A 55,168-nucleotide genomic window follows, 5' to 3' on the forward strand; every position below is an offset into this window, starting at 1 on the left:
CAGCGATTCAATCTGCTGCAGTGATTGTGCCAAACCCAACAGGCTTGCATGCACGTCCTGCTGCAGTGTTAGCAAATACAGCTAAAACATTTAAATCTGATTTAAAACTGGTGCGTGCCGGAGACGAGGCAAATGCGAAGTCGGTTGTCTCCATTATGGGTCTTGAAGTACAGCATGGTGATTCGGTCTTTGTAAAAGCGACCGGTCCTGATGCTGCTCAGGCTGCAAAAGCCCTGGCTGAGCTGATTGCCAGTGGTTCCGGAGAAGATTGTGGTGGCGTGTTGCCGCCGGTTGCTGCAAAGCATTTGCCTAAGCCGCAAACTCGTCCTGCACTGAAATCGAATGATCCTAATATGCTGATGGGTGTTTCTGCTTCACCAGGTCTTGCAGTAGGGCATATTTATCAGGTTAAGCAAGAAGTTATCGATGTTGTTGAATCAGGTGATGTACCTGAGCTGGAAAAACGTCGCCTTGAAAATGCATTGAAAGAAGCGTACCAGCAGCTTGAGGCGTTAAAAGGTGAAATTGCCGATCCGGCAAAAGCAGAAATTTTTGCTGCACACCAGGAATTACTGTCAGACCCTGATTTGCTGGATCTGGCAACGGCCGGTATCAGCAAGGGTAAGAGTGCAGGATTTGCATGGCGCGCGGCGTTTACCAATTATGCAGATAAGCTTGCTAAGCTGAAAAATGAAGTTTTAGCTGGCCGTGCCAATGATATTCGCGATATAGGCCGCCGCGTTTTGCGTTTGATTGCTGGCATTAAAGAAGCGGCACTTGAAGTACCAAATGATGCCATTTTGATTGCAGAAGACCTGACTCCATCCGATACCGCTTCGCTGGATCGCAACAAAGTACTTGGTTTTTGTACGATTGGTGGCGGTGCAACCAGCCACGTTGCTATTTTGGCACGCTCTTTGAATATCCCTGCAATTTGTGGGATTGAAGAGGCCGCATTGCAATTGGCAAATGGCACGCCTGTGATTCTGGAAGGCAGCAAAGGCTGTTTGCGTTTAAACCCTTCCAGTGAGGAAATCAGCAGCATCCGTGAGCGCCAGGTCAAGCTTGCTAAGCGCCAGGCTGAAGAATTGGAGTCTGCGTTTGAGCCGGCAACCACCACAGATGGTATCTGTGTTGAAGTTGTGGCCAATATTGGTGGACTTGAAGAAGCTCAGCAATCGGTGAAGCTGGGCGGTGAAGGTGTTGGTTTACTTCGCAGCGAGTTCTTGTACCTTGAGCGCACAGATGCGCCAACTGAAGCAGAACAAGACAAAATCTACAGCGATATTGCTAAATCACTGGGTAAAGACCGCACCTTTGTTGTGCGTACGCTGGATGTGGGTGGTGATAAGCCGCTGCCTTACTTGCCTATGCCTGCAGAAGAAAATCCATTCCTGGGTGTACGTGGCGTACGCTTGTGCCTGGCAGAGCCAGAATTATTGCATACACAAATTCGCGCGATTTTGCGCTCGGCTGAGCATGCCAAGTTAGCCATCATGTTCCCGATGATTACGTCTTTAGAAGAAGTGCGTGAAGTTAAGCGTATTGTTGCAGAAGAAAAAGCGGCTCTGGGCATCACCGCTCAGGTACAGGTTGGGATTATGGTTGAAGTCCCTGCCACAGCCGTGATGGCAGAAATTTTTGCCCGCGAAGTTGATTTCTTCTCGATTGGTACTAACGATTTAACCCAGTACACACTGGCGATGGATCGTGGTCATCCAAAACTGGCTAAAGAAGCGGATGCCATGCATCCGGGCGTATTACGTTTGATTGCCAACACAGTAAAAGGCGCGCACACCCATGGTAAGTGGGTTGGTGTTTGCGGTGGTATTGCATCTGACCCGGCTGCAGTTCCATTACTGATTGGTATGGGCGTTGATGAGTTGTCGGTGAGCGTTCCTGCTATCCCTGCTGTGAAAGCGCTGGTACGTAAACTTTCAAAAGTGGAATGCCAGAAGCTGGCTGCAGAAGTATTGCAAATGGGTACTGTAGCTGAAGTTCGTGCCCGTTTAGCCCAGCAAATAACAGATTAAATTATGCTGAAAACAGGCCGGAAGCGGCCTGTTTTGTCAAGCGTATAGGTCAATGTCTTGCTTCACGGTTCATGCGGTATTCTATGGATTGTGGTATTACATGTCATACGTGAGAATTAACAGTGGAAAAAGTAAATACAATGAGCGATAGCTTTCCTATTCTGTTGGTGGCAGCCCTTGGTGGATGGAGCAATATTCGCTCCTTAGAAACTGTGGCTTTGACTCGTTTAAGGGTGGATTTGATCGATGAGAGCCGTTTTGATGCAGGGCGTTTACAGCAGGCTGGTGTATTAGCTGTGATGCCTTTTGCAAATCATGTCTATCATTTGCTGATTGGCCCTGAAGCACCGCGTTATATGGAAATCCTGTCTTAATCTTGATTGATGCCCTGGCGGCTTTTTGCGCCTGAGCTGGGTCGTACGGAGAAATTATGTTTAAGAACGCATTTGCATTCTTACAGAAAATCGGCAAGTCGCTGATGTTACCGGTGTCAGTATTGCCGGTTGCTGGCCTGTTGCTTGGATTTGGTGCATCCAATTTTTCCTTCTTGCCGGATGTGGTCTCACACCTGATGGCAGCGGGTGGTGGCGCGATTTTTGGTAACTTAGCGCTGATTTTTGCAATTGGTGTAGCGCTGGGCTTAACCGAAAATGATGGCGTTGCTGCTATTGCGGCTGTTGTAGGTTATGTTGTGCTGCTGGCAACGATGGGCGTAATGGCCCCTGTGCTGGGCACAGAGCCAGCGATGGTCATGGGCATGAAGGCAATGGAAACCGGCGTATTTGGCGGGATTATCGCTGGTGCTCTGGCAGCTGGCCTGTTCAACAAATACTATCGTATCGAGTTGCCCCCTTACCTTGGCTTCTTTGCAGGTAAGCGTTTTGTGCCGATTGCAACCGGTATCGCCGCGATTTTTGTTGGCGTGATCTTGTCGCTGATCTGGCCTCCGATCCAGGGCGTGATTAAAAGCTTCTCGCAATGGGCTGCGTATGCTGATCCGCGTATCGCTGCAACGCTTTATGGTTTTGTAGAACGGATGCTGGTGCCGTTTGGTCTGCATCATATCTGGAATGTACCGTTCTTCTTTGAAATCGGTAGTTACGTGGTGGATGGCAAGCCTGCTGTTCATGGCGATATTGCACGCTTCTTTGCGGGTGATCCTACTGCCGGTATCTTGTCTGGTGCGTTCTTGTTCAAAATGTTTGGTTTGCCAGCGGCTGCAGTTGCAATTTGGCATACGGCTAAACCTGAAAACCGCGTAAAGATCGGCGGTATTATGATTTCAGCTGCGCTGACTTCATTTATGACGGGTATTACCGAGCCAATTGAATTTGCTTTCTTGTTTGTAGCTCCACAGCTCTACGTTATTCATGCTTTCCTGGCTGCATCTACCCAGTTTGTTGCTAACTCGCTCAATATCCATATGGGCTTTAGCTTCTCGCAAGGTGGTATCGACTTCCTGATGTTTAACGCTTTGGGTAAATACGCGCAAAACTGGTGGTTAATTCTGCCTCTGGGCGCGGTTTACGCAGCGATTTACTACTCGGTATTCCGTTTTGTGATTGTGAAACTCAATCTGAAAACGCCGGGCCGTGAAGACGAAACTGCAGAAGAACATGTTGTGGATAGCAGCGAGCATGGTCGTGCACGTGAATTAGTGCTGGCATTTGGTGGTCGCAGCAATATCAGTGGTCTGGATGCATGTATTACCCGTTTGCGTATTTCGGTTAAAGATATCTCGAAAGTGAACCAGCCAAAGCTGAAAGCCATGGGCGCTGCCGGTGTGATGGTGGTGGGCAATGGTATTCAGGCTATTTTTGGTACGCAATCAGACAATCTGAAATCCGATATGGTTAATTACCTGAAAGTAGCTGGCCCTGAAGCGGATGCAGTGACTGCTCCTGTGCAACAAGCCGCAACAGCGGGCGTGCAGGCGGCGGCAGCAACTTCCTCAGGCGATATCAACGGTAAAGCCATGCAAATTCAGGCGGCATTGGGTGGTATTGCCAATATCCGCAAGCTGGAAGCCATTGCAGGTACTCGTTTACGTGTAGAGCTTGCAGATGCTTCACGTCTTGATGAAGCCGCTTTAAAAGCAGCGGGGGTAGAAGGCGTGATGCCACAGGGTGAACAAGTATTCCACCTGATTGTGGGGCAACAGGCCGGTGATGTTGCTAGTGCCTTAGCAAAATAAAAGCTTAATGTTCTATAAAAACCCGCCAGTGATGGCGGGTTTTTTTGTTTAAATACGGAGTGATGGTAAGCTGGCTGTTAAAGTATCTTGCAAACAAAGATAAATATGAATGCTTTTGAGCGTGATGGTTTTGCTTTGGTTTCTGCCATATTCAGCCCTGCTGAATGCAGAGCCATTGCCGGGCAGATTGAAACAATGCGTTGTGCCTCTGCCGGTACGCGGCGTTTATTATTGCAGGACGGGTGCCGCTCTCTGGCTGTAAAAATCCGCCAGCATCCGGCTTTGTCATCATTGTTGTCTGGCATGGTTGCGGTGCAGTGCACCTTTTTTGAAAAATCTGCTTCCCGCAATTGGCTTGTCGCAGTGCATCAGGATTTAAGTATTCCTGTGGCAAAGCGTATTGAGCATCCGGCATTACAGGGTTGGTCAGTTAAAGAAGACCAGTTGTATGTACAAGCCCCTGTGGAGGTATTGCAGCAGCTGATTGCGGTGAGGATACATCTTGATAGCTGCGGGGCAGAGGATGGCCCGCTGCGTCTTGTGCCAGGATCGCATTTGCAGGGCTTGGTGACGGCAGAGGATGCTGCCAATGCCCGTCGGCAAGAAACCGTCTGTGTGGCAGACGCAGGCAGCGCATTGCTGATGCGGCCTTTACTTTTGCATTCATCTTCAAAATCATCAGGTACAAGCCAGCGCAGGGTTTTGCATTATCTGTTTGCTCCTTCAGCGTTGCCTTTGGGGCTTTGCTGGAGCGATACAGTTTGATTGAGGTATTTGTTTGATTATTGATCGTACGGAAACGTGATATTTTTTGTGAGTCAGAAGTTAAACCGCAGGATTAACGAGGAAGAAACCATGAATAAAGTCTTACGCAGAAGCCGCGATGATCAATGGATTGCAGGGGTAATGGGCGGGCTGGCAGATTATCTGGGAATAGGTTCGGGCAAGCTGCGGTTGATTTTTGTGATTGTGTCTTGTCTTTCAGCCGCATTTCCAGGCATTTTTGTATATTTGATTCTGTGGTTTTTGATGCCAAAGCAGGGCGCCTGATTATTAACATGGCTTCATTGTGCTTCTAATTAAAGGCGCTGAATTTGACTTTACTTACTCTTAATCGCGGTGTTTATGCCAATGTGCAAATCAGGCCGCGGTGGCCTGCTCAGCAGGTGCAGGTAGATTCAGATGCATTTAGCAAATTGCAGCGAATTCAGACGAATTTACCTGAGCATATTGGTTTGATTTTGACCCGGGCATACGAAAAAAAAGAATCTCAGCTTGGTTTTGCCCGCAATAAGTTTCGTGCTCTGGGTATCAGCGCTTTTCGCTTTCTTTACTCCAGCAGGCAAGGTGAGATCGCTGCCATTTTTGGAAGTAATGGCCACGACGTGGATGGCACACATATTGATGTGTCCTTTCTTCTGCATGGGCGTCGTGTACGGCTATTGCCTCTGAGCGTGTTTACGCCTTTGTTTTGGCAAAAACGCCGGGTGGAGCGATACGCACTTCCGCTGTGTCAGGTGAAAGAGGCCCTTATTAAAGAGGGTTTTCGAATTCACTTAAATTTAACTGAAAGCCTGCAAATCCATTGTGATCTTGTTGTGTAAATGTATTTAAATCAGCTCACGATTCAGCTGTTGAATATTGGCTGTGTCCACGTCCTTACTCTCATATTGAAGTGCATAAAAAACCCATCGCCCTAAGGACGATGGGTTTTTTTGAGGGGCTTGAATAATTTAAAACCCCATAGCCAGATTAAAGCCCTCGGCAATGGCGCGTTTGGCGTCTACTTCGCCAGCAAGCAGCGCTCCGCCAATGCGGTGCACTGGTGCACCGCTTGCACTGAGTTCATCCCAAAGCGTTGTTACAGATTCCTGCCCGGCGCAAAGCACGATTTGATCGACTTCAAGGCAGATCTCTTCATTATTCTGCCTGATATGCAGGCCTGCATCGTCGATTTTCAGGTATTCAACGGATCCGAGCAGGTTTACGCCGCGCAGTTGCAAGGTGGCGCGGTGAACCCAGCCCGTGGTCTTGCCGGGGCCGCTGCCAGGCTTGCCCTTGCTGCGTTTTAACAGCCAGATTTCGCGGCCACTAGGCTGCATAGCGGGTTTGGCTAAGCCGCCAGCGCTCTTCATGCTGGAATCAATACCCCAGTCGCGGATAAAGTTGTCTGCAGGGCTAAGATCGCTGTGGGTTTCAGATAAAAACACCGCTGTATCTACGCCAATACCGCCTGCGCCAATAATCGCAATTTTTTTGCCGGGTTTTACTTCTCCACGCAGCAGGGCTGGGTAGGAAACCACGCAGGGGTGAGCGATGCCTGCAATATCCGGCACACGCGGTTTTACGCCGCTGGCGATCACGATTTCATCAAATTCACCAGTCAGCTCGGCTGCTTTGGCAAAGTGATTGAGTTTTACACTGACCCCAAGGTAATCGAGCTGATTACGGTAGTAGCGCAGCGTTTCGGTGAATTCTTCTTTGCCAGGGATGTGCTGGGCAATACCAAACTGGCCGCCAATGGCAGCGCTTGCTTCAAACAGCGTGACCTTGTGGCCGCGGCTGGCTGCTGCAGTGGCGCAAGATAATCCGGCTGGGCCCGCGCCTATCACGGCAATGCGCTTGGCTTGCTGGGTTTTGGCGGCAATCGGGAATTCAGTTTCGCGGCAGGCGCGGGGGTTAACCAGGCAAGAGGCCGCTTTGCCTTCAAATACATGGTCGAGGCATGCCTGGTTACAGGCAATACAGGTATTGATGAGATGGGCAGCCTTGCCCGCCGCTTTATTGACAAAATCAGGGTCGGCCAAGAGGGGGCGTGCTAAGGAAACCATATCCGCATCGCCGCTGGCTAAAATATGCTCGGCAATTTCCGGGGTATTGATGCGGTTTACTGCGATCAGCGGGATAGACACATGGTCTTTTAGTTTGCGCGTGACCCAGCTAAAGCCACCACGCGGCACGGCTGCAGCTATGGTGGGAATTCGCGCTTCATGCCAGCCGATGCCGGTATTGATCAGGCTGACACCTGCGGCTTCAAGTGCCTGTGCAAGGGTAATGGCTTCGGCCAGTGTGCCGCCATCTTGTACTAAATCGAGTAAAGACAGGCGGAAAATCACAATAAAGTTGGGGCCAACCGCCGCGCGCACCGCTTTGCTGATTTCAACCGCAATACGCTGGCGGCGTGTTGCGTCACCTCCCCATTCGTCATCACGCTGATTGACATGGCTGCACAGAAATTGGTTGATCAGATAACCTTCTGAGCCCATGATTTCCACACCATCGTAGCCCGCGCTCTGTGCCAATTGAGCGGTTTTAGCAAAATCGGCGATCGTGCTGGCAATTTCTTCTGTAGTTAATGCGTGTGGTGTAAATGGCGTAATCGGGGATGCAATGGCCGACGGGGCCACACTGGCTGTGTGGTAGGCATAGCGGCCGGCGTGCAAAATTTGCAAACAGATTTTGCCGCCCGCATCGTGCACGGCTTGGGTAATTGGCAGATGACGGGGAATATCGGCCTCGCCGGCCAGCATGGCTGCATCTTCATAGATGCGGCCTGCTGCATTGGGCGCAATGCCGCCCGTTACAATCAGCCCAACGCCACCTTTTGCCCGCTCGGCATAAAAGGCCGCCATGCGTTCAGGGCCATCGGCGGCTTCTTCAAGCCCCGTATGCATTGATCCCATCAGGACGCGGTTTTTAAGGGTGGTAAAGCCCAGATCGAGGGGGCTTAATAGCTGTGTAAAGGTCGACATCGGAATATTTCCCAGCAATTATATTGATTAAAAATCAAGCTGATTTATCTTTTTTCTTGGTGCTTAATAGCTGCGTTCAGGCCGAAATTGTGGCGTTTCTAAACGATTGTTTGAATTAACATTAGCCTGATTTCTCTTGCTTGTCCTATTGGGGTTTACCAGCAGAGAGCCAGAGATGGCGTGTTTGCTTACCATTTTGGTAAAAATAGCCTGTGTATTTTTTAATAATGCGCGAAGCTATGGCCTTGAAATGTTGAATTTAAGGTAAGGTAATGCCTCTTTTTTACCGCCAGATACTATGACTACTACTCACTGGAAATCACTCTTGTTCTCCCGGCGCATGCTGATCTGTGTGTTTACCGGATTTGCCTCGGGTTTACCTCTGTATATCCTGATTAACTTAGTCCCTGCGTGGTTAAAAAGCGAAGGTGTTAATTTAAAAGCGATTGGCTTTTTTGCGCTGATTCAATTCCCATTTACATGGAAATTTATCTGGGCCCCTTTATTGGACCGCTATGCGGTGCCGGGGCTGGGGCGGCGGCGTGGCTGGATGTTGCTCACCCAGCTCTCCTTGCTGGTTTTAATCGCCTCATTTGGCCTATTTAACCCCAAGCTGGATTTATGGTCGATTGCTTACTTGGCCATGGCTTTAGCCTTCTTTAGCGCCAGCCAGGATATTGTGCTCGACGCTTATCGTCGTGAAATTTTAAGTGATGAAGAATTGGGGCTTGGTACATCGGTCCATGTGAATGCCTATCGCATTGCCAGCCTGATTCCCGGCGCTTTTTCTCTGATCCTGGCGGATCATCTGCCGTGGGCGCAGGTATTTATGATTACTGGCTTGTTTATGCTGCCGGGTATTGCGATGACACTTTTGGTCAGCGAGCCACAATTAGTTCGCCCGCCTAAAACACTGCGTGAAGCCGTAATCGAGCCTTTCCATGAGTTTATGACCCGCCATGGCTGGCGTAATGCCATGTGGATTCTGGCCTTTATCTTTTTATATAAATTAGGCGACAGCATGGCCACCGCCTTGGCTACGCCGTTTTATTTAGAGTTGGGTTTTAGTAAAACAGAAATCGGTGTCATCGCTAAAAATGCAGGACTGTGGCCTGCGGTATTTGGCGGCATTGTGGGCGGTGTGTGGATGTTAAAGCTGGGTATTAACCGTGCTCTGTGGGTATTTGGTGTGGTGCAGGTTGTATCCATTTTAGGTTTTGCATGGCTGGCAACCGTGGGTGCAGATAAAGTAGCGCTGGCCATGGTGATTGCATTTGAAGCCTTGGGTGTTGGACTGGGCACCGCGGCATTTACGGCCTACATTGCCAGAACCACCGATCCGCGTTATACCGCCACCCAATTTGCGCTGTTTACTAGTTTGGCTGCCGTACCCCGCACCTTTATCAATGCCAGCACCGGCTGGTTGGTTGAGCAAATGGGCTGGATTAGCTTCTTCTTCCTCTGCACCGCGCTGGCGATCCCGGGCATGCTGCTGTTGTTTAAAGTAGCACCGTGGAATAGTGGATCAGAGAGAGAGAAAAGTGTGCAGACGCAGAGTTAAATCAGAATAAATCGCTAAACTTTGAACCACGGAGTAGAACGAGGACACAGAGCATGCAAACACCGCTGAGGTTTTCTCTGTGAAACTCCGTGTCCTCTGTGGTTCAAGATTTGGGTTTTGATTTAATTAGTTTGGTAGTCGTAATCCACAATCAGCGGGGCATGGTCGGAGAATTTCTCCTCTTTATAAACCGAAGCACTTTGCGCCGTTGCACCAATTCCAGGGGTGGTGATGTGGTAGTCGATGCGCCAGCCTACATCTTTGGCATAGGCTTGGCCGCGGTTGCTCCACCATGTGTAGCCGGGGATTTCCGGGTAAAGCTTGCGCCAGACGTCTACAAAGTTCAGCTCGGTAAATAACTTACCCAGCCAGCTGCGCTCTTCCGGCAAGAAACCGGAGTTTTTAAGATTGCCTTTCCAGTTTTTCAGATCAATCTCATTGTGGGCGATATTCCAGTCGCCGAGCAGAACCACTTCGCGGCCGCTCGAGGCAAGCTGTTCCAGATGTGGGCGAAAGCGATCCAAAAAGGAAAACTTCACTTGCTGGCGCTCATCGGATGAAGAGCCTGATGGCAGATAAAGTGAAACGACCGAAAGATTGCCAAAATCGGCTTGCAAATAACGGCCTTCAAAATCGATATCGGCAATGCCAAGGCCGGTAATGACACGATCTGGCTCGCGGCGGCAATAAAGGCCTACTCCGCTATAACCCTTCTTTTCTGCATAATGAAAAAAACCTTTTAGCCCCGCAGGCGCTTTCATTTGCTGGGAAAGATCGGCCTCTTGTGCTTTAAGTTCTTGCAAGGCCACCACATCGGCGTCTTGTTTTGCCAGCCATTCAAAAAAGCCCTTATTTGCAGCTGAGCGAATGCCGTTTAAATTAGCACTGATAATGCGCATTCGGTGTCCTTTTGTAAGAAATGTTATGCTTCGCTTTATTGAGATCAATAAATGAGGAAAATGCAGCATGAGTGATTTTCGCCGCGACTTTATTTCTTTTGCTGTAGAGCAAAATGTGCTGTGTTTTGGAGATTTTATCACTAAGGCTGGCCGTCAATCGCCGTACTTTTTTAATGCGGGCTTATTTAGCGATGGCGCGTCGGTAGGTGCTCTGGCGCAATTTTATGCACAGGCGGTACAAGCGTCGGGCGTAGAGTTTGATGTGTTATTCGGGCCAGCCTATAAAGGAATTGTGCTGGCATCGGCCACTGCCGTTGCTTTAGCTGCCCAAGGCCGGAATGTGCCCTTTGTGTTTAATCGCAAAGAAGCAAAAGATCATGGTGAAGGCGGTGTATTAGTCGGCGCGCCGCTTAAAGGCCGTGTGATGATTATTGATGATGTGATTTCTGCGGGCACATCCGTGCGTGAGTCGGTCAATATGATTCGTGCTGCAGGTGCGGAGCCAGCAGGTGTTCTGATTGCGCTTGATCGTATGGAGCGCGGCCAGGGTGCATTATCAGCAGTACAGGAAGTGGAACAACAGTTTGGTATTCCAGTGATTCCTATCGCCTCACTGGATGATTTACTGGGATATTTGGGTGCTCAGGCTGGTATGGATGAGAAGCTGGCCAAAGTAAGTGCTTACCGTAATCAATACGGAATTTAAAAGGTTTATCTGATGCTGCGTGGTCTTAGTACATTTTTTATACTGGCTTTATTAACTGCTTCCGCCTCTGCCAAGCTTTATCGTTGGGTGGATGAGACTGGCCGGGTGCAATACAGTGATAAGCCGCCTGTGACCGCTCCAACAAGCGGTGTGACTGAGCTGAATAAATCCGGCATCGTCAAGACCACGCCAGCACCTGTGCTGAGCAGGGAAGAGAAAGATAAAATTCAAAATGAGCAGGCGCAGCAAAAAGAGCAGCAGAGAAAAGACCGGGCTTTGCTGCAGTCTTTTTCTAAGCCTGAAGAAATAGATCTCATCAGAGACAGGCGGATAGGCGTGGTGGAATCGGCCATCGCGGCTAATGCAATCCGTATGCAAAATGCTACTCCGCGTAAAACCCGGATCGAAACACAAATTGCCCGCCATAAAAAAGCAAATCGCGTTGTGCCTGCTGATCTGGCTGCAGATTTGGTTTCTGTACAAAAAGAAGTTTTTGATATTGAGGAAGATAACAGAAATAAAAAGAAGGATATTGAAAATATTAAAGCTAAGGCTGAAGAAGATAAAAAGCGTCTTTTAGAGCTGAAGTCATCTAAATAATATTTGAATAAAAATTCTGTTCTTATTCATCTGATAAAATAAACAGATCTAAAAAAGAGTGAAAAATGACTGAGCAAACAGCATCCGCAAAAATTGTTCTGGGTATTGATATTGGCGGTACAGGAATTAAAGGTGCTCCGGTTAATGTGGAAACGGGAGAGTTATTGTGCGAGCGGGTGCGTATTGATACCCCTCAGCCAGCCACACCAGAAGCCGTGGGCGCTGTTGTTAAGCAGCTGGTTGATCAGTTTAACTGGCAAGGCCCGATTGGCTGTACTTTTCCGGCCATTGTGCACAACGGCGTAACCCTGTCGGCGGCAAATGTCGATGCTTCATGGCTTAATGCGCCAGCTCAGGATATTTTATCTCAGGTGACAGGCTTACCTTTAAAGCTGATTAATGACGCGGATGCTGCGGGCCTCGCGGAAGGGATTTTTGGCGCTGCCAAAGGGAAAGCGGGCAAAGTGCTGGTTATTACTTTAGGCACAGGCATTGGCAGCGCTTTAATTGTTGATGGTAAATTAATCAGCAATACAGAATTTGGCCATTTAATTTTTAAAAATAATGAAATTGCCGAGAAATACTGTTCGGGAAAAGTAAAAGACGATTTAAATTTAAAATGGAAAGAATACAGCCAGCGTTTAAATGAATATGTTCAGCATTTACAATTACTGTTATCGCCTGATTTATTGATTATTGGCGGAGGCATCAGTAAAAAGCACGAGAAATTTATTCCGGAGCTTACAGATTTACGTTTCCCTGTGGTGCCTGCAGAGCTTAAAAATGATGCGGGTATTGTGGGGGCGGCTTTAGAGGCGGCTCGTGAGTTTGGTGTGTTGTAAAGACTGGCCGGTGGTGGCGTTAAAGGCGCATGATCATTCAAAATGATATGCAGCTGGTATTTATTTTTCAGTTAATTGTGCTTTATCCACAGGACAGATTTTAGGCTTGTAACTGTTCCTCGTGAAACGCCCCGTAAAATCGGGGCGTTTGTGTTTTAAGCGCTGGCATAAACGTCTTCCGGGGTATTGCTACAATGCGCTGGGGGCGTTTTTGCACAGGCACTCATCGCTTCGCGATAGTCGTCAGGGCTAATACGGCGTAAAATCTTGCCCCTTTGCTTGCTGGATGCTCAACGCTATGCTTTATCCTACTCGATACGACGTGATTGTTGTCGGCGGCGGACACGCCGGGACTGAGGCTGCGTTGGCGGCCGCCCGCATGGGTAACAAAACCCTGCTGCTGACGCACAATATTGAAACCCTTGGGCAGATGTCCTGCAACCCGTCGATTGGCGGGATTGGTAAGGGGCATTTGGTCAAAGAAGTGGATGCTTTAGGCGGCGCAATGGCGCTGGCGACAGATTTTGGCGGCATTCAGTTTAAAACACTCAATTCCAGTAAAGGCCCTGCTGTTCGCGCCACGCGCGCGCAGGCAGACCGTGTTCGCTATAAAGCAGCGGTGCGTCATATGCTGGAAAACCAGCCGAATCTGGATTTATTCCAGCAGGCTGTGGATGATCTGACTTTAGATGGCGATCGCGTCACTGGCGTGATTACCCAAATCGGCATTCGTTTTGAAGCTGGTGCGGTGGTGCTGACTGCCGGAACTTTCCTTTCTGGTAAAATTCACGTCGGCTTAGAAAACCACGTGGGTGGCCGTGCTGGTGATCCTGCTTCGGTCACTCTTGCGGCACGTTTACGCGACTTAGACTTACCCGTTGGCCGTTTGAAAACCGGTACCCCTCCACGGATTGATGGCCGGTCGATTGATTTCTCGGTGCTTGAAGCGCAATACGGTGATACGCCTGAGCCGGTATTTTCGGTACGCGGTAATCTGGGCATGCACCCCAAGCAATTGCCTTGCTGGATGGCGCACACCAATCTTAAAACGCATGAGATTATTCGCAGCGGTTTTGATCGCAGCCCGATGTTTACCGGCAAAATTGAAGGCGTTGGCCCGCGCTATTGCCCAAGTATCGAAGATAAAATTAATCGCTTTGCCGACAAAGACAGCCACCAGATTTTCTTAGAGCCTGAAGGCTTAGATACACACGAATATTATCCAAACGGTATTTCAACCAGCTTGCCGTTTGATATTCAGCTGGCCGCCGTGCGCTCGATTGCGGGTATGGAAAACGCGCACATTTTGCGCCCGGGCTACGCCATTGAATACGATTACTATGATCCGCGTAATTTAAAAGCCAGCTTCGAAACCAAAAGCATTGCCGGTTTATTCTTTGCCGGGCAAATTAATGGCACTACGGGTTATGAAGAAGCCGCCGCGCAAGGCTTGCTGGCAGGCTTAAATGCGGGTCTCTATGTGCGTGAAAAAGACGCGTGGACACCAAAACGCAATGAAGCATACCTTGGTGTGCTGGCTGATGATCTGGTAACCAATGGCGTGACCGAGCCTTACCGCATGTTTACCAGCCGTGCCGAATACCGCCTGCAATTGCGTGAAGACAATGCCGATTTACGCCTGACTGAAAAAGGCCGTGAGCTGGGCCTGATTGGCGATGCGCAGTGGGACGCTTTCTGCAAAAAACGCGATGCAATTGATTTAGAATTGGAACGCTTGCGCACGACATGGGTAAATCCACGTATTCTTGCAGTGGCTGATGCAGAGCGTGTGTTGGGTAAGGCGATTGAGCGTGAATACACGCTGGCCGATTTACTACGCCGCCCGCAGGTCTCTTACGATAGCCTGATGACTATGGACATTGCCAAACCAGCAGTAGAAGACCCGCTTGTGGCCGAGCAGGTTGAGATTCAGCTGAAATATCAGGGTTATATCGAGCGGCAACAATCTGAAGTGGCTAACCGCGATAATCTGGAAGAATTCATGCTGCCCGCAGATCTGGATTTCACCGATGTATCGGGCTTATCCAAAGAAGTGCAGCAAAAGCTGATTAAACATAAGCCGGAAACCATGGGTCAGGCTTCCAGAATTTCTGGTATTACCCCAGCGGCCATCGCTTTAATGCTGGTTCATTTAAAGAAAAAGCAACTGCTTGAAAAAGGTAAAGAATGACTGCTACTGATTCCATGTTTTCTGAGCTGGCCACTGGCCTTGCCGAGCTAAAAATTGATTTATCAACAGCACAATCGGTCAGCCTGCTGGCCTATGTGGCGCTGATTGCAAAGTGGAATAAAACCTACAGCCTGACGGCAATTCGCGAGCCGGAGCGCATGGTTTCGCATCATTTGCTGGATTCACTTGCGCCTTTGCCTCATTTTAAGGGCGAGGCTAAAGATAAGATTCGTATTCTGGATGTAGGCTCGGGCTTTGGTACGCCTGGTATTCCATTGGCTATTGTTCGGCCAGACTGGCAGTTGTTTTTGCTCGATTCAAATCATAAAAAAACGACGTTTTTGCGTCAGGTGATTGCTGAGTTAAAACTCACTAATGTTACGGTGCTGACCGAGCGCGTAGAGCTTTATAAACCTGAAGCGCCATTTCAGATTATTACTTCACGCGCTTTTGCTGAATTGGCCGAGTTTGTAAAACTCACTCAGCACCTGTTAGCGCCGGAAGGGGAGTGGGCTGCTTTGAAAGGGGTTTACCCTTTTGAAGAAATTGCACACTTACCTGAAACAGTAAAAGTAACGGCTGTGGATCATTTAAAAGTGCCGGGAATCGATGCAGAACGCCATTTAGTGCATGTGGTTAAGGTGTAATACATACTAGACAGCCTGTCGGACTGAAGACTGATCTACTGCGGAAAAGTCGGATTTGGCCATATTTCACGCATTTTTTCGTTGAATAGCCAGCTATTCGCCTTAAAAATCCATGAAATCTGTCTCAAGCCGGTCTTTCCCTCGCTACGATCGCTTAAGTCCGACAGGCTGCCAGGGCGGGTGAAGCCCGCCATTTTGCTGGGTGACTTAAGGGCTAAATAATGAAAATTCTGGCGATTGCCAATCAAAAAGGCGGAGTAGGTAAGACCACTACAGCCGTTAATTTGGCTGCAAGTCTGGCGCATCTTGGCAGAAAAGTGCTGCTGGTTGATCTGGACCCGCAGGGCAATGCCACCATGGGCGTGGGGATAGATAAGGCAAAATTAAGCAGCTCGGTTTATAACCTTTTGCTGGCCGCTACACCGATTCAGGATATTATTTTGCGCTCAGAATCTGCGGGCATTGATGTGCTGCCAGCTAATCGCAATCTGGCGGGCGCTGAAGTTGAACTGGTCAATCAGGAGCACAGAGAGTCGCGGCTGAAAGATGCTTTAGCGCAAGTTGCTGATCAGTACGATTACATTATTTTAGATTGTCCGCCCGCGCTGACTTTACTTACGCTGAATGGCCTTGTGGCTGCGGATGCGGTATTGATTCCGATGCAGTGTGAGTATTACGCGCTGGAAGGCCTGTCTGATCTGGTGAATACACTGAAGCGCGTAAAGCAGTCGATGAATCGTAAAATTGAAATCGAAGGCCTCTTGCGAACTATGTTTGATCCGCGCTCAACTTTGGCCCAGCAAGTGTCAGATCAGCTCATTAAGCATTACACCAGTAAACTTTACCATACGGTTATACCACGCAATATTCGTCTGGCTGAGGCGCCTTCATATGGTCGCCCAATCTTGTCCTACGACAAAAACTCCAAAGGTGCACTGGCGTATCTTCAGCTTGCCGAAGAGTTGCTGGCTCGTCACAACCTGCTTGAAGAGACTCCCACAGCATGAAAATGAAAGGACTTGGACGCGGTTTAGATGCGCTGATGGGGGATAGTCAGGATTCCTTGCAAAATTTGCCGATTGTTTCTCTGCAGCCGGGTAAGTATCAGCCCCGCTTGCAGATGGATGAAACGGCTTTAGAGGAACTTGCTGATTCGATTCGAGCCCAAGGGCTGATGCAGCCCGTTCTGGTACGGCCAATCGGGCTGGACAAGTACGAAATCATTGCAGGGGAGCGCCGCTGGCGTGCATCGATTAAAGCTGGCTTAGTAGAAATACCCGCATTAGTGCGTGAAATTGCCGATGAAGCTGCTTTGGCAATGGCCCTGATTGAAAATATCCAGCGTGAAAATTTAAACCCGCTTGAAGAAGCATTAGGCATTTCGCGCCTGATCGAAGAATTTGGCATGACGCATGAAGCGGCAGCCACTGCAGTAGGTAAATCACGCGCCAGCGTTTCAAACTTATTAAGACTATTAAGTTTGTCCGAGCCACTGCGGAAGATGCTAATGGCCGATCAGCTGAGTATGGGGCATGCTCGCGCCCTGTTGCCTTTGGATGATTTATTGCAGCTGGATACGGCAAGGATGGTCATTCTGAAGGGCTTGTCGGTCAGAGAAACCGAGGCTTTGGTCAAAAAACAACAAGAAGCTGTGCCAGAAAAGCCAGTAAAGCAAGCAGACCCACGGCTTTCTGAATTAGCCGCAGAATTATCAACAAGGGTAGGTGCCAGGGTGTCTATTAAGGCCGGAAAGCAGGGAAGTGGCCGGATTACAATCGAATACAACAGCCCGGAACAATTGGATGGCTTGCTTAGCAAGATGTAACAAAGTTCTGACTAGAATGCACCAAGTTTGGCGAAAGCTTATCCCGCCAATACTCTTGCACAAATTGAATGACAAGTAAATTTTACTAAAAAGATCAATAGGTAAAATTGACGCAACACAAATCAGGTCAGTATAATCGCGGGGTTTTTCCCCAGTGGTGAAGTAATGATCGGGAAAGCACAGGTTCGGGGCATCATCCGGCTAAAGATTGGAATCGCCATCAGTACGGCTCTCCTCCTCTTCTTGATCTTGGGACAAAATCCGGCAATTTCAAGTTTACTGGGCGGATTTATTGCGGTGATGGGCAGTGTTTTATACGCAGCCATTGCATATCGCATTGAATTCGCTCCGCCAGCAGTACTTCTCAAGCAGCACTTTGCTGCAGAAATGTGCAAGTTGGTTTGTACACTCGTCGCTTTTGCGGCGTTGTTCATTTTGTACCGAAAGGCAGATTGGCCATGGACGTTTGTGGGTTATCTTGCCACCACCAGTGCCTTTTGGTTTGGGCTTTTGATAAAATTTGACGGCAAAAAATAACATGACTGAACATCACGCACCCGCTAACGCTACCGAGTATATCCAGCACCATTTGTCCTTTAATCAGGCCGCCAATGGTTTTCACCTGGATACATTCTGGGTGGCTCTTGTTTTAGGCTTCCTGTTTGTCGGTATTTTCGCATTTGCCGCACGTAAAGCGACCGCTGGCGTGCCAGGCCCCTTGCAAAATTTCGTAGAAATGATCGTTGAGATGGTGGATACCCAGATCAAAGATGCATTCCACGGTAAATCAAAAGTAATTGGCCCATTTAGCCTGACGATTTTCTGCTGGGTGTTTTTGATGAACGCCATGGACTTCTTGCCAGTTGATCTCTTGCCTTGGATTGGTTTACACGTATTTGGTATTGAGAAGCTGCGCGTTGTGCCTACGGCTGACGTAAATCAGACTTTTGCAATGTCATTGTCTGTATTGCTGATGATTATTGGCTTCTCCATCAAGTCTAAAGGCTTGGCAGGCTGGTTAACAGAACTGGTTACCGCACCGTTTCATGCTGAAGGCCTTGTTGCCAAGATTTTGCTTTCCCCATTCAATCTGATGATGCAACTGGTTGAATTGATTGCAAAACCAATTTCTTTATCTCTGCGTTTGTTCGGCAATATGTATGCCGGTGAGCTGATCTTTATTCTGATCGCACTGCTGCCATTCTGGGCGCAGTGGGTTCTGGGCGCGCCATGGGCGATCTTCCACATCCTGGTGGTTACCCTGCAAGCCTTTGTATTTATGATGTTGTCTATCGTTTATCTCAGCCTTGCGGTTGAAGATCATTAATTTATTCGGCCAGCCCAGGCTGGCCGCTATAAGTGTTTTGCTTTCCCCTTGTTTTACCCAACCTTCCTCTTGGAGATATTAGAAATGGTTGCACCAGAAGTAATTGCTAGCGTTCAAGGCATGACTGTAATCGCTGCCGCGATCATCATCGGTTTAGCTGCTATCGGCACTGCACTTGGTTTTGCTCTGCTTGGCGGTAAGTTCTTAGAATCTGCTGCACGTCAGCCAGAAATGATCCCGGTTCTGCAAACTAAGCTGTTCATTATTGCTGGTCTGTTAGATGCTATCTCGATGATCGGCGTTGGTGTTGCTATGCTTTACACATTCAACAACCCGTTCCTGACTCCGCTGCTGAGCCTCGTTGCTAAGTAATCTAGCCCGTCTTTTAGGAGGACATCAGCGTGGATATTAATCTGTCGCTTTTTGGCCAAATGATCACATTTGCGATCTTGGTCATCTTCACGATGAAATTCGTGTGGCCTCCGCTGACCCAGATTATGGACGAGCGTGCTAAGCGTATCGCCGACGGTTTAGCTTCTGCTGATCGTGCCAAGCAAGATCTTGAACTGGCCGAGAAAGCAGCGGCTGACAAGCTTCGCGAAGCAAAGCAGCACGCAGCCGAAATCATTGCGCAAGCTGAAAAGCGTGGCGCGCAATTGGTTGAAGAAGCCAAGGGCCATGCAAAGGCAGAGGGCGAACGCCTTGTTGCCGGCGCTCAAGCGGAAATTGACCAGCAAATTCAACAGGTAAAAGAAGCCTTGCGTCAGCAGGTTGCAGGTTTGGTACTACAAGGTACTGAACAAATTCTGCGCCGCGAAGTTGATGCAAATGCCCATGCCGAGTTGTTAGCATCCATCAAAGCGGAACTGTAAGAGCGTCATGGCAGAACTCATTACCGTCGCAAGACCCTACGCCGTAGCTATTTTTCGTCTGGCCAAAGAAACCGGCACCTTACCTTTATGGTCTGATGTGCTGGCTCAGCTCGCCCTGATTGCAGGCAACGAGCTGGCGCTGGAAGTAGTAGCTAATCCAAAGTTTTCCGTGGCTCAGGTTAAGGAGCTGTTGCTTGGATTATTGGGTGGTCAGCAAAGCGCTGAAGTACAAAACTTCATCGATGCTGTACTTGAAAATCGCCGCTTCACCGTCCTACCGGCGGTGGCAGAGCTATTTGAAGAGTACAAGGCAGCAGATGCAGGCGAAGTTGAAGCCAGCATCGAATCTGCTTTTGCTTTGACCGATACCCAGGTTGCTGAATTATCCGCAACTTTATCCCAACAGCTGCACCGCAAGGTCACGGCCCAAGTCAGCGTTAACCCGGAACTCATCGGGGGCGTGAAGGTGACGGTAGGTGATCTGGTCGTAGACGCATCTGTCCGCGGCAAGCTAACCGCTCTCGCCTCGAGCCTGAAGAGTTAGGAGAAATCATGCAACTTAATCCGTCCGAAATCAGTGAACTGATTAAAGCTCGGATCCAGAATTTATCGACTGCAGCAGAAACACGTACCACAGGTACTGTAGTTTCCGTAACAGACGGTATCGTTCGTGTGCACGGCCTGTCAGAGGCTATGCAGGGCGAAATGCTGGAATTCCCGGGTAATACCTTCGGTCTTGCGCTCAACTTAGAGCGTGATTCCGTTGGTGCCGTTGTGCTTGGTGATTACAAGCACATTCAAGAAGGCGACGAAGTCAAATGTACCGGCCGTATTCTGGAAGTTCCAGTCGGCCGTGAATTGATTGGTCGTGTTGTTAACTCTCTTGGCCAGCCTATCGACGGTAAAGGCCCATTGGGTACAACAGAATCTGCACCAATCGAAAAAATTGCGCCGGGCGTTATTGCCCGCCAATCTGTGTCGCAACCACTGCAAACCGGTATCAAGTCTATTGATACTATGGTGCCAGTAGGTCGTGGTCAGCGCGAGCTGATCATTGGTGACCGTCAGACCGGTAAAACTGCCGTTGCTCTGGACGCGATCATCAACCAGAAAGGCACAGGCGTGACATGTATTTATGTTGCGATTGGCCAAAAAGCTTCTTCGATTGCCAACGTAGTGCGCAAGCTGGAAGAGCACGGCGCGATGGGTCACACCATTGTGGTTGCTGCTGCTGCTTCTGAAGCTGCTGCTCTGCAATACATCGCTGCATACTCCGGTTGCACGATGGGTGAATACTTCCGCGACCGCGGCGAAGACGCTCTGATCGTTTATGACGATTTGTCCAAGCAAGCTGTAGCTTACCGTCAAATCTCCCTGTTACTGCGCCGTCCTCCGGGCCGTGAAGCGTACCCGGGCGATGTGTTCTACCTGCACTCGCGTCTGCTGGAACGTGCTTCCCGCATCAACGAAGCAGAAGTAGAAAAACTGACTAACGGTGCAGTGAAAGGTAAGACCGGTTCTTTAACCGCTCTGCCTATCATTGAAACCCAGGCAGGTGACGTTTCTGCATTCGTTCCAACTAACGTGATTTCGATTACTGACGGTCAGATTTTCCTGGAAACTGACTTGTTCAACGCGGGTATTCGCCCGGCGATGAATGCTGGTATTTCGGTTTCTCGTGTTGGTGGTGCAGCGCAGACCAAAGTGATTAAAAAGCTCGGTGGTGGTGTACGTCTGGCTCTGGCTCAGTATCGTGAACTGGCTGCGTTTGCGCAGTTCGCTTCTGATCTGGACGAAGCAACACGTAAGCAACTTGAGCGCGGCAAGATGGTTACAGAACTGATGAAACAGGCTCAATACAGCCCGTTGAAAGTGTCTGAGCTGTCGATCACGCTGCTGCTGATCAACAAAGGTGTGTTTGATGACATCAAAGTTGAAAAAGCACTGGCGTTTGAAGCTGCATTCTTGGCTGACCTCAAGGCTAACCACGCAGACGTACTGGCTCGTATCGAAGACAAGGGTGACCTGGCTTCTGATGACGAAAAAGTGATCGTTAAAGCAGTGGAAGGCTTCAAGGCCAGCGCCGCGTATTGATTTGATACGTTGAGACAAGGATCAAATCATGGCAAGCGGTAAAGAAATTCGGACAAAGATCAAGAGCGTAAAAAATACGCAAAAGATCACCCGTGCTATGGAAATGGTTGCGACATCAAAAATGCGCAAGGCTCAGGAACGCATGAAAGCGGCACGCCCTTACGGTGAAAAAATCCGTAATGTGGCTGCCCACCTGAGCGCTGCCTTTGTTGATTACACGCATCCTTATTTGCAAAAGCGCGACGTTGTTAAGCGTGCGGGCCTGATTACGATTACTTCAGACAAGGGGCTGTGTGGTGGTTTAAACACCAACTCCCTGCGTCTGGCCGTGAACCGTATGAAGGATTGGCATCAGGACGGCGTAGAAACCTCTGTAACCGCAATCGGTAACAAAGGTATCGGGTTTATGAACCGTTACGGCGCAAAGGTTTTATCCTCTGCGCACGGACTCGGCGATACCCCGCACCTTGAGCAGCTGATTGGCCCGATCAAAGTCATGATCGACGCCTTTGTTGCTGGTGAAGTAGACGAAGTACACCTCGTTTACACCCGCTTCGTGAATACCATGAAGCAAGAGCCAGTGATTGAACAGCTGCTGCCGTTATCAGACAACGCATTTGGCGAGCCTAAAAAAGGCTACAACTGGGAATACCTGTTTGAGCCGGATGCGAAGACTGTGATCGACGAATTAATGAGCCGTTACATTGAGGCACTGGTTTACCAGGCCGTAGCGGAAAACATTTCTTCTGAGCAAGCGGCCCGTATGGTGGCGATGAAAGCGGCGACTGATAACGCAGACAATGTGATCGGCGATCTGCAGCTCCTTTACAACAAAACCCGTCAAGCAGCGATTACGAAGGAACTCTCCGAAATCGTTTCTGGCGCGGCAGCGGTGTAAGGCCCTGACGCACAACGGATTAACTGGGATTTAGGAATAACGATGAGCCAAGGTAAAATCGTACAAATCATTGGCCCGGTTGTTGACGTGGAATTCCCACACGACAGCCTGCCCAAGGTGTATGACGCAATCAAGCTCGACGCAACCGACCTGACGCTGGAAGTACAGCAACAGCTCGGTGATGGCGTAGTGCGTGCGATTGCAATGGGTACTACTGACGGCCTGAAGCGCGGCATGTTGGTGAGCGGTACTGGCGCACCGATTTCGGTGCCAGTAGGTAACGCTACACTGGGCCGCATCATGGATGTGCTCGGTAACCCGATTGATGAAGCCGGTGAAGTGAAAAGCGAAAGCAAGCGCGCTATTCACCAACTTGCACCTAAGTTCGATGAACTGAACCAATCTATTGATCTGTTAGAAACAGGTATCAAGGTTATTGACTTGATTTGCCCGTTTGCTAAGGGTGGTAAGGTTGGTCTGTTCGGCGGTGCGGGTGTGGGTAAGACCGTTAACATGATGGAACTGATCAACAACATCGCTAAAGCTCACTCGGGTCTGTCCGTGTTTGCTGGTGTAGGTGAGCGTACCCGTGAAGGTAACGACTTCTACCACGAAATGAAGGACTCTAACGTTCTTGATAAAGTGGCGATGGTTTACGGTCAGATGAACGAGCCACCAGGCAACCGTCTGCGCGTAGCGCTGACTGGTCTGACTATGGCCGAGCACTTCCGTGATGAAGGTCGTGACATTCTGTTCTTCGTAGATAACATCTACCGCTACACACTGGCTGGTACTGAAGTATCTGCTCTCTTGGGCCGTATGCCTTCTGCCGTGGGTTATCAACCTACTCTGGCTGAAGAAATGGGTGCTCTGCAAGAGCGTATTACTTCGACCAAGACAGGTTCGATCACTTCGATTCAGGCCGTTTACGTGCCTGCGGATGACTTGACCGATCCTTCGCCAGCAACAACATTTGCTCACTTGGACGCAACCGTTGTTCTTTCGCGTGACATCGCCTCCCTGGGTATCTACCCTGCGGTTGATCCACTCGATTCAACATCGCGTCAGCTTGATCCGCAAGTTGTGGGTGAAGAGCATTACGCTGTTGCCCGTGGTGTGCAGCAAACACTGCAAAAGTACAAAGAACTGCAGGATATTATTGCGATTCTGGGTATGGATGAATTGTCTCCTGAAGACAAATTGTCGGTATCCCGCGCACGTAAGATCCAACGTTTCTTGTCACAGCCTTTCCATGTGGCCGAAGTATTTACTGGTTCCCCAGGCAAATACGTGCCACTGAAAGAAACCCTCAAGGGCTTCAAGGGCATTCTTAATGGCGATTACGACCATCTTCCGGAGCAAGCCTTCTACATGGTAGGCAGCATCGAAGAAGCGGTTGAAAAAGCCAAGACCATGCAATAAGGATTAGTGCCATGGCAATGACAATGCATGTGGACGTGGTAAGCGCAGAAGCACTGATTTACTCCGGCGTGGCTGAGTTTATCTCGGCACCTGCCGAAAAAGGTGAAATTGGTATTCTGCCGCGTCACGCCCCACTACTCACTCGTGTGAGGCCCGGAGCGGTGCGCATCAAAGTTGCCAATAGCGATGAAGAAGTGATTCTTTATGTTTCAGGCGGCATGTTAGAAGTGCAGCCTCATGTGGTTACTGTGCTGGCAGATACTGCCATCCGCGGTAAAGACATCGACGAAGCCAAGGCGCTGGACGCCAAACGCCGCGCCGAAGAAGCATTAAAGAACCACGGTTCATCGATGGACTTTGCGATGGCTCAGGCCGAGCTGGTGGAAGCGGTAGCAAAACTTGCCGTGATCGACAAGCTCAAAAAGCGTGGTCACTAAGCTTTAGTGTGGTGATAAAAAAGGCAGCTTCGGCTGCCTTTTTTACGTTTGAAGATTAAGTCAGCAGCTGAGTCCCCGCTGTGAGCAAGCTGGTTTTTGGCAAGCACTGTTTAAAATCGTTTAATTTTAAAAAATGCCAGCATCGTTTGCACCTGGCGGGCCTGATTGCTCAGTTGTTCAGCTGTGGCAGACAGCTGCTCAGATGCAGCTGCGTTGGTTGCTACGCGCTGTGATACTTCGCCAATATTCTGGTTGATCAGCTCAAGCTCATGGCTTTGTTCGTGGCTGTTGGCGGCGATTTCCTGAACCAGGTCGGCGGTTTTTCTAATGGATGGCTCTATTTTGTTGAGCTGTTCGCCAGCGGTTTCAGCAAGCTGTACGCTGCTCTGGGATAAGTCGCCAATCTCTTGCGCGGCCAGCTGGCAGCGCTCTGCCAGCTTTCTGACTTCAGCCGCGACCACAGCAAAGCTTTTACCATTTGCGCCTGCCCGGGCCGCTTCAATGGCTGCATTTAAGGCCAGTAAATTAGTTTGATAGGCAATATCGTCAATGATTTGAATCTCCTTAGCAATTTTTCGCATGGCTAAGGTGGTTTTTTGTACCGACTCACAACCGCTGCGCGCATCCAGCGTGGATTGACGTGCCATCGAGTCGGTAATGTGTGCGGTATGCGTGTTCTGGCTGGTATGAATACTGAGGTTATCAATCGATATGCTGCTTTCTCTCAGGATGTCGGCATTGATGCTGGTGTTCTTGCAGACTAGTTGTGCGGCACTTGCTACTTCTGAAGATGAGCTGTAAGTCTCCTCTGTTGCATTTCTCAGGGCGATAACAATAGAGCTTAGTTTTTCTACCATCTGGCGCATGGCAAATAAGAGGCTGTTTTGATCTTTGGCGTGCACCAGCACATCCAGGCTAAGATCGCCGGCAGCCACCTGCCGGGCTACAGCAACTGCATAGGCTGGCTCGCCACCCAGCTGCCGCAGAATTTGCTGCGTACTTAGCCAGACGGCAGCAAGGCTGATTAAAAAACCACCAAGGGCAGTAATAAGCACGGTCCAAAAAGTGTTCTTACCCCTTATATCGATCTGCTTGCGGGCGATTGCAATATCGTTTTCTTCCAGTTTCACTAACTGGCTAAGATGGCTCATTGCTGTTTTATAAGCATGGTAGGCATCCCCATTTATGAGCGCATAGGCCTCAGTGGGTTGCCCCATCCGTGTCAGCTTAAAGGCTTCTTTATCAATTTTCTCAAATTGCAGAAGCTGGCTTTGTGCCTGATTGATGATCGCTCTGCGGCTGGTGTCTTGTTCGATGGCATATAAACTCTTTAAAGCGTCTCGTCCTTTATCCAGATTTAACTGAAATTGTTTTTCCGCCGCATCTTCCATTTGCGTCGTCCAGGCATGGATTTGATTACGGTCGTCGGTGGTGGTGCTCGTGATGTAAAACGCGGCCTGATTAGCCAGAAATACTCTGCGGGCGTTTTCATCTAAAGCATAAGATGCAAGCCCGCTGATCGATGCTATAGCGTGCAGCGCGAGTAATACAATGCCCAGGGTAACCAATGTAAGTAATCCTGCAGGCAGCATTATTTTCCAGATAATTTTAAGATCCCGCATTGCCAGTTGTCTCAATTTATTCCCTGAATACAGATTAGCTGGCGTCTGGCTTACCTGCTGTTATACCTTGCTTAAACACGTATGTGGCTTAGCTGACTGGTGCCAGGGTTCAAAGCAATTGCACTTGTTATCCAAGCTGGCATGATAAGTATTCTTACCTACAGAGATCCTATTTCAATGAGCCAAACCGCCTACCAAGCTGTTGTTGCAACGTTTACCCGTATTTATCGTTATGAGCATCTGGGCTCGCTGGCAGGCTGGGATCAGGCTGCCATGATGCCTGCAAAAGGCAATGATGCACGCGGTGCGGCGATGGCCGAGCTGGGTGTGCTGATTCATAACACGCTGACCGATCCGGCATTAGCAGAGCTGATCAAGGCTGCAGAGGCTGAAGATCTAAGCACGGCAGAGCAAGCCAGCTTGCGCGAGATTAAACGCCAGTGGGAACATGCCAATTTATTGCCCGCCAGCCTGGTAGAGGCCAAAACGCTTGTGGGATCGCACTGCTCGCATGAGTGGCGTACACAGCGGCAGAATAATGACTGGCAGGGTTTTTTGGCTAATTTCCGTGAAGTTGTGCGCTTATCCCGCGAAGAAGCGCAGCTTTTGGCGAAAGAAACAGGTCTTTCGCCTTACGAATCGCTGTTAAATAAATACGAGCCTGGTATGAGCTGTGCTGAGCTCGACCGTATTTTTGGCGATGTGAAAAGCTGGCTGCCAGGGCTGATTCGTCAGGCCATGGAAAAGCAGGGCACAGAGCAGCTGATTGCTGCAACGGGCCCGTTTGCCGTTGAAAAACAACGTGCGCTTGGTTTGGATGTCATGGCTTTACTGGGTTTTGATTTTGAAGCTGGCCGCCTTGATGTATCGAATCACCCCTTCTGCGGCGGTGTGCCCGAAGACGTGCGTATCACTACCCGCTATCGCGAAGATGATTTTATGCAAAGCATGATGGGCATCGTGCATGAAACTGGCCACGCCCGTTATGAGCAAAGTCTGCCGCGCGAAACGGTTGCCCTGCCGGTAGGGCGCGCCCGCTCTATGGGCATACATGAAAGCCAGAGTTTGTCGTTTGAAATGCAATTAGGCCGCAATCCGGCATTTTTAGCCCTGATCAGCCCGCTGGTTAAAAAGCATCTGGGTGATCAGCCCGCATTTGAGGCGGCCAATCTGGCTAAAATGTACACCCGTGTGCACCCGGGTTTTATTCGTGTGGACGCCGACGAGCTGACTTACCCGGCCCATGTGATTTTGCGTTACGAAATTGAGCGCGCCCTGATTGATGGCGAAATCGAAGCTGATGATGTGCCAGCCCTGTGGGATGAAAAAATGCAGGCCTATCTGGGCGTGGATACCAAGGGCAATTTTAAAAATGGCTGCCTGCAGGATATCCACTGGACGGATGGCATGATTGGTTATTTCCCAAGCTACACACTGGGCGCAATGTATGCAGCGCAATATTTTGCGACGATTCGTAAATTGCACCCAGATCTGGACGAGCGTATTGCCGCCGGTGATTTGGCACCGATATTTAATTGGCTGAACGCCAATATCTGGAGCCAGGCCAGCCAGTGGGAAACGGGTGAACTGGTCAGCCGTGCCACAGGCGAGGCGCTGAACCCGGCACATTTCCGCAAGCATTTAGAACAGCGGTATCTGGCTTAATAAAAGGCAGGGAAATTCAGGGCGGGTTAGCCGGTTTTTGGGCCCGACCCGCCATCGCAAGGCGATACAGGTCAGTATGACTTTTTATCCGGAGTGGTGCAGAGTAGCTAATCAATTAAATGCCATATTCTTCACCCTCTCTGCATTGTTCACATTACATTTAGCCGCTGGTTTGTAGCGTAAAAAGGGTTAAAATAATGTCTTTTAGCTTACCAGGTCTTGTCGCATGAGCGCTTTGCTTGATGTTGTTGTCCTCGCTGCCGGCCAGGGCAAGCGTATGTATTCCAAAATGCCTAAGGTTTTGCATCGGCTGGCGGGGAAACCCTTGCTGGGGCATGTGCTGGATACGGCAAGACAGTTGCAGCCCGGTAAACTGGTTGTGGTTTATGGCCATGGTGGCAAGCAGGTACAGGAAGAATTACTCGGCAGCACTGATCTGGCTTGGGCGCATCAGGCCGAGCAGCTGGGCACGGGCCACGCGCTGGCGCAGGCTTTGCCACATTTACAGGGTGAAACCACGCTGATGTTGTATGGCGATGTGCCTTTAACCCGCTTAGCCACACTGCAAGCGCTGTTAGCAGCCAGCAGCCAGGGGAAGTTAGGGATTCTGACGGATATTCTGGACGATGCCACGGGCTATGGCCGCATAGTCCGCGATGCTGCGGGCAAGGTAACGTGCATTATTGAGCAAAAAGACGCCAGCCCTGAGCAAGCGGCAATTAAAGAAATGAACACAGGCATTCTGGCGTTGCCCACAGCAAAACTGGCGGGCTGGCTTTCCGAGCTTAAAAATGACAATGCACAGGGCGAATATTACGCCACCGATCTGATCGCCCTGGCGGTGCGTGATGGCGTTGAAGTGGCCACCGTGCATCCTCAGGATCACTGGGAAGCCGAAGGCATTAATAATAAGGTGCAACTGGCCCAGCTGGAGCGCATTCATCAGACGGAGATTGCGCAGTCACTGTTATTGTCTGGCGTTAGCCTGATTGATCCGGCCCGTATCGATGTACGCGGCACGCTGCGTCATGGCATGGATGTGGTTATCGATGTGAATTGTGTGTTTGAAGGTGATGTTGTTCTGGGCGACAACGTAAGCATCGGCGCAAATTGTGTTTTAAAGAATGTAACGATCAATGATGACACCATCATTCATCCTTTCAGCCATCTGGAAGACGCTGTAGCAGGTAAGGGCAATCTGATTGGCCCGTTTGCCCGTTTGCGCCCCGGTGCCGAGCTGGCTGACGATGTGCATATCGGCAACTTCGTTGAAATCAAAAAAGCCACCATCGGCAAAGGCTCAAAAGTAAATCATCTGAGCTATATCGGCGACACCACCATGGGCAGCAAGGTGAATGTGGGCGCGGGTACGATTACGGCTAATTACGATGGCGTGAATAAATTCCGTACCGTGATTGAAGACGAAGTGCGTATTGGCTCGAATAATGTGCTGGTTGCACCCGTTACCATCGGTGAAGGTGCAACTACTGGCGCAGGATCGGTGATTGGCAAGAACGCACCGGCTGGCGAGCTGACCGTAGCGCGGGCCAAGCAGGTAACGATTTATGGCTGGCAGCGGCCAGTAAAGAAGTAAGGGGTCAGATGTGAAAGGCGCAGTGTCTGATGCGCCTTTCGCTATGTTTTGTGGCCTTCCCAGTGAAATAAATGCAAAACCCGGTGGGCCACCGGGGCAAGCAACATACCGATGGCTGCAACAAAAACTAAACCCGCGTAGAGCGCATACAGGCCCACAAATAATTTGCCGGCATTGCTTGCAGGCGGAGTCAGCGGCCCCATTCCTCCCAGCATCATTGCGCCATTTAAAAAGCCATCGTGCCAGCTGTGCTGCTCAAAATAGACATGGCCTGCTGCCCCTAAAAACAGGGAGAGCAAAATGAGTAGTAAAGCGCCTGCAAAATGCCACAGCAGCCGGGTACAAAATTTTGCCCATGGCAGCGGAGGATGATGTCTGGATTCGTACATGTTCTGTCTGTCTTTGAATAATCATCAGATATGACTTTATTCAGGCCAGCACAGTTCCCGCTGGCTTTCAAAACGCCTGCTTTCACCCGTAAACGGATCAACAAACTCAATCGCCCTCGCTAATAATTGCAAGGGGCGGCTGAAGTCATCGCCTTTTTCGGGCAACAATTCGGGATACCAGGGATCATTTAAAATCGGCACGCCAAGCGCACTTAAATGCGTGCGCAGCTGATGCTTTTTGCCAGTGTGCGGTTTGAGGCGATAGCGTGCCCATTCGCCACGCTGCTCAATCAGCTCGATATAGGTTTCGCTATTAGGCTCGCCTGGTGCTTCTTCCATGGTAAACATGCCCTGCTGCTCCTGCATAAAGCTGCGGTGCACGCGGGGTAGCTCTAAATCAGCTCTAAAAGGTGCAATCGCCTCGTATTCTTTCGCCACATCCCGCTCAGAAAACAGCGCATGGTAGCCAGCGCGGCAGGCGGGATCGAGGCTGAACAGCATAATCCCTGCTGTTTCTCTATCCAGACGATGAATCGGCGCAATGTCGGCCACTCCCAGCGACTTACGTAGTCGGGTCAGCAGCGTTTCCTGCAAATAACGCCCGGCCGGAATACAGGCCAGAAAATGCGGCTTATCCGCCACCAGCAAGCGCTCATCCTGATACAAAATATGCTCGGCAAAGGGCACCGGCGTTTCTTCGGGCACTTCGCGGTAATACCAGATCCGGCCATTGGGCTGAAAGCTGCTGGCTACATTCAATACCTCGCCCTGGTGGTCAACAATCTCGCCACGCTCCAAACGCCCGCGCAATATTTCGGCCGGCATATGTGGAAAACGGGTAATGAGAAACGTCAGCAAATCTGGCCATTGCCCGGCAGGCAGTTGTAAAAAGCTCGGGGCAATGCCATCGCGATGCGGCAAGGGGGAAGTACGGCGTTTACTCATTAGCTGGGCAATCAAAGGCAAAGGAGCTGCAGTTTACGGGGCGGTGGCGGGGAAGGAAACCTTAGCATTGCCCAGTTTGGGGATGTTTGTGCCGTGCTATCAGTGCTTTGCTTCTGATTTGGCATTTTAAACGCGATGATTTTCAGTGGTGCAACAGCCATTACCCGCCATTTGACGATGGGATTTGTGCAGGGTGGGAGCGGCGGCGTTCACAATCGGGTAAAATCTCGTTTTTAAGTATATGTTGGCCGCGATTTGCGGCGAAAGGATGATATGAGTCTCAAATGCGGCATCGTTGGCCTGCCTAATGTCGGTAAATCGACCCTGTTTAATGCACTGACCAAGGCCGGTATTGCGGCTGAAAACTATCCTTTTTGCACCATCGAGCCAAACGTTGGCATCGTTGAAGTGCCGGATGTGCGCTTAGCTCAGCTGTCAGAAATCGTAAAACCACAAAAAATCCAATCGGCGATCGTCGAATTTGTGGATATCGCAGGCTTAGTTGCGGGCGCCTCCAAAGGTGAAGGCCTGGGCAACAAGTTCCTGGCCAATATCCGTGAAACCGACGCTATTGTGAACGTGGTGCGCTGTTTTGAAGACGATAACGTCATTCACGTTAACGGCAAAGTAGACCCCATCGCCGATATCGAAACCATCGGTATCGAGCTGGCACTGGCTGATATGGCCACAGCAGAAAAAGTATTCACCCGCGACAGCAAAAAAGCCCGTGCTGGTGATAAAGAAGCCATCCAGATGGTGGCCGTACTGGAAAAACTGTTGCCTATCCTGAATGAAGGCAAGCCAGCCCGCTCTGCCGGCCTGTCTGATGATGAAAAACTCGCCATCAAATCCCTGTGCCTGATGACCATCAAGCCCGCCATGTACGTGGCCAATGTGGCCGAAGATGGTTTCCAGAACAACCCGCTGCTTGATCGCCTGGTGGCCCATGCCAATGCTGAAGGTGCGCCGGTTGTGGCTGTATGCGCTGCTATCGAAGCTGAAATCGCTGAGCTGGATGACGCCGACAAGCAGGAATTCCTCGCCGAGCTGGGCCTGGAAGAGCCAGGCCTGAACCGCCTGATTCGCGTTGGCTACGATTTACTCGGCCTGCAAACCTACTTTACTGCTGGCGTAAAAGAAGTACGCGCGTGGACCATCCACAAAGGCGACACCGGCCCGCAAGCCGCCGGCGTAATCCACACCGACTTCGAACGCGGCTTCATCCGCGCCCAAACCATCTCCTTTGATGATTTCATCCAGTACAAGGGTGAACAAGGCGCAAAAGAAGCCGGCAAGATGCGCGCAGAGGGTAAGGAATACGTGGTGAAAGATGGCGATGTATTGAATTTCTTGTTTAACGTTTAAAGTATAAAACAAGAGGTAGTAATACTTTAAAATTTGTCATTTTCCAGAAACATAAATGTAATATTATTAAGGTGATACTAATGAGCCGCACTGTGAACTGTGTAAAGCTGGGGCGTGAGGCGGAAGGGATGGATTTTCCGCCGCTGCCGGGTGCTTTAGGTAAGAAGGTTTTTGATAATGTGTCTAAAGAGGCATGGCAGGCTTGGGTTAAGCATCAAACCATGCTGATTAATGAAAACCGCCTGAGCCTGGCTGATCCGCGTGCGCGTCAGTATTTGCAGCAGCAGCTGGAGAATTATTTCTTTGGTGATGGTGCAGAAATGCCAGCAGGCTTTGTGCCGCAATAAAAGTTAAGCACAGGCCACTTATAGTGGCCTTTGTTTTTTCTACAATCCCATTTTGTCTGTTGCAAAACGTGGGTGCATTTAAGATTTAGAGCTCTGGCGGGCTTGCTTGCCCGTTCATTTGTAGATCCAGCTGATTGATTTGTTTGGGTTTATGCCGGCGTTATACAGGCGTTGTGAAGTTTTCAGGACATCCCTTAGCTGGTTGAGTTGCATTTCTTGTCATCCGTATTTTTGATGGGCTATTTAATTTGAGCGAAGAGTGATGAGTTACAAACCTGCCGATAATCAATTAATGCTGAACCGTGAAATGGGGTTGTTAGAGTTTAATCGTCGGGTATTGGCCCAGGCGGAAGACGCAAGTAATCCTTTATTAGAACGTTTGAAATTTCTGTGCATTGTGTCATCCAATCTGGACGAGTTTTTTGAAGTACGCGTGGCCTGGCTTAAAGAAAATATGCGTCATAACCCAACCCGGCTTTTGCCTGAGGGAATGACGCCGCTGCAGGCTTTTGAGCTGGTGGCGCGCGAAGCGCATGATTTGGTTGATCGTCAGTATGATTTATTACTGGAAGTGATGTTTCCTGCGCTGGCTAAGGAAGGTATTCATTTCTTCCGCCGCAGCGTATGGACAGACGAGCAGCGCGAGTGGGTGCGTGATTTCTTTTTCCGCGAGCTGATGCCTATTCTCACGCCAATCGGGCTGGATCCTTCGCATCCTTTTCCGCGTGTATTAAATAAGTCGCTGAATTTTATTGTTGAGCTGGAAGGCAACGATGCCTTTGGCCGCAGCTCGGGCATTGCCATTGTGCAGGCCCCGCGTATTTTGCCGCGCTTTGTAAAAATGCCGACCGAGATTTCGGGCGTAGAGCATGGCTTTGTTTTCTTGTCTTCTATTTTGCATGCACATGTGGATGAATTGTTTTCTGGCATGCATGTGCTGGGTTGTTATCAATTCCGGGTTACGCGTGATTCTGATTTATCGGTGGATGACGATGATCTGAAAGATCTGCGCGCTGCGCTGAAGGGCGAATTGTCGCAGCGCTCTTATGGCGATGCCGTGCGTTTAGAGGTGGCCGATAATTGCCCTAAGCATTTACAACATTTCTTGCGTGATCAGTTTGGTTTGCAGGATGTGGATCTTTATCGTGTAAATGGCCCGGTTAATCTGGTGCGCCTGATGCAGGTGCCGGATCAGGTTGATCGCTCAGATTTGAAGTTTGAGCCCTTTATGCCGGGCGTGCCTGCCGAGCTGCGCAAGCAGCCGGATATGTTTGCCGCTATTCGTCATGGCGATATTCTTTTGCACCACCCCTACCAAAGCTTTACCCCCGTGATTGATTTGCTGCAACAGGCGGCAAGAGATCCGCAGGTGGTGGCGATCAAAATGACGGTATATCGCACAGGTACAGAATCGGCTTTGATGGAGGCCTTATGCGATGCAGCCGGGCGCGGTAAAGAGGTGACGGCTGTTGTTGAGCTGATGGCGCGTTTTGATGAAGAAGCCAATATTAACTGGGCCGCCAAGCTGGAGCTGGCGGGTGTGCACGTAGTGTATGGCGTATATGGCTATAAAACACATGCGAAAATGCTGCTGATTGTGCGCCGCGAAGAAGGAAAACTGCGCCGCTACACCCACGTTGGCACGGGTAATTACCATCCGCGCACCACAAAGCTTTATACCGATTTTGGTTTGATGACCATTAATGAAGAAATTGTCAGCGATGTAAATGATGTGTTTATGCAGCTTACCGGGCTTGGCCTGGCGGGGGATCATCATCAGCTGTGGCAGGCACCGTTTACCTTGCAGCCGAATATTTTAAAGTATATCGATAAAGAAATTGTCCACGCTAAAGCAGGCCGCAAGGCGGTGATTATCGCCAAGATGAATGCTTTGCTTGAGCCTACCGTGATTGATAAGCTTTATCAGGCATCGCAAGCCGGCGTTACGGTTCATTTGATTGTTCGCGGCGTTTGCGCCTTGCGCCCGGGTATTCCGGGAGTATCAGAAAACATCCGTGTGCGCTCAATTGTGGGGCGTTTATTAGAACATCACCGCGTTTTCTATTTTTATAATGGCGGTGCAGAGGATGTTTATCTTTCTTCGGCAGACTGGATGGGGCGTAATTTATTCCGCCGCATTGAAATTGCGTTTCCAATCTTAGATCCAAAAGTAAAACGCCGTGTGATTCGTGAAAGCTTGCGCCCAAGCCTGGTAGATAACACCCAGGCTTGGGAAATGCAGTCTGATGGCCGCTATCGTCGTAAGACTGCGCGAGGCGGTAAGGTGCGCTCTTCACAAGCAACATTATTGGCTGAGTTAACAGCTAAACCACGCAATTAAGGGCGACTGTGGATTTAATTTTGTGGCGTCATGCTGAAGCAGAGGAGGGGGCAGATGATCTGCGTCGTCCTCTGACAGCGAAAGGGCGTAAGCAGGCAGAGAAAATGGCGGCATGGCTGAGTAAGCGCCTTGATGGCGGGGCAATCACCATTATTGCCAGCGAGGCGGTGCGCAGCCAGGAAACGGCCAGGGCTTTAAGTAAGCAATTTAAAATTGATGCAAGGTTGAACCCCGGTGTTTTATGCGGCTCTTATTTGGAAGTGTGTAACTGGCCAAGGGAGCCGGGAAAGACCATTGTGCTGGTTGGGCATCAGCCAGAGCTGGGCCGTGCTGCAGCCGTGATTATGGCGGGTAAAGAGCACGATTGGGAGCTGCGCCGGGGTGGTTGCTGGTGGTTGCAGAGGCGGGTTAAGGAAGGACAGATCAGCTATTTATTACGAATGGTGATGTCGCCGGATTTACTGTAATACTTGTTTCATTAGAATTTCATGTTACTGAAATAGAAAGTTTATTATTTGTTTCAAGTCAATTTTAGGCTAATGATGTCAATGTATTGTGTTAATATCAAGTAATATGCTATTGCAAATTACTCGGGGGCAATAAAATGCTAACTAATACGCAAGTCCGTAAACCCGTTGTTCCTCCTGGCCATATTTCTCCTGCGCCTGATTTTTTTGAGCGTAATAAGGGATCTGCTCCATTTTCATGGATCACCTTCTCTGATGAGAAAAAACCAGCTGCACCGCCACCTCATAAAAAATAAGAGCTCAATACGCAAAACGGCTGCAATCAATGCAGCCGTTTTTTATTGCCTGTTGCGGTTCAATCGTGCTTTAAATCAGGCTGGCCTGGGGTAATGCCAGTGCCAGGCTTGCCTGGTAATGCCGGCTGGCGGCATCGTTTTTATCGAGCGAATCCAGTAATTCTGCCAGCTCTGCATGGGCCACAGCGGTAGGGTGTACAGCAATACTTGCTTCAAGATAGGTTTGCGCTTTACCCCAAAGGGCACTGGCACGGCAGAGCCTGCCAAGTGTCAGCAGCAGCAAATGATCTTCAGGATGCTGCTTAAGCCAAAGCTCGGCCTGTTGCAGCTGGGAAATAAGGGCTTCCCCGGTCAGCCCCAGCGAGCCATAGCGGCCAGCCAGGGTGCCGGACCATTCGTTTCTGAGGGTTTCTTCCAGCAGGCTGCGGGCCATTGCGGGCTCTCCCTGCTGTTTGTAGCTGTCTGTCACCGCTTCGATCAGCTGTGGCAAGGCTTTATCGTGGGCTGGCAGCTTATTCCACCAGTCTTTCAGCTGATGGCTGGATAAAGGTTGTTGTCTCAGCTTGAGCAGATAGGCTTGGTTGCGAATGCGTCTGGCCTGTTCGGCATCAACCGCTTCACTTTTGGCTAACTGTTCTACCAATCGTAATACGGCATCCGGGTTTTCTTCTCGCAGGCGTAAACGCAGCTCCAGCTGCAGGGCAGCGGTCAGCTTGGGTGAGATTTGCTTGGCTGCGGCAAGCGCATTGCCTGCATCGGTATAGCGGCGCTCATCCAGGTACAGCTCGGCAGCCATCATTGCTGCGGCTAAGTGCTGGTTGCCAAATCGTTGCTGAAGTTTGTCCAGATACTGATCGCGGCGGGCAAAATCACGCATTTGATGCGCGGCACGTGTGGCAAGCAGCGCATTAACGGCAAAAGCATCATTGTTTTCGCTGTTATTCAGCGCTTCGCTGGCCAAACGTTCGGCGCGCTGATAGCGGCCTTCAAAAAAAGCTAAACGCGCTTCGCGCTCCAGCTGAATTGAGGCATCTCTTTGCTGGCGTTCGCGGTATTGCTTTACCTTGTGTGGCAGGCCGCCCAGCTCTGCAACTACACGAAGCAGCAGATAGAGCAGGGCAATGGTCGCCAGTGTCAGCATTGCAAATACATTCAGCGAGATTTCAATCCGCCATGGCGGCAGGAACAGCAGCACATAGCCAGTATTAAGCTGGGCAAACAGCGTCAGCCCCACGGCCAGCGCAAACAGAGCGATGATCCAAAGCAGAATTCTCATTGCTTGGCCCTTTCTGCAATGGTACGGGCGCTGCGTACTGCCGCCAGGCTCGTACCGAGTTCCGGCAGCTGAATTGCCAGATCTTGCGCTGCTAACTGTTTTAGCGTGGCAATCGATGTGGCTGTTTGCGGCGCTTTTTTATCGAAGTATTGTTCTAAATAACGCAGGGCAGCCGCAATATCGCCACGGTAGCTGGCTTCATCTTTAAGCAGCAGGGACGTACGTGCATCCAGCAGCCTGAGCTTGATGTTTTCCCGCAGGAAAAAGCTTTGTTCCGGTGAAAGCAACATGGCTTCTGGTTTGTCCATGCGGCGGATCTGGATCAGCTGCTTAAGCTGTTGCCAGATTTCATCAGAAAAATTGGCCAGGGGGGTAGTACTGGCTGATGCTTTGACCGCAGGCGCCGCCTGGCGATAGCCATCAATTGCCAGAGGCAGGTCTTCCAGGCCTTTAATCAGGCTGTCTAATTTGGCGCTGATCCCAATGATATCTACATAGGGCAGGGCTTTAAGGGTATCAATATCACGGGTAATGCTCTGACGCAGGCTGATCAGCTCCGGGCGGTTCAGCTGCGCGAGTTTTTGGTCGATATTCGCCAGTGCAAGCAGCGCGCCATTTACATTGCCGCCTAATTGCAGTTGCTGGCTGGCAAAGCCAAGGATTTGTTCTATTTCAGAAAGGGCACGATGGGTTTCATTATGGGTAAGCGCCTCATACATATTATTCAGCGCTTGCTGCTGGCTGAGCGATTCCGCTTGTTTGGCATCCAGAAGTGCCAGTTTGGCGCTAAATTGCTCCTGCAATTTAGCGCTGCTTGCCAGCTGCTGGCTGAACTCAGCAGTGCTGTTTTTATTGGCGGCCAGCTGACGGCTTACTTCAAGCTTGAATTGCTCCATGGCTTGCTGCTGATAAAGCCAGACACCCGCTGTAGCAATCAAGGCTACGCTGCCAAGCACAATAGCGGTCTGCGGAACGAAGCGACGGTCAGGCGTTTGCAGTGCCGCCGCGAGCGAGTCTTGTGAAGTATCCTGAGTCATTTTGATTCCTGGCGGGGTTTTGTGAAGTGCTGACAAATGCCATGCAAAATACCGCTATCCCCTGCATTCGTAAGTTCTATTTGTTTTGCACCCAAAGCGATTAGCGTCTGTGCAATACGCGGATGGGGTACGAAATATATGCGTGATTGTAACGCTTGCAGCGCCTTGCCTCCAGCGAGCTGGAATAAGTGTTGCGCTGCTTCCGAGCTGGATATGACGATGCCATCGCAGCCACTGCTCAATTGGGCATTTAAATGCTCCGGATCGAAGCGGGGAGGCTGTCTTTGGTATGCGGTAATGATAGTCAGCAGCGCGCCACGCTCTTGTAAGGCTTTTGGTAATAATTCACGTCCGCCATTACCGCGAAATATCACCAGCTTTTTACCTGCTAAAAATTGCATTCTGGTTTCTTGCAGCAGGCCTTCACTATCAAATTGTACGGCAGGGCAGATAATATCCTGCACCCCAAGTGCGCTTGCCCGCCGCTCGCTGCCCGGCCCCACCACCGCGACGGGCAGGTTTTTGGGCCATGGTGCGGGCAAATGTGCAAATATGGCGTCAAGCGCGGATGGGCTGATAAAAACGGCCAGATCAAATTGCTCAATTTGAGCTAAAGCGGCCTGCAGCGGCGCAGGATCGTCAGGCGGAGCGATTTCCAGCAGCGGCAGCGGCAGTACTTCTGCACCTGCGGCTTGCAGCAAAGCAATTAAATCTGCTGCTTGCTGTCTGGGACGGGTTACCCACAGGCGCAGGCCGCTCAGTGTTTGCATTATTCTGCGGCTGCAGCGGCCAGACTCTTCAGAATCTCAGTCGCGCCTTCGGTACAGAGCAGTTCGGCTACCTGTAAACCCAGCCCATTGGCGGCGGCTAAAGAGCCATTGCCTTCGGCGTAGATAATATCGCTGCCATCGGGGTTAGCAATAAAGGCACGCAGGCGTAAAAAGCCATCATCTTCTTCGGCAAAAGCGCCTAATGGAATCTGGCATGAGCCACCCAGACGGCGGGATAAAGAGCGCTCTGCAGTTACACAGGCTGCCGTTGCCGCGTGGTTAAAGGGGGCGAGCAGCGAAATCAGATCAGCGCGATCGCTGCGTACCTCAATGCCCAGTGCACCCTGGCCCGGAGACGGCAGGCTGTCGGCAGGTGAAATTGCGCTTTTAATCCGGCTGGCTAAACCCAGACGAATCAGGCCTGCTGAGGCCAGAATAATGGCGTCGTATTCACCTGCATCCAGCTTGCCCAGACGCGTGCCCACATTGCCGCGTAAAGGCTTAATGACTAAATGCGGAAAACGGGCGCGTAATTGTGATTCGCGGCGCAGGCTTGAAGTGCCCACGACACAGCCAGGCGTTAATTGATCGAGTGAATCGTATTTATTAGAAACAAAGGCATCGCGCGGATCTTCCCGCTCGCCAATGGCGGCCAGCGTAAAGCCTTCGGGCAAAACCATCGGTACGTCTTTCATCGAATGCACGGCCAGATCGGCACGGCCTTCGGTAATGGCGGTTTCCAGCTCTTTAACAAACAGGCCTTTGCCGCCAATTTTATTCAGGGTTACATCTAAAATCCGGTCGCCCTGCGTGGTCATGCCGAGTAATTCAACCTGAAGCTCAGGATAAAGCGCCTCAAGCCTCGCCTTTACGTGGTTGGCCTGCCAGAGCGCAAGCGGGCTTTCGCGGGTGGCGATAACAAGGCGGTTAGGTTGAGTCACTTGCGTATCCTTTAGCGTGATTGCATACAGGGACGCATTCTATCATTAGCTGATGCCTTGGTTGGCTTCAGTGTTTACGCGGCTCAAAGACTGAAAGCGGTGGGTGTAATTCGATTTCTAATTCCACCAGATCAATTTCTTCGATGGGTTCGGCTTCTTCAAGTGAAACAGGCGCTTTGATTTCAGTTGGCCCGATTTTTTCATAATCAACCGGCGATTCGATCTCAAGAATTTCTGTATTTTCAAATGAAAGTGGCGCTTCAAGCTCTATGGGCTTGGTTTCTTCAAAGGAAAGCGATGCTTCTGCTTCCACCGCTTCCACCGCTTCCACCGCTTCCACTGCTTCCACTGCTTCTTCTAGCGGCAAAGAGGCTTCTATTGTTTCTTCATTGTTTTGTAATGAAATATCCAGGGGGCTGCCTGCATCTTCTTCAAGAGAGAATTCCAGCGGGGGCAGATCCAGCGAAATGATTTGCGGGGGTGTTATGGATGAGGCTGGCTTTGCTGGTGGTTCTTCAGCGGCTGGCGCAGATAAAAACTCCATCAGCATGGCGTCTTGCGCGCTTAATGGCTCGGCAGCAATGGGCCCGGGTGCGGGCAGCGGGGGCTGCTGAGGGCTGGTCTCCGCCTCAGGGTGTTCTTCAATCGCCGGCTCAGCAATGGTTTCTGCCCTGTCTTCGTGAGCGCTGTATAGTGGGTTTTCCGGATCCAGCCGGTAGCCAATATTGCGGACCAGCGCCCAGTCGTCTGCATCGCCGCCCAGATCATGGAAGCGCCTTGCCAGCTGGGCATATTCAGTTTTCATGCCTTGCTGGCGTAAAACGCGGAACAGCAGCAGCCATGGCTCACTATCGGCCTCGTTTTCGTCGATCGTCTGATAAAGAAGCTCAATGGCCTGATCGGTTTCACCCTGGGCCACCAGTAATTGCGCACGCTCCAGTGTGGCGCTGCCGTCTTCTTCTTCCTGCACTTCAATGCCGCCGTAGAACAGCTGGCTGTGGCGGAAAAGAGAATGCTCATCCGCGTCTGCGGCGGCAGGTTTAATGATTTTGGGACCAGTACGAGAGATAGGAGAAATCGCGCTTTCTGCATCTGCGTCCCAGCTGGTTTGATTTTGCTGGCGGCGGCGCAGCCATAAGCCCGCCCCGGCTGCGGCAGCTAATGCGGCAATCACGGCGGCCATCCACCAGCTGTTGCCTGCAGAACCATCTGCTGTTGTGCGTTTGGGGGCTGCGGGTGCCGGCGCTTCAGAAGGTGCTGGCGGAGCTGCGCTGCTGATATTCAGGGTGGCAACCGGAGAGCTTGTGGGCTCTGGCGTGCTGCTTGTTGCTACAGCGCTTGCACCGCTTAAAGCCTGCAGATGCAACATGGATTGTTGCAGGCGCAGCATTTCTGATTGCAACTGCTCTTGCAAGCTTTGCATCATGGCGATTTTGGTTTTCAGCTCTTCCGGGCTAAGTACTTCAGGCGCCTGGTTTTTAAAGCTTAATTCGCTTTCAATCCGCAGCTGGCCATTGCTGGCAGGCAAAGAGGGCTGTATTTCAGCAGGTTTTTGCTTGCTTTGGACAACCGTTGTCTGGCTGTTTGTGTCTTTACTGGCACTGACGGGCTTTGCTGCACGACGGGGGCGGCTGGCTGTGGTGCTGATTACAGGGCGGGCTGCGGCGTGTGTTTCTTCTGCAACACTTGGAAGGGTGAGCGGCGCAGGATCTAAAAACACGGTGTAGCTGCGTTGCAGCAGCTGGCCCTTGCACTCCATTTTTATACTGAAGCCTGCCACAGGCTCATTTACAACATCGGCAGACTGAATCAGGATCTGCCCGCCGCGCTCTTTAGCCAGCAGGCGCAGTGAGGCCTGGCCTAAGCCTGGCAGTTCGTTGGCAGGGGCGACGATACTTAGTTTGCTGCAGTCTTCTGCTAAGCCATCTTCAGGGGCAAGCTGGTAACTTACAGTGCCCCGAAACCGCTGGCCAACGGCGGATTGAATGTTCAGCTCCCCCAGCGTCAGGGCTGCAGCAGGCTCGCTCACGACCAGAGCAAGACACAGCATCTTCCAGCTAAACTGCAGCTTGAGAGGGGGAGTGTTTATCATCATTAATTGAGTAAGCCGTTTAAATGCCAAGTAGATGTAATTTAACGCTGTAGCTGGACTGTAGACTATTTACTTAGGGCTGACAAAGAGAGTGTCAGAATTAATGCGCTTCTTCCCAGTTTAAACCTGCACCCACTTCAGCCAGCAAGGGGACGGTCAGCCTGGCGGCGGCGGCCATCTTAAGCGGCAGTTGTTCACGCATCATCTCAACTTCGGCGTCGGGTACTTCCAGTACCAGCTCATCGTGTACCTGCATGATTAATTTACTTTGCAGGCCCTCGGTCTTAATCCAGTTGGCCACATTAATCATGGCCAGCTTAATTAAATCGGCGGCGGTGCCTTGCATTGGCGCATTAATGGCGGCGCGCTCTGCACCGGCACGGCGTGCGGCGTTGGCGGATTTAATTTCCGGCAGCCACAGGCGGCGGCCAAATACCGTTTCTACATAGCCGTGTTCTTTGGCGCTGGCGCGGATGTTTTCCATATATTGGGCAACACCATTGAAGCGTGCAAAGTAGCGGTCGATAAAGTTTTTGGCGGCGTCACGCGGGATTTCCAGCTGGGCCGCCAAGCCAAATACGCCCATGCCGTAAATCAGGCCAAAGTTAATGCTTTTGGCGTAGCGGCGCTGCTCGCTGCTGACCTGATCGAGTGCCACGGCAAATACTTCGGCGGCTGTGGTGCGGTGGATATCTTCACCTGAGTTAAACGCGGCGATCATCGCCTCATCGCCGGACAGGTGGGCCATGATGCGCAGCTCGATTTGCGAGTAATCGGCCGACATAATTTGCCAGCCTTTGGGCGCAATAAAGGCTTCACGAATCTTGCGCCCTTCCATGCTTTTGATCGGGATATTTTGTAAATTTGGCTCGGTAGAGCTTAAGCGCCCGGTCACCGCTACGGTTTGGTTGTAGCTGGTATGCACACGGCCAGTGCGTGGGTTTACCATCAGCGGCAGCTTGTCGGTGTAAGTCGATTTCAGCTTGGATAATGAGCGGTGTTCGAGCAGCACTTTAGGCAGCGGAAAATCTTTTGCCAGCTCCTGCAGCACTTCTTCATCGGTGGATGGCGCGCCCTTGGGGGTTTTCTTGATCACTGGCAGCTTGAGCTGCTCAAAGAAGATCTCGCCAATTTGCTTGGGGCTGGACAGATTGAACGGCTGGCCGGCTAAAGCGTAAGCGCTTTGTTCCAGCTCCAAAAGGCGCAGGCCAATTTCGTGGCTTTGCTGGTTGAGCTTGTGGCTGTCAAGCAGCACGCCGGTGCGCTCCATTTCAAACAACACGCTGCGCGATGGCATTTCGATTTCGCGGTAAACATGTGCCAGCCCGCCGGTCAGGCGCGGCAACATTGCGTGGGCCAGTTGCAGCGTGATATCGGCGTCTTCTGCGGCGTACGTGCTGGCAACATCGACCGCCACTTCGTCAAAGCCAATCTGCTTGGCACCTTTGCCGCAGAGTTCTTCAAATTTAATCGTGGTCACGCCGAGCTCTCTTTCGGCTTGTGCATCCATATTGTGTTTTTCGTGGCTGGCCAGCACGTAAGACATCAGCAGCGTATCGTCTTCGACCCCTGCTAAGGCAATGCCATGGTTGGCAAAAATATGCTGATCAAATTTTAAATTCTGCCCCAGCTTTTTATGGCTGGCCGATTCCAGCCATGGCTTGAGCCTGGCGAGTGTTGCATCCAGTGGCAGCTGATCAACTGCATCCGGCCCGCGGTGGGCGAGCGGCAGATAGGCTGCATGGCCTTCGCTGATGCAAAACGACATGCCAACAATTTGCGAGTTTAAAGCGTCTAAACCTGTGGTTTCGGTATCGAGCGATACCACCGGAGCAGCCATTAGCTGCTTCAGCCAGCTATCGAGCTCGCTATCGCTCAGAATAGTTTGGTAATTGCGAGGGGCGGCTCTGCGCTCGGCAGGCGCTTCAATGGCAGGGGTGCTGCTTGCAGGTGCGGCTGAGGGGCTGGCGGCCAGGCTGAATAAATCGTCGGGCGCCGGAGCTGCCAATTTGCTTTCGGCTTCGCGTATCCAGGTTCTGAAGTTGGCCTGGCGGAAAATCCCCAGCAGGGTGTCCCAGTCTTCGCTTTGTGGTATCAGATCGGCAAATTGCTGAGGCAGTTCACTGCTTAAGTCCAGATCACATTTTATGGTAACCAGCTGTTTGGCCATGGGCAGCCATTCCAGCGTATTGCGTAAGTTCTCGCCCACCACGCCTTTGATGGCGTCTGCGTTGGCCATAACCGCATCAAGGGTTTGATATTCTGTCAGCCATTTTTGCGCTGTTTTTGGCCCGCATTTTGGAACACCAGGTACGTTATCGACGGTATCGCCAATCAGCGCGAGATAATCAACAATTTGCTCAGGTCGCACGCCAAATTTATTGATCACGCCTTCAACATCGAGCACTTCTTCGGTCATCGAGTTTTCGATACGCACATACTGATTAACCAGCTGGGCCATATCTTTATCGCCGGTCGACATGATGGTAGTAATACCATGCTCTGTGCCCCAGCTTGCAAGCGTGCCAATGACATCGTCAGCTTCTACGCCATCCACCATCAGTATCTTTATGCCAAATGCTTTCACCGCAGCATGAATCGGTGCGATCTGAACGCGCAGCTCGTCTGGCATAGATGGGCGTTGCGCCTTGTATTCGCTGTATAAATCGTCGCGAAAGGTCTTGCCCTTGGCATCAAAGACACAGGCGATATAATCGGCGGGCGTTTGCTGACGCAGCTTTTTCAGCATATTAACAAAGCCGTACAGCGCATTAGTGGGGGTGCCGTCTGGAGCCGCCAGATCGCGGATCGCATGGAAGGCCCGGTAGAGGTAGGAAGAGCCGTCAATTAAAAGCAGGGTCGCCATGCGATGAAACTCTCTATACTTGATGTAAGAAAAACAGCAGCTTGCTTAATGCTTAAGCCAGAAGTGCTCGGTTTGGATTTGCTAAAATGAGGGTGAATCCAGCGTATTATAAGGCTTAAGCCATTGAATCGCTGTTTTTATCTGTCAGTTTAAACATGTCACTGCTGACATTTGTTTCATGATCATTCTGATGTATACGTCAAGTTTCTGCTGAGCCCTTGCATGGACATGGTGATCATGAAGCCGGGCTTTGTGGCCATTTCTACAAATCATGGCCGGTGTAAATCAGAAATCAGACCGGGCCTTTGGCCTGAGCTGGCCTAAAAAGGAAATCAAATGCGCCCTATTTTACTTAGCCTCTTATTGAGCAGCTCCGTGTATGCCGCCGCTCCCAGTGATGCGCCCCCGCCTTTGCCAGCGACCGAAAGCGAAGCAAAAGTGCTTGAGGCACCGGAAATACGTGTGATCGAGAAAACCGACGCAACGATTGCCGAGTATCGCCTCAGGGGGAAACTTTACATGATGAAAGTAACGCCTAAGGTTGGCCTGCCATATTTCCTTGTTGATAAAGAAGGGCAGGGGCGTTTTGATCGCAGTGATGATTTGGGCGGCAGTAATTTATCCGTGCCACGTTGGGTCATTTTTGAATTTTGAGTTGAATCTATGTCCGTTTTTACTACCGTGACTGCGGAAGACCTCGGTCCCTTCCTGAAGCGTTACTCTATTGGCAGCTTGCTGGAGCTTAAAGGTATTGCCGCAGGGATTACCAATACCAATTATTTTGTCACGACTACTCACGGTCGCTATGTGCTGACCTTGTTTGAGAACCTGGCTGCAGATGAGCTGCCTTTTTACGTCAATTTAATGGCTCATCTGGCTGATCATGGCATTGCCGTGGCGGCACCGATTGCAAATTTGGCGGATCAATACGTTGATGAGCTCAATGGCCGCCCAACCTTGCTGGTGCAGTGTGTGCCTGGCACGGTGGTGGACGAGCCAAGTGCAGCACAATGTTTTGAAGTGGGTGAAATGCTGGCGCAAATGCATTTGGCGGCAGGCAGCTATCGCGGACAAATGCAAAATCCGCGTGGTGCCGCCTGGTGGAATGCAACTGCGCCGCAGTTATTTGCTTTGATGAGCGAGGCCGAAGCTGAGCAGTTGCGGGGCGAGCTGGCTTTGCAAGCCGGGCAGGATTTTGCTGATTTACCCAAAGGCGTGATCCATGCGGATTTATTCCGCGATAACGTCTTAATGAATGGCGATCATGTTGGCGGTTTTATTGATTTTTATTACGCCTGTAATGATGTTCTTCTTTACGACTTAGCCATTACTTTGAATGACTGGTGCGTGTGCGAATCCGGTGATATGGATGCTGAGCGGGCCAAGGCTTTATTGCTGGGCTATCAGGGTGTTCGTGCTTTACAGGCCAATGAAACAGCCGCATGGCCAAATGTTTTGCGCGCCGCTGCCCTGCGTTTCTGGGTGTCGCGTTTGTATGATTTTTATAAGCCGGCAGCGGGTGAAATGACCTTTGCAAAAGACCCCGGACATTTTCAGCGGGTCATCAGTGCTCATGCAGAGCGTCAGGATTTTTGGCTGTGAACACTTTTTTAGAAACGCTTAAAAGTTTGCTGGATACGGCTGGTGTTTTAACAGGCAAGGATACCGCTGCTTATTGCCTTGATCAGCGCCGCCGCTATCAGGGATCTGCGCTGGCTGTAGCCAGACCACGTTCTACTGCTGAAGTGGCTGCGGTGATTGAGCTTTGCGCTTTGCATGGCATCGCCATTGTGCCGCAGGGGGGAAACACCAGCTTATGTGGCGGTGCAACACCCGATGCATCAGGTACGGCGCTGGTGTTGTCGCTGGAGCGGATGAATCACATCCTTGAGGTTGATCCTGAAAATAACACCATGATTGTGGAAGCAGGTGCCATTCTCGCCGATGTGCAGGCCGCAGCAAGGGCGGCTAATCGCCTGTTTCCTGCAGAATGGGCAGCTTCTGGCTCTTGCCGTATTGGTGGTGCGTTGGCTACCAATGCAGGCGGAGTCAATGTGCTGCGCTACGGCAATATGCGGGAGCTGACCCTGGGTCTTGAGGTGGTTTTGCCCAGTGGCGAAGTCTGGAATGGTTTGCGGGGTTTAAGAAAAGACAATACGGGCTATGATTTAAAGCAGCTCTTTGTTGGCTCTGAAGGAACATTAGGTGTGATTACCCGTGCGGTCTTGAGGCTTTACCCACTGCCAACAGCCCATGCAACGGCTCTGGTGGCCGTGAGTGATCCTGCGGCAGCGGTAGATTTGTTGCGTGGGGTGCAGGCTGCAGTAGGTGACCGGGTGACTTCTTTTGAGTTGATTTCCAGACCCTGTTTTGAATTACTGGCCAAGCAGTGCCCTGCCTTACCGCATCCATTCAGCCCTTTGCCTGAATGGGCGGTGTTAGTAGAGTTATCTGATGGCGGTGACAGCCATGCGCTGACCGATCAATTGGCAGAAGTTTTACATGCACTTGCCTGTGATAACGCTTTGCTGGCGCAAAACAGCAGGCAGGCCAGAGATTTTTGGCAGCTCAGGGAGCATATTCCTGAGGCGCAGCGAAGAGAAGGTGTGAGTATCAAGCACGATATCAGCGTGCCAGTGGGGAATATCCCCGCATTTTTAAATGAATGTGGTCAGCAATTAGCATTGGCATTCAGTGATGCGTCAATTATTGCTTTCGGGCATTTAGGTGATGGTAATTTGCATTACAACGTTTTCAGGACAGATAAAACATCGGCATTGTATGCAGATGAGCCGGCTGTCAATGATATTGTTTATTCCTGTGTTGCGTCTCACAACGGCAGTATTAGTGCAGAACATGGTATTGGACAATTAAAGCGTTATCATTTAGCTCAATATAGAAATCCTCTGGAATTAACTATAATGCAGCAAATAAAACGAGTGTTTGATCCTAAGCAAATCATGAATCCGGGTAAAGTATTAATTGATTAATGTTTATAAAATTTTTTTCATATACATTTCGCAATGATATTCTATACAATAGGGGTAATGATTAGGTTTGTAATTGCGGCAGCAATATTCTTTTATCACTACTAAATATAAAGTTAATGCATGAGCGAGTCCAATCCCAGCCATTCTAAAGCGACTGATCGCCCTGACTGGCGAGTGGGAGAGCATCAGAGTCGTTTTGATCCACTTCTGGATTGTCTTGCCGAGCTGACACGCATTCACGGGCAGCCGTGGACGTGTGAAGCTTTATCGGCAGGCCTGCCTCTCACAGATAATCTGCTTTCGCCTTCACTTGTGCCACGTGCCGCTGCACGTGCCGGGCTTTCTGCCCGAGTGGTCCGCCGCGCTTTGCAAGAGCTGCCAACCAGTTTGTTCCCCGTTATTTTGCTGCTTAAAGACCGTGGTGCCTGCCTGCTGCTTGAGTGGACAGACGATGGCATGGCCCGTATCTGCTTTCCTGAAACGGGCGAATCATCCGAGCTGGTGGATGCCGAATCTTTAGCAGCGTCGCATAACGGGATTGTGATTTTTGTCCGCCCTAAATTCAGGTTTGAAACGCGTGCGCCCGAGCACGGTGCGGTGCGAAGCCGGCACTGGTTCTGGGGTGTGGTTAAAGACAACTGGCGTTTATACCGTGATGCTTTGCTGGCAGCGCTGCTGATTAATCTTTTGGCGCTGGCGATGCCGCTGTTTTCTATGAATGTATACGACCGTGTTGTGCCTAATCATGCTCTGGAAACATTATGGGTTCTGGCTGTAGGTGCATTGGCGGTGCTGTGTTTCGATTTAATTTTGCGCACAATTCGCGGCCATATTATTGATGTCGCGTCCAAGCGGATTGATGTGACGCTCTCTGCGCTGATTATGGAGCGCGTGCTGGGCTTGCGTATGGAAGCGCGTCCGGCCTCTGTGGGCTCTTTTGTGGCAAATCTGCGTGCTTTTGAATCGGTACGCGATTTTATTGCCTCTGCTTCGATCACCACCCTGGTTGATTTACCCTTTGTGCTGATTTTCCTTCTGGTGATGGTGTGGATTTCGCCGTGGCTGGCTGTGCCTGCCATGGTGGGTATTGTGCTGGTGGTGGGCTTTACACTGCTGGCTCAGGACAAAATGCAGGAAATGGTTGAGCTGACCCAGCGTGCCTCTGCGCAGCGTAATGCAACTTTGGTTGAGGGGCTGGTGGGGATTGAAACCATCAAGGTGATGGGGGCAGAGAGCGAGTTTCAGCGCCGCTGGGAGCGATCCACCCATTTCCTCGCGCAAATTGGCTCCAAGCTTAAATTACTGTCGTCTACCACCGTTAATTTTGCTTCATTTATCAGTCAGTTAGTCAGCGTGGTCGTTATTATTGTGGGTGTGTATTTGCTGACTGAAAATATGGTGACGATGGGGGGGATTATTGCTGCCTCTATGCTGTCGGGCCGGGCATTGGCACCACTGGGGCAAGTAGCTGGTTTATTAATGCAATATCAGAATGCGCGTACTTCTTTAGCCGGTATTGAATCGCATATGAAATTGCCGGTTGAACGCCCTGCAAATAGTAACTTTTTACACCGCGAATCATTTCGGGGTGATATTGAATTTAAAAATGTGAGCTTTGCCTATGCAGGCAATGACGAAAAAGTATTAAACAATGTTTCATTTAAGTTAAAAGCCGGTGAAAAAATGGCCATTATTGGCCGTATTGGCTCGGGGAAAACAACCATAGAAAAACTCATTCTTGGTTTGTATTACCCAAGTGAAGGTGCGGTATTGATTGATGGCGTGGATACGCGGCAAATTGATCCCGCTGAATTGCGCCGTGCAGTGGGGCATGTGCCGCAGGAGCCCATCTTGTTTTATGGCACGCTGCGTCAGAATATTGCTATGGGTGCACCCTTTGCTGATGACGGCAGTATTCTGGCTGCTGCAGAGCTGGCCGGGGTTAAAGAGTTTTCAGATTTGCATCCGCGCGGCTTTGATATGCTGATTTCCGAGCGGGGCGATTCATTATCAGGAGGCCAGCGTCAGACCGTTTCTATTGCCCGTGCCATGCTCAATGATCCGCCGATGCTGCTGCTGGATGAGCCCACCAGTGCCATGGATCATCTTTCTGAAGAAAAACTTAAAGCGCGTCTTAAAGCGTATATCACGCAAAAAACATTATTGCTGGTGACTCACCGCACCTCACTGCTTGATCTGGTTGATCGCCTGATTGTGCTGGATCAGGGCCAGGTGGTGGCCGACGGGCCTAAGGCTCAGGTGATTGAGGCGTTGCAGCAGGGCAGAATAGGCAGGAGCAGCTGATGATGCAAATTGAAAGCGCCAAGCCTAATTTCTTGCGCAAAAAGTGGCAGCAACTGGTGAGCTTCAGCTCTCACTGGTTTGACCGGTATTTATTTCGTGGCGAAGCTCACGATATGGTCGATCACAGTGATTTTGTGGCCGATGCCGACTGGGTGATTGTTGAGCAGAGCCCGCGCGGAGCGCGCATTCTGGTGTGGACTTCGGCGGTCACTGTATTTGTAGTGCTGCTCTGGGCAGGTCTGGCAAAAATTGATGAGGTTACCCGTGGTGAAGGGAAAGTGATTCCTTCAAGGCAAATTCAGGTGATTCAGAGCCTGGATGGCGGGATTGTTAAAGAAATTCTGGTCAGAGAAGGACAGCAGGTCAAAATGGGCCAGCTGCTGGTCACGATTGATCCTACGCGTTTTGTTTCATCGCTGAAAGAAAACCGGGCTCAGTATTTATCGCTCAAGGCCAAGGCTGCACGGCTTGAGGCTTTGGCATCCGGACAGCCTTTTGTTGTTCCTGCAGAAGTGCAGGCCGAGTCGCCGGAAATTGTGATTCAGGAACGCGGCCTTTATGAATCCCGCAAGGCAGAAATGAATGCCCTGATTAGCGGTGCACAGCAGCAGTTGGTGCAGCGCGGGCAAGAGTTAAATGAAGCAAGAGCAAGGCGTGAGCAGGCGGGCCAGGGCTATGCGCTTACTTTGCGTGAGCTGGAAGCCACCAAACCATTATTGAAAAGTGGTGCTGTTTCTGATGTGGAAATCTTGCGGCTGGAGCGCGATGTATCGCGATATTTGGGTGAACGTGATTCTGCAAGCTCGCAAATTCCGCGTATTCAATCGGCGATGAGCGAGGCAGGCAGCAAGATTCGTGAAGTAGAGCTGACATTCAGAAACCAGGCCCGCTCAGAATTAGGTGAAACAGTAGGTAAGCTCAATAGCCTGACTGAAGGCAGCGTGGCGCTGGCTGACCGCGTAAAGCAGTCTGAAATTCGCTCGCCCGTAAATGGCACAGTTAAACAGCTTCAGGTGAACACCGTTGGCGGAGTCGTGCAGCCTGGCAAAGACATTATTGAAGTTGTGCCAGGGGACGATGCGCTATTGCTGGAGGCCAGAATTTTGCCGAAAGATATTGCTTTTCTGCGCCCGGGTGCACCAGCAATTGTGAAGTTTACTGCCTATGATTTCTCTATCTATGGCGGGCTTGATGCAAAGCTGGAGCACATCAGTGCAGACACTGTGGTGGATGAAAAAGGTAATGCTTTTTATATTGTAAAAGTTAGAACCAACGCTAGTTTCTTGAAGGCGGGCGATAAAAAGCTGCCGATTATTCCAGGTATGGTGGCCGAGGTTGATATTCTTACTGGTAAAAAAACAGTGTTGTCTTACCTGCTGAAACCGGTACTCCGTGCAAAATCTAATGCGTTGACTGAGCGATGAACTACTCAATACTGACTGCTGATCCTTTTTTGTTTGCTCATGTTCAGCAGGCTACCCAACAAGAGCTGATCAGGCTGGACTCACTGGCGGCTTTGGCTGGCCGCTCTGAAGGTGTGGTGCTGATCGACCTGGCGCTTGCTGCTTTGCCTGCGCTGAATGATCCGGCCTGGCTGAGCTACACCTCTGAGCATCAGATTATCTTTGTCAGCTCTGCCCCTGGCGATGCAGAGCATCTGGCGGCTCTTACTGCTGGCGCGCGCGGTTACTGCCATGCTTATGCTGCAAGTGAGTCACTGCTGGCGGTGATAAACGTAGTTGCGGCGGGGGGCGTGTGGGCCGGGCCTGCTATTTTGCAAGCGCTGATTCGTTCAATGAATAAACTGTTTGCGCCTAAAGATACAGATGCCTGGATGGCGCCTTTAACTGCCCGCGAGCGCGAAGTGGCAATCCTTGCCTCAAATGGCAGCGTAAATAAAGATATCGCCAGAGAGCTGGGGATTACCGAGCGCACAGTTAAATTTCATTTAGGCTTGATTTTTGAAAAGCTGAAAGTGAGCGATCGCTTACAACTGGCCTTGCTGGCGAAAGGGATTCGCTAGATTTCAACCCTGGAAATCATCTCTGACAAGAGGCTCCGTTTATCCGGAGCCTTTTTTCTGATCGGCGGCATGTGCGGCTGTACTTGGGTACAGTAGGCATTCACATGGGATGAGTCTAGCCTGAAGCTTAACTTATTCACTGGTTGAACGATCATGGCCGAGCAAATTAGTGTAAGCAAACCAAACGTGACTGTTGTGCACATCGATGGCAGCGTTTTTTTGCGGGATGCAACCGGAAAGTCTGTGCCTTTAAAAGAAGGCCAGCAGTTGAATGAGAATGAAATATTTGTAACCTCCGCCGATGGCCGGGTGCAGCTGCTTATGCCTAATGGCGAGCTGCTTGAAATCGGTGGTGATCGTACCGTCCAGGTAGATGCTCAGATGCTGGGCAGTGAGCCAGCTGATGCGGCATCTGCTGCTATTGCAGATCTCAACGGCTCAACAGGAAAAATTGTCGCCGCTACCCCCATTGATGCAGCCGCTGCCGAGGCTCTGTTAGAACAAGAAGCAACTGCGGCAGGCTTAGGCGGTGGACAAGGAGGAGAAGGCCACTCCTTTGTAGAATTAAGCCGCATTGCTGAAGGTGTTAACCCCTTAGCATTTAACTTTGCAGTCTCTGATTCAGGCACGCTTGATTTACCACTGATAACGGCTTTGCCGGTTCAGCCCAGCCCTAATCCGGCCATTCTTGGTGCAGATACAGTCAGTGGTGCAGAAGACTCCGCTATTACAGGCAATGTGCTCACTAATGACAGCGATGCAGACGGGCCATTGACTGTTACAGGCTTTACAGTAGCGGGTCTGGCAGATGCTTTTACTGCCAGCCAGGCCGCAACGATTCCAAATATTGGAACATTACTCATTGCGCCTAATGGTGATTTCACCTTTACACCAGTTGCGAATTACAACGGCCCGGTGCCTGTCATTACTTACAGCGTTATCGATCCCGTTGGCGGCACTGGCAGCAGCACTCTTACGCTTACAGTAACGCCTGTTGATGATCCGGCAAATCTGCAGGCTGATAGCGCAACAATTCTTGAAGACACACCCGCTACAGGCAATGTGTTAAGCAACGATAGTGATCCTGATGGTGCATTAACCGTAACAGGCTTCACCGTCGCTGGGTTGCCAGATTCCTTTACAGTGGGCCAGCCAGCCAGTATTCCCAATGTAGGTACTTTAATTATCGCCCCCAATGGCGATTACACCTTTACTCCTGTTGCAAACTACAATGGCCCGGTCCCTGTTATTACCTATAACGTGGCAGACCCGCAGGGAGGCACAGGCAGCAGCACCTTAACGTTAACGATTACCCCAGTTGATGATCCTGCAAATTTACAGGCAGATAGTGCAACAGTCCTGGAAGACACACCTGCCACAGGCAATGTTTTAAGCAATGATAGTGATCCGGATGGCCCGCTTACAGTTACTGGCTTTACTATTGCTGGTCTGCCGGGCACGTTTACACCGGGCCAGGCTGCAGTCATTCCTGATGTGGGTAGCCTGGTGATTGCCCCAAATGGTGATTACACCTTTACTCCTGTTGAAAATTACAATGGCCAGGTACCTGTTGTTACCTACAACGTAATCGATCCTGCTGGCGGAACAGGCAGCAGCACGCTGACGCTGACCGTTACTCCGGTTGATGATCCTGTCATCAGTCAGATCGAAGTCGGCAATCCGGGTGTGGCGGATGACAATGTGGTGGAAGGCAATAACCTTGTCTTCAATGTCTCACTGAGCACCGCCACCACCAAAGCAGAAACCTATGCCTTTAACCTGGGTGGCGGATCAGCGAGTGCAGCCGATTACGGCACAGCCACCTTCAGCAATGGCGTGACTTACAACGCAACCACCGGCCTGATCACCGTGCCTGCAGGCGTGACCAACTTCGCCGTTACTCTGCCAACCGTGGATGACGCACTGGTTGAAATCACCCCGGAAACCGTTCCTCTGACTATTGGCGGCGTGAGCGCCACCGGCGGAATTCTGGATAACGACAGCCCGGCCATTACCGGCATCGAAGTCGGCAATCCGGGTGTGGCGGATGACAATGTGGTGGAAGGCAATAACCTTGTCTTCAATGTTTCGCTCAGCACCGCCACCACCAAACCAGAAACCTATGCCTTTAACCTGGGTGGCGGATCAGCGAGTGCAGCCGATTACGGCACAGCCACCTTCAGCAATGGCGTCACCTACAACGCAACTACGGGTCTGATCACCGTGCCTGCAGGCGTGACCAACTTCGCCGTCACTCTGCCAACCGTGGATGACGCACTGGTTGAAATCACCCCGGAAACCGTTCCTCTGACTATTGGTGGCGTGAGCGCCACCGGCGGGATTCTGGACAACGACAGCCCGGCCATTACCGGCATCGAAGTCGGCAATCCGGGTGTGGCGGATGACAATGTGGTGGAAGGTAATAACCTTGTCTTCAATGTTTCGCTCAGCACCGCCACCACCAAAGCAGAAACCTATGCCTTTAACCTGGGTGGCGGATCAGCAAGTGCAGCCGATTACGGCACCGCCACCTTTAGCAACGGCGTGACCTACAACCCAACCACGGGTCTGATCACCGTGCCTGCAGGCGTGACCAACTTCGCCGTCACTCTGCCAACGGTGGATGACGCGCTGGTTGAAATCACCCCGGAAACCGTTCCTCTGACTATTGGCGGCGTGAGCGCCACCGGCGGAATTCTGGACAACGACAGCCCGGCCATTACCGGCATCGAAGTCGGCAATCCGGGTGTGGCGGATGACAATGTGGTGGAAGGCAATAATCTTGTCTTCAATGTTTCGCTCAGCACCGCCACCACCAAAGCAGAAACCTATGCCTTTAACCTGGGTGGCGGATCAGCGAGTGCAGCCGATTACGGCACAGCCACCTTCAGCAATGGCGTGACCTACAACCCAACTACGGGTCTGATCACCGTGCCTGCTGGCGTGACCAACTTCGCCGTCACTCTGCCAACCGTGGATGACGCACTGGTTGAAATCACCCCGGAAACCGTTCCTCTGACTATTGGTGGCGTGAGCGCCACTGGCGGGATTCTGGACAACGACAGCCCGGCCATTACCGGCATCGAAGTCGGCAATCCGGGTGTGGCGGATGACAATGTGGTGGAAGGTAATAACCTTGTCTTCAATGTTTCGCTCAGCACCGCCACCACCAAAGCAGAAACCTATGCCTTTAACCTGGGTGGCGGATCAGCAAGTGCAGCCGATTACGGCACCGCCACCTTTAGCAACGGCGTGACCTACAACCCAACCACGGGTCTGATCACCGTGCCTGCAGGCGTGACCAACTTCGCCGTCACTCTGCCAACGGTGGATGACGCACTGGTTGAAATCACCCCGGAAACCGTTCCTCTGACCATTGGCGGCGTGAGCGCCACCGGCGGAATTCTGGACAACGACAGCCCGGCCATTACCGGCATCGAAGTCGGCAATCCGGGTGTGGCGGATGACAATGTGGTGGAAGGTAATAACCTTGTCTTCAATGTTTCGCTCAGCACCGCCACCACCAAAGCAGAAACCT

General features: G+C 50.8%; 47 protein-coding genes (1 of these 47 only partly in view). 36 read left to right on the forward strand and 11 right to left on the reverse strand.

The genetic code is table 11. The features are described 5' to 3' along the window. The 6 genes from ptsP to HA050_RS13580 all read left to right on the forward strand — a co-directional run. Window positions 1-2,033 carry the 3' portion of a phosphoenolpyruvate--protein phosphotransferase gene (ptsP, locus tag HA050_RS13555; protein ID WP_166827101.1) on the forward strand. Its footprint begins 517 nt before the window's first position, so the window shows 2,033 of its 2,550 coding nt (coding positions 518-2,550); its start codon lies off the left edge, out of view; the stop codon is at window positions 2,031-2,033. Between the two features lie 140 nt (window positions 2,034-2,173). Next, window positions 2,174-2,407, forward strand: a complete 234-nt coding sequence (locus tag HA050_RS13560) for a PTS sugar transporter subunit IIB (RefSeq protein ID WP_166827104.1) — start codon at window positions 2,174-2,176, stop codon at window positions 2,405-2,407. A 56-nt stretch (window positions 2,408-2,463) separates the two neighbouring features. Beyond that, entirely contained in the window at window positions 2,464-4,227 is a 1,764-nt protein-coding gene (ptsG, locus tag HA050_RS13565; protein ID WP_166827107.1) for a PTS glucose transporter subunit IIBC, read from the forward strand. A 105-nt stretch (window positions 4,228-4,332) separates the two neighbouring features. Then, window positions 4,333-4,992: a phytanoyl-CoA dioxygenase family protein gene (locus HA050_RS13570; protein WP_166827110.1), complete on the forward strand. Its 660-nt coding sequence runs from the start codon at window positions 4,333-4,335 to the stop codon at window positions 4,990-4,992. A 90-nt stretch (window positions 4,993-5,082) separates the two neighbouring features. Further along, a complete protein-coding gene (locus HA050_RS13575; RefSeq protein ID WP_099396751.1) occupies window positions 5,083-5,277 on the forward strand; it encodes a PspC domain-containing protein in 195 nt (64 codons plus the stop codon). A gap of 44 nt (window positions 5,278-5,321) precedes the next feature. Next, window positions 5,322-5,831, forward strand: a complete 510-nt coding sequence (locus HA050_RS13580; protein WP_166827113.1) for a hypothetical protein — start codon at window positions 5,322-5,324, stop codon at window positions 5,829-5,831. Window positions 5,832-5,960: 129 nt separating this feature from the next. On the opposite strand, the gene HA050_RS13585 is transcribed toward HA050_RS13580, so the two are convergent. Further along, window positions 5,961-7,979, reverse strand: coding sequence for an NADPH-dependent 2,4-dienoyl-CoA reductase (locus HA050_RS13585; RefSeq protein ID WP_166827116.1), 2,019 nt, complete (start codon window positions 7,977-7,979; stop codon window positions 5,961-5,963). A 298-nt stretch (window positions 7,980-8,277) separates the two neighbouring features. Here HA050_RS13585 and HA050_RS13590 point away from each other — a divergent pair, with 298 nt between their 5' ends. Further along, the gene (locus HA050_RS13590; RefSeq protein WP_166827118.1) at window positions 8,278-9,540 is read left to right on the forward strand and encodes an AmpG family muropeptide MFS transporter; all 1,263 of its coding nucleotides are present in this window, start codon (window positions 8,278-8,280) and stop codon (window positions 9,538-9,540) included. 122 nt (window positions 9,541-9,662) lie between these two features. On the opposite strand, the gene HA050_RS13595 is transcribed toward HA050_RS13590, so the two are convergent. Continuing rightward, window positions 9,663-10,439, reverse strand: a complete 777-nt coding sequence (locus HA050_RS13595) for an exodeoxyribonuclease III (protein WP_166827121.1) — start codon at window positions 10,437-10,439, stop codon at window positions 9,663-9,665. A gap of 67 nt (window positions 10,440-10,506) precedes the next feature. On the opposite strand from HA050_RS13595, the gene pyrE reads away from it, so the two are divergent. The 16 genes from pyrE to HA050_RS13675 all read left to right on the forward strand — a co-directional run bounded on the left by pyrE (window position 10,507) and on the right by HA050_RS13675 (window position 24,300). Then, window positions 10,507-11,145, forward strand: coding sequence for an orotate phosphoribosyltransferase (pyrE, locus tag HA050_RS13600; RefSeq protein WP_115228599.1), 639 nt, complete (start codon window positions 10,507-10,509; stop codon window positions 11,143-11,145). 12 nt (window positions 11,146-11,157) lie between these two features. After that, entirely contained in the window at window positions 11,158-11,745 is a 588-nt protein-coding gene (locus tag HA050_RS13605; RefSeq protein ID WP_166827124.1) for a DUF4124 domain-containing protein, read from the forward strand. Window positions 11,746-11,810: 65 nt separating this feature from the next. Next, window positions 11,811-12,587 carry a polyphosphate--glucose phosphotransferase gene (ppgK, locus tag HA050_RS13610; RefSeq protein ID WP_099396744.1) on the forward strand — a complete coding sequence of 259 codons (777 nt, stop codon included), beginning with the start codon at window positions 11,811-11,813 and terminating at the stop codon, window positions 12,585-12,587. Between the two features lie 298 nt (window positions 12,588-12,885). Then, entirely contained in the window at window positions 12,886-14,778 is a 1,893-nt protein-coding gene (gene mnmG, locus HA050_RS13615) for a tRNA uridine-5-carboxymethylaminomethyl(34) synthesis enzyme MnmG (RefSeq protein WP_166827126.1), read from the forward strand. Further along, on the forward strand, window positions 14,775-15,425 hold the full coding sequence (rsmG, locus tag HA050_RS13620) for a 16S rRNA (guanine(527)-N(7))-methyltransferase RsmG (RefSeq protein WP_099396742.1): 651 nt from the start codon (window positions 14,775-14,777) through the stop codon (window positions 15,423-15,425). The genes mnmG and rsmG overlap by 4 nt, the downstream gene beginning before the upstream one ends. Window positions 15,426-15,646: 221 nt before the next feature. Then, window positions 15,647-16,432 carry a ParA family protein gene (locus tag HA050_RS13625; RefSeq protein ID WP_205836428.1) on the forward strand — a complete coding sequence of 262 codons (786 nt, stop codon included), beginning with the start codon at window positions 15,647-15,649 and terminating at the stop codon, window positions 16,430-16,432. Further along, window positions 16,429-17,250, forward strand: a complete 822-nt coding sequence (locus tag HA050_RS13630; RefSeq protein WP_166827129.1) for a ParB/RepB/Spo0J family partition protein — start codon at window positions 16,429-16,431, stop codon at window positions 17,248-17,250. The genes HA050_RS13625 and HA050_RS13630 overlap by 4 nt, the downstream gene beginning before the upstream one ends. Before the next feature lie 165 nt (window positions 17,251-17,415). After that, window positions 17,416-17,787: an ATP synthase subunit I gene (locus tag HA050_RS13635; protein WP_115228604.1), complete on the forward strand. Its 372-nt coding sequence runs from the start codon at window positions 17,416-17,418 to the stop codon at window positions 17,785-17,787. A 1-nt stretch (window position 17,788) separates the two neighbouring features. Then, a complete protein-coding gene (gene atpB / locus HA050_RS13640; RefSeq protein ID WP_166827133.1) occupies window positions 17,789-18,577 on the forward strand; it encodes a F0F1 ATP synthase subunit A in 789 nt (262 codons plus the stop codon). An 84-nt stretch (window positions 18,578-18,661) separates the two neighbouring features. Further along, window positions 18,662-18,949, forward strand: a complete 288-nt coding sequence (atpE, locus tag HA050_RS13645; protein WP_099396737.1) for a F0F1 ATP synthase subunit C — start codon at window positions 18,662-18,664, stop codon at window positions 18,947-18,949. A gap of 29 nt (window positions 18,950-18,978) precedes the next feature. Continuing rightward, window positions 18,979-19,449, forward strand: coding sequence for a F0F1 ATP synthase subunit B (locus tag HA050_RS13650; RefSeq protein ID WP_099396736.1), 471 nt, complete (start codon window positions 18,979-18,981; stop codon window positions 19,447-19,449). Between the two features lie 7 nt (window positions 19,450-19,456). Continuing rightward, on the forward strand, window positions 19,457-19,993 hold the full coding sequence (locus HA050_RS13655; RefSeq protein WP_099396735.1) for a F0F1 ATP synthase subunit delta: 537 nt from the start codon (window positions 19,457-19,459) through the stop codon (window positions 19,991-19,993). An 8-nt stretch (window positions 19,994-20,001) separates the two neighbouring features. Next, window positions 20,002-21,543 carry a F0F1 ATP synthase subunit alpha gene (gene atpA, locus HA050_RS13660; protein WP_099396734.1) on the forward strand — a complete coding sequence of 514 codons (1,542 nt, stop codon included), beginning with the start codon at window positions 20,002-20,004 and terminating at the stop codon, window positions 21,541-21,543. A gap of 28 nt (window positions 21,544-21,571) precedes the next feature. Beyond that, window positions 21,572-22,441, forward strand: a complete 870-nt coding sequence (atpG, locus tag HA050_RS13665; protein ID WP_099396733.1) for a F0F1 ATP synthase subunit gamma — start codon at window positions 21,572-21,574, stop codon at window positions 22,439-22,441. Between the two features lie 42 nt (window positions 22,442-22,483). Then, window positions 22,484-23,863: a F0F1 ATP synthase subunit beta gene (gene atpD, locus HA050_RS13670; RefSeq protein WP_166827136.1), complete on the forward strand. Its 1,380-nt coding sequence runs from the start codon at window positions 22,484-22,486 to the stop codon at window positions 23,861-23,863. An 11-nt stretch (window positions 23,864-23,874) separates the two neighbouring features. Then, entirely contained in the window at window positions 23,875-24,300 is a 426-nt protein-coding gene (locus HA050_RS13675; RefSeq protein WP_099396731.1) for a F0F1 ATP synthase subunit epsilon, read from the forward strand. A gap of 110 nt (window positions 24,301-24,410) precedes the next feature. On the opposite strand, the gene HA050_RS13680 is transcribed toward HA050_RS13675, so the two are convergent. Further along, window positions 24,411-25,922: a methyl-accepting chemotaxis protein gene (locus HA050_RS13680; RefSeq protein WP_166827138.1), complete on the reverse strand. Its 1,512-nt coding sequence runs from the start codon at window positions 25,920-25,922 to the stop codon at window positions 24,411-24,413. Window positions 25,923-26,099: 177 nt separating this feature from the next. On the opposite strand from HA050_RS13680, the gene HA050_RS13685 reads away from it, so the two are divergent. Both HA050_RS13685 and glmU read left to right on the forward strand, forming a co-directional pair. Beyond that, window positions 26,100-27,587: a carboxypeptidase M32 gene (locus HA050_RS13685; protein WP_166827141.1), complete on the forward strand. Its 1,488-nt coding sequence runs from the start codon at window positions 26,100-26,102 to the stop codon at window positions 27,585-27,587. Between the two features lie 226 nt (window positions 27,588-27,813). Next, window positions 27,814-29,181, forward strand: a complete 1,368-nt coding sequence (glmU, locus tag HA050_RS13690; RefSeq protein WP_166827142.1) for a bifunctional UDP-N-acetylglucosamine diphosphorylase/glucosamine-1-phosphate N-acetyltransferase GlmU — start codon at window positions 27,814-27,816, stop codon at window positions 29,179-29,181. Between the two features lie 41 nt (window positions 29,182-29,222). Here glmU and HA050_RS13695 read toward each other — a convergent pair whose 3' ends face one another. Together HA050_RS13695 and HA050_RS13700 are read right to left on the reverse strand one after the other, a co-directional pair. Continuing rightward, the gene (locus HA050_RS13695; protein ID WP_166827144.1) at window positions 29,223-29,570 is read right to left on the reverse strand and encodes a hypothetical protein; all 348 of its coding nucleotides are present in this window, start codon (window positions 29,568-29,570) and stop codon (window positions 29,223-29,225) included. 36 nt (window positions 29,571-29,606) lie between these two features. Next, on the reverse strand, window positions 29,607-30,515 hold the full coding sequence (locus HA050_RS13700; RefSeq protein WP_166827147.1) for an RluA family pseudouridine synthase: 909 nt from the start codon (window positions 30,513-30,515) through the stop codon (window positions 29,607-29,609). A gap of 273 nt (window positions 30,516-30,788) precedes the next feature. Here HA050_RS13700 and ychF point away from each other — a divergent pair, with 273 nt between their 5' ends. From ychF to HA050_RS13720, 4 genes are all read left to right on the forward strand, one after another. Then, entirely contained in the window at window positions 30,789-31,880 is a 1,092-nt protein-coding gene (gene ychF, locus HA050_RS13705) for a redox-regulated ATPase YchF (RefSeq protein ID WP_166827148.1), read from the forward strand. Window positions 31,881-31,960: 80 nt separating this feature from the next. Beyond that, entirely contained in the window at window positions 31,961-32,227 is a 267-nt protein-coding gene (locus HA050_RS13710; protein WP_115228617.1) for an oxidative damage protection protein, read from the forward strand. A gap of 262 nt (window positions 32,228-32,489) precedes the next feature. After that, entirely contained in the window at window positions 32,490-34,568 is a 2,079-nt protein-coding gene (gene ppk1, locus HA050_RS13715; protein WP_166827151.1) for a polyphosphate kinase 1, read from the forward strand. An 8-nt stretch (window positions 34,569-34,576) separates the two neighbouring features. Then, window positions 34,577-35,035, forward strand: a complete 459-nt coding sequence (locus tag HA050_RS13720) for a SixA phosphatase family protein (protein ID WP_166827153.1) — start codon at window positions 34,577-34,579, stop codon at window positions 35,033-35,035. Window positions 35,036-35,401: 366 nt separating this feature from the next. Here HA050_RS13720 and HA050_RS13725 read toward each other — a convergent pair whose 3' ends face one another. From HA050_RS13725 to polA, 6 genes are all read right to left on the reverse strand, one after another. Beyond that, entirely contained in the window at window positions 35,402-36,607 is a 1,206-nt protein-coding gene (locus HA050_RS13725) for a heme biosynthesis HemY N-terminal domain-containing protein (RefSeq protein WP_166827156.1), read from the reverse strand. Further along, window positions 36,604-37,644, reverse strand: a complete 1,041-nt coding sequence (locus HA050_RS13730; protein ID WP_166827158.1) for a uroporphyrinogen-III C-methyltransferase — start codon at window positions 37,642-37,644, stop codon at window positions 36,604-36,606. Before HA050_RS13730 ends, HA050_RS13725 begins: the two co-directional genes overlap by 4 nt. Beyond that, a complete protein-coding gene (locus HA050_RS13735) occupies window positions 37,641-38,414 on the reverse strand; it encodes a uroporphyrinogen-III synthase (RefSeq protein WP_166827161.1) in 774 nt (257 codons plus the stop codon). The genes HA050_RS13730 and HA050_RS13735 overlap by 4 nt, the downstream gene beginning before the upstream one ends. Then, complete coding sequence (gene hemC / locus HA050_RS13740) at window positions 38,414-39,355, reverse strand: hydroxymethylbilane synthase (protein ID WP_166827163.1); 942 nt, start codon at window positions 39,353-39,355, stop codon at window positions 38,414-38,416. The genes HA050_RS13735 and hemC overlap by 1 nt, the downstream gene beginning before the upstream one ends. A 67-nt stretch (window positions 39,356-39,422) precedes the next feature. Then, window positions 39,423-41,450, reverse strand: a complete 2,028-nt coding sequence (locus HA050_RS13745) for a type IV pilus assembly protein FimV (protein ID WP_166827166.1) — start codon at window positions 41,448-41,450, stop codon at window positions 39,423-39,425. A gap of 97 nt (window positions 41,451-41,547) precedes the next feature. Beyond that, window positions 41,548-44,313 (reverse strand): DNA polymerase I, encoded by a 2,766-nt coding sequence (gene polA / locus HA050_RS13750; RefSeq protein WP_166827169.1) that lies wholly within the window; start codon window positions 44,311-44,313, stop codon window positions 41,548-41,550. 336 nt (window positions 44,314-44,649) lie between these two features. Between polA and HA050_RS13755 the strand changes: the two genes are divergently transcribed. From HA050_RS13755 to HA050_RS13785, 7 genes are all read left to right on the forward strand, one after another. After that, window positions 44,650-44,967 carry a DUF2782 domain-containing protein gene (locus HA050_RS13755; RefSeq protein WP_099398962.1) on the forward strand — a complete coding sequence of 106 codons (318 nt, stop codon included), beginning with the start codon at window positions 44,650-44,652 and terminating at the stop codon, window positions 44,965-44,967. Window positions 44,968-44,976: 9 nt separating this feature from the next. Further along, window positions 44,977-45,915, forward strand: a complete 939-nt coding sequence (locus HA050_RS13760) for a homoserine kinase (RefSeq protein WP_166827171.1) — start codon at window positions 44,977-44,979, stop codon at window positions 45,913-45,915. Continuing rightward, on the forward strand, window positions 45,912-47,303 hold the full coding sequence (locus HA050_RS13765) for an FAD-binding oxidoreductase (RefSeq protein WP_166827174.1): 1,392 nt from the start codon (window positions 45,912-45,914) through the stop codon (window positions 47,301-47,303). Before HA050_RS13760 ends, HA050_RS13765 begins: the two co-directional genes overlap by 4 nt. A 120-nt stretch (window positions 47,304-47,423) precedes the next feature. Next, complete coding sequence (locus tag HA050_RS13770) at window positions 47,424-49,607, forward strand: type I secretion system permease/ATPase (protein ID WP_166827176.1); 2,184 nt, start codon at window positions 47,424-47,426, stop codon at window positions 49,605-49,607. A gap of 2 nt (window positions 49,608-49,609) precedes the next feature. Beyond that, complete coding sequence (locus tag HA050_RS13775) at window positions 49,610-51,031, forward strand: HlyD family type I secretion periplasmic adaptor subunit (protein ID WP_166827206.1); 1,422 nt, start codon at window positions 49,610-49,612, stop codon at window positions 51,029-51,031. After that, window positions 51,028-51,630 carry a response regulator transcription factor gene (locus HA050_RS13780; protein WP_166827179.1) on the forward strand — a complete coding sequence of 201 codons (603 nt, stop codon included), beginning with the start codon at window positions 51,028-51,030 and terminating at the stop codon, window positions 51,628-51,630. Before HA050_RS13775 ends, HA050_RS13780 begins: the two co-directional genes overlap by 4 nt. Window positions 51,631-51,783: 153 nt before the next feature. After that, a partial coding sequence (locus HA050_RS13785; protein WP_166827181.1) for a retention module-containing protein occupies window positions 51,784-55,168 on the forward strand: 3,385 nt, incomplete at its 3' end.

Source organism: Iodobacter violaceini (assembly GCF_011601265.1).
Classification (GTDB): domain Bacteria; phylum Pseudomonadota; class Gammaproteobacteria; order Burkholderiales; family Chitinibacteraceae; genus Iodobacter; species Iodobacter violaceini.

What these genes read in the sequence shown, in the direction of transcription:
- HA050_RS13560 (WP_166827104.1), top strand. Translation starts at nt 2,174, where the DNA reads ATGAGCGATAGCTTTCCTATTCTGTTGGTGGCAGCCCTTGGTGGATGG.
- ptsG (WP_166827107.1), top strand. Translation starts at nt 2,464, where the DNA reads ATGTTTAAGAACGCATTTGCATTCTTACAGAAAATCGGCAAGTCGCTG.
- HA050_RS13570 (WP_166827110.1), top strand. Translation starts at nt 4,333, where the DNA reads ATGAATGCTTTTGAGCGTGATGGTTTTGCTTTGGTTTCTGCCATATTC.
- HA050_RS13575 (WP_099396751.1), top strand. Translation starts at nt 5,083, where the DNA reads ATGAATAAAGTCTTACGCAGAAGCCGCGATGATCAATGGATTGCAGGG.
- HA050_RS13585 (WP_166827116.1), bottom strand. Translation starts at nt 7,979, where the DNA reads ATGTCGACCTTTACACAGCTATTAAGCCCCCTCGATCTGGGCTTTACC.
- HA050_RS13590 (WP_166827118.1), top strand. Translation starts at nt 8,278, where the DNA reads ATGACTACTACTCACTGGAAATCACTCTTGTTCTCCCGGCGCATGCTG.
- HA050_RS13595 (WP_166827121.1), bottom strand. Translation starts at nt 10,439, where the DNA reads ATGCGCATTATCAGTGCTAATTTAAACGGCATTCGCTCAGCTGCAAAT.
- pyrE (WP_115228599.1), top strand. Translation starts at nt 10,507, where the DNA reads ATGAGTGATTTTCGCCGCGACTTTATTTCTTTTGCTGTAGAGCAAAAT.
- HA050_RS13605 (WP_166827124.1), top strand. Translation starts at nt 11,158, where the DNA reads ATGCTGCGTGGTCTTAGTACATTTTTTATACTGGCTTTATTAACTGCT.
- ppgK (WP_099396744.1), top strand. Translation starts at nt 11,811, where the DNA reads ATGACTGAGCAAACAGCATCCGCAAAAATTGTTCTGGGTATTGATATT.
- mnmG (WP_166827126.1), top strand. Translation starts at nt 12,886, where the DNA reads ATGCTTTATCCTACTCGATACGACGTGATTGTTGTCGGCGGCGGACAC.
- rsmG (WP_099396742.1), top strand. Translation starts at nt 14,775, where the DNA reads ATGACTGCTACTGATTCCATGTTTTCTGAGCTGGCCACTGGCCTTGCC.
- HA050_RS13625 (WP_205836428.1), top strand. Translation starts at nt 15,647, where the DNA reads ATGAAAATTCTGGCGATTGCCAATCAAAAAGGCGGAGTAGGTAAGACC.
- HA050_RS13630 (WP_166827129.1), top strand. Translation starts at nt 16,429, where the DNA reads ATGAAAATGAAAGGACTTGGACGCGGTTTAGATGCGCTGATGGGGGAT.
- HA050_RS13635 (WP_115228604.1), top strand. Translation starts at nt 17,416, where the DNA reads ATGATCGGGAAAGCACAGGTTCGGGGCATCATCCGGCTAAAGATTGGA.
- atpB (WP_166827133.1), top strand. Translation starts at nt 17,789, where the DNA reads ATGACTGAACATCACGCACCCGCTAACGCTACCGAGTATATCCAGCAC.
- atpE (WP_099396737.1), top strand. Translation starts at nt 18,662, where the DNA reads ATGGTTGCACCAGAAGTAATTGCTAGCGTTCAAGGCATGACTGTAATC.
- HA050_RS13655 (WP_099396735.1), top strand. Translation starts at nt 19,457, where the DNA reads ATGGCAGAACTCATTACCGTCGCAAGACCCTACGCCGTAGCTATTTTT.
- atpA (WP_099396734.1), top strand. Translation starts at nt 20,002, where the DNA reads ATGCAACTTAATCCGTCCGAAATCAGTGAACTGATTAAAGCTCGGATC.
- atpG (WP_099396733.1), top strand. Translation starts at nt 21,572, where the DNA reads ATGGCAAGCGGTAAAGAAATTCGGACAAAGATCAAGAGCGTAAAAAAT.
- atpD (WP_166827136.1), top strand. Translation starts at nt 22,484, where the DNA reads ATGAGCCAAGGTAAAATCGTACAAATCATTGGCCCGGTTGTTGACGTG.
- HA050_RS13675 (WP_099396731.1), top strand. Translation starts at nt 23,875, where the DNA reads ATGGCAATGACAATGCATGTGGACGTGGTAAGCGCAGAAGCACTGATT.
- HA050_RS13680 (WP_166827138.1), bottom strand. Translation starts at nt 25,922, where the DNA reads ATGCGGGATCTTAAAATTATCTGGAAAATAATGCTGCCTGCAGGATTA.
- HA050_RS13685 (WP_166827141.1), top strand. Translation starts at nt 26,100, where the DNA reads ATGAGCCAAACCGCCTACCAAGCTGTTGTTGCAACGTTTACCCGTATT.
- glmU (WP_166827142.1), top strand. Translation starts at nt 27,814, where the DNA reads ATGAGCGCTTTGCTTGATGTTGTTGTCCTCGCTGCCGGCCAGGGCAAG.
- HA050_RS13695 (WP_166827144.1), bottom strand. Translation starts at nt 29,570, where the DNA reads ATGTACGAATCCAGACATCATCCTCCGCTGCCATGGGCAAAATTTTGT.
- HA050_RS13700 (WP_166827147.1), bottom strand. Translation starts at nt 30,515, where the DNA reads ATGAGTAAACGCCGTACTTCCCCCTTGCCGCATCGCGATGGCATTGCC.
- ychF (WP_166827148.1), top strand. Translation starts at nt 30,789, where the DNA reads ATGAGTCTCAAATGCGGCATCGTTGGCCTGCCTAATGTCGGTAAATCG.
- HA050_RS13710 (WP_115228617.1), top strand. Translation starts at nt 31,961, where the DNA reads ATGAGCCGCACTGTGAACTGTGTAAAGCTGGGGCGTGAGGCGGAAGGG.
- ppk1 (WP_166827151.1), top strand. Translation starts at nt 32,490, where the DNA reads ATGAGTTACAAACCTGCCGATAATCAATTAATGCTGAACCGTGAAATG.
- HA050_RS13725 (WP_166827156.1), bottom strand. Translation starts at nt 36,607, where the DNA reads ATGAGAATTCTGCTTTGGATCATCGCTCTGTTTGCGCTGGCCGTGGGG.
- HA050_RS13730 (WP_166827158.1), bottom strand. Translation starts at nt 37,644, where the DNA reads ATGACTCAGGATACTTCACAAGACTCGCTCGCGGCGGCACTGCAAACG.
- HA050_RS13735 (WP_166827161.1), bottom strand. Translation starts at nt 38,414, where the DNA reads ATGCAAACACTGAGCGGCCTGCGCCTGTGGGTAACCCGTCCCAGACAG.
- HA050_RS13745 (WP_166827166.1), bottom strand. Translation starts at nt 41,450, where the DNA reads ATGATGATAAACACTCCCCCTCTCAAGCTGCAGTTTAGCTGGAAGATG.
- polA (WP_166827169.1), bottom strand. Translation starts at nt 44,313, where the DNA reads ATGGCGACCCTGCTTTTAATTGACGGCTCTTCCTACCTCTACCGGGCC.
- HA050_RS13755 (WP_099398962.1), top strand. Translation starts at nt 44,650, where the DNA reads ATGCGCCCTATTTTACTTAGCCTCTTATTGAGCAGCTCCGTGTATGCC.
- HA050_RS13760 (WP_166827171.1), top strand. Translation starts at nt 44,977, where the DNA reads ATGTCCGTTTTTACTACCGTGACTGCGGAAGACCTCGGTCCCTTCCTG.
- HA050_RS13770 (WP_166827176.1), top strand. Translation starts at nt 47,424, where the DNA reads ATGAGCGAGTCCAATCCCAGCCATTCTAAAGCGACTGATCGCCCTGAC.
- HA050_RS13775 (WP_166827206.1), top strand. Translation starts at nt 49,610, where the DNA reads ATGCAAATTGAAAGCGCCAAGCCTAATTTCTTGCGCAAAAAGTGGCAG.
- HA050_RS13780 (WP_166827179.1), top strand. Translation starts at nt 51,028, where the DNA reads ATGAACTACTCAATACTGACTGCTGATCCTTTTTTGTTTGCTCATGTT.